The 55,423-nt window shown below is 64.2% G+C and carries 59 protein-coding genes and 1 pseudogene; 42 read left to right on the top strand and 18 right to left on the bottom strand.

All coding sequences use genetic code 11. The annotated features are described in order from the left end of the window. The first annotated feature begins 131 nt into the window (after positions 1 to 131). Entirely contained in the window at positions 132 to 413 is a 282-nt protein-coding gene (locus tag ACZK33_RS14715; protein WP_071227584.1) for a hypothetical protein, read from the top strand. 57 nt (positions 414 to 470) lie between these two features. Here ACZK33_RS14715 and ACZK33_RS14710 read toward each other — a convergent pair whose 3' ends face one another. Both ACZK33_RS14710 and ACZK33_RS14705 read right to left on the bottom strand, forming a co-directional pair. Then, positions 471 to 2,612, bottom strand: a complete 2,142-nt coding sequence (locus ACZK33_RS14710; RefSeq protein WP_423174520.1) for a TonB-dependent siderophore receptor — start codon at positions 2,610 to 2,612, stop codon at positions 471 to 473. A gap of 73 nt (positions 2,613 to 2,685) precedes the next feature. Continuing rightward, a complete protein-coding gene (locus tag ACZK33_RS14705; RefSeq protein WP_423174521.1) occupies positions 2,686 to 3,330 on the bottom strand; it encodes a TetR/AcrR family transcriptional regulator in 645 nt (214 codons plus the stop codon). Positions 3,331 to 3,412: 82 nt separating this feature from the next. Between ACZK33_RS14705 and ACZK33_RS14700 the strand changes: the two genes are divergently transcribed. Continuing rightward, a complete protein-coding gene (locus tag ACZK33_RS14700; RefSeq protein ID WP_049398238.1) occupies positions 3,413 to 4,942 on the top strand; it encodes an FAD-dependent monooxygenase in 1,530 nt (509 codons plus the stop codon). A gap of 51 nt (positions 4,943 to 4,993) precedes the next feature. Here ACZK33_RS14700 and ACZK33_RS14695 read toward each other — a convergent pair whose 3' ends face one another. The 5 genes from ACZK33_RS14695 to ACZK33_RS14675 form a co-directional block, all read right to left on the bottom strand. Then, positions 4,994 to 5,239: a hypothetical protein gene (locus tag ACZK33_RS14695; RefSeq protein WP_032128602.1), complete on the bottom strand. Its 246-nt coding sequence runs from the start codon at positions 5,237 to 5,239 to the stop codon at positions 4,994 to 4,996. Between the two features lie 125 nt (positions 5,240 to 5,364). Continuing rightward, on the bottom strand, positions 5,365 to 5,634 hold the full coding sequence (locus ACZK33_RS14690) for a hypothetical protein (RefSeq protein WP_164080302.1): 270 nt from the start codon (positions 5,632 to 5,634) through the stop codon (positions 5,365 to 5,367). An 86-nt stretch (positions 5,635 to 5,720) separates the two neighbouring features. Continuing rightward, positions 5,721 to 6,365 (bottom strand): hypothetical protein, encoded by a 645-nt coding sequence (locus ACZK33_RS14685; protein WP_154352855.1) that lies wholly within the window; start codon positions 6,363 to 6,365, stop codon positions 5,721 to 5,723. Positions 6,366 to 6,498: 133 nt separating this feature from the next. Next, a complete protein-coding gene (locus tag ACZK33_RS14680; RefSeq protein ID WP_049398236.1) occupies positions 6,499 to 6,975 on the bottom strand; it encodes a hypothetical protein in 477 nt (158 codons plus the stop codon). 93 nt (positions 6,976 to 7,068) lie between these two features. Beyond that, positions 7,069 to 8,307 carry an NADH:flavin oxidoreductase/NADH oxidase family protein gene (locus ACZK33_RS14675; RefSeq protein WP_423174522.1) on the bottom strand — a complete coding sequence of 413 codons (1,239 nt, stop codon included), beginning with the start codon at positions 8,305 to 8,307 and terminating at the stop codon, positions 7,069 to 7,071. A gap of 89 nt (positions 8,308 to 8,396) precedes the next feature. Here ACZK33_RS14675 and ACZK33_RS14670 point away from each other — a divergent pair, with 89 nt between their 5' ends. After that, complete coding sequence (locus tag ACZK33_RS14670; protein WP_107431649.1) at positions 8,397 to 8,876, top strand: MerR family transcriptional regulator; 480 nt, start codon at positions 8,397 to 8,399, stop codon at positions 8,874 to 8,876. Positions 8,877 to 8,892: 16 nt separating this feature from the next. Here the strand turns inward: ACZK33_RS14670 and ACZK33_RS14665 are convergent, their stop codons facing one another. After that, positions 8,893 to 10,104 carry an MFS transporter gene (locus tag ACZK33_RS14665; protein WP_201116594.1) on the bottom strand — a complete coding sequence of 404 codons (1,212 nt, stop codon included), beginning with the start codon at positions 10,102 to 10,104 and terminating at the stop codon, positions 8,893 to 8,895. A 235-nt stretch (positions 10,105 to 10,339) separates the two neighbouring features. Between ACZK33_RS14665 and ACZK33_RS14660 the strand changes: the two genes are divergently transcribed. The 22 genes and pseudogenes from ACZK33_RS14660 to ACZK33_RS14555 all read left to right on the top strand — a co-directional run bounded on the left by ACZK33_RS14660 (position 10,340) and on the right by ACZK33_RS14555 (position 31,760). Further along, positions 10,340 to 10,597 carry a hypothetical protein gene (locus ACZK33_RS14660; RefSeq protein WP_006374755.1) on the top strand — a complete coding sequence of 86 codons (258 nt, stop codon included), beginning with the start codon at positions 10,340 to 10,342 and terminating at the stop codon, positions 10,595 to 10,597. A 36-nt stretch (positions 10,598 to 10,633) separates the two neighbouring features. After that, on the top strand, positions 10,634 to 12,313 hold the full coding sequence (locus ACZK33_RS14655; RefSeq protein ID WP_201116593.1) for a type IV secretory system conjugative DNA transfer family protein: 1,680 nt from the start codon (positions 10,634 to 10,636) through the stop codon (positions 12,311 to 12,313). 427 nt (positions 12,314 to 12,740) lie between these two features. Beyond that, complete coding sequence (locus tag ACZK33_RS14650) at positions 12,741 to 13,187, top strand: hypothetical protein (RefSeq protein WP_478455096.1); 447 nt, start codon at positions 12,741 to 12,743, stop codon at positions 13,185 to 13,187. An 89-nt stretch (positions 13,188 to 13,276) separates the two neighbouring features. Next, positions 13,277 to 14,332: a VirB8 family type IV secretion system protein gene (locus ACZK33_RS14645; RefSeq protein ID WP_164088760.1), complete on the top strand. Its 1,056-nt coding sequence runs from the start codon at positions 13,277 to 13,279 to the stop codon at positions 14,330 to 14,332. Then, on the top strand, positions 14,329 to 15,108 hold the full coding sequence (locus ACZK33_RS14640; RefSeq protein WP_262230164.1) for a TrbG/VirB9 family P-type conjugative transfer protein: 780 nt from the start codon (positions 14,329 to 14,331) through the stop codon (positions 15,106 to 15,108). Before ACZK33_RS14645 ends, ACZK33_RS14640 begins: the two co-directional genes overlap by 4 nt. Beyond that, positions 15,105 to 16,361, top strand: coding sequence for a TrbI/VirB10 family protein (locus ACZK33_RS14635; protein ID WP_423174523.1), 1,257 nt, complete (start codon positions 15,105 to 15,107; stop codon positions 16,359 to 16,361). The genes ACZK33_RS14640 and ACZK33_RS14635 overlap by 4 nt, the downstream gene beginning before the upstream one ends. A 13-nt stretch (positions 16,362 to 16,374) precedes the next feature. Continuing rightward, the gene (virB11, locus tag ACZK33_RS14630; protein WP_049398229.1) at positions 16,375 to 17,418 is read left to right on the top strand and encodes a P-type DNA transfer ATPase VirB11; all 1,044 of its coding nucleotides are present in this window, start codon (positions 16,375 to 16,377) and stop codon (positions 17,416 to 17,418) included. 3 nt (positions 17,419 to 17,421) lie between these two features. Then, complete coding sequence (locus ACZK33_RS14625; RefSeq protein WP_201116585.1) at positions 17,422 to 18,405, top strand: lytic transglycosylase domain-containing protein; 984 nt, start codon at positions 17,422 to 17,424, stop codon at positions 18,403 to 18,405. A gap of 72 nt (positions 18,406 to 18,477) precedes the next feature. After that, entirely contained in the window at positions 18,478 to 18,888 is a 411-nt protein-coding gene (locus tag ACZK33_RS14620; RefSeq protein ID WP_125428299.1) for a TrbC/VirB2 family protein, read from the top strand. Further along, entirely contained in the window at positions 18,881 to 19,189 is a 309-nt protein-coding gene (locus ACZK33_RS14615; protein ID WP_005410119.1) for a VirB3 family type IV secretion system protein, read from the top strand. Before ACZK33_RS14620 ends, ACZK33_RS14615 begins: the two co-directional genes overlap by 8 nt. Before the next feature lie 81 nt (positions 19,190 to 19,270). Further along, on the top strand, positions 19,271 to 21,715 hold the full coding sequence (locus ACZK33_RS14610) for a VirB4 family type IV secretion/conjugal transfer ATPase (RefSeq protein ID WP_106468481.1): 2,445 nt from the start codon (positions 19,271 to 19,273) through the stop codon (positions 21,713 to 21,715). Between the two features lie 51 nt (positions 21,716 to 21,766). Then, on the top strand, positions 21,767 to 22,552 hold the full coding sequence (locus ACZK33_RS14605) for a hypothetical protein (protein ID WP_423174524.1): 786 nt from the start codon (positions 21,767 to 21,769) through the stop codon (positions 22,550 to 22,552). A gap of 79 nt (positions 22,553 to 22,631) precedes the next feature. Continuing rightward, positions 22,632 to 23,786: a TrbL/VirB6 family protein gene (locus ACZK33_RS14600; protein WP_236494359.1), complete on the top strand. Its 1,155-nt coding sequence runs from the start codon at positions 22,632 to 22,634 to the stop codon at positions 23,784 to 23,786. After that, a complete protein-coding gene (locus ACZK33_RS14595; protein ID WP_322107942.1) occupies positions 23,783 to 24,352 on the top strand; it encodes a DUF4189 domain-containing protein in 570 nt (189 codons plus the stop codon). The genes ACZK33_RS14600 and ACZK33_RS14595 overlap by 4 nt, the downstream gene beginning before the upstream one ends. Positions 24,353 to 24,354: 2 nt before the next feature. Further along, a pseudogene (locus ACZK33_RS14590) lies at positions 24,355 to 25,233 on the top strand (TrbL/VirB6 family protein). Positions 25,234 to 25,257: 24 nt separating this feature from the next. Next, a complete protein-coding gene (locus ACZK33_RS14585) occupies positions 25,258 to 25,797 on the top strand; it encodes a DUF4189 domain-containing protein (protein WP_321029109.1) in 540 nt (179 codons plus the stop codon). A 428-nt stretch (positions 25,798 to 26,225) separates the two neighbouring features. Beyond that, complete coding sequence (locus ACZK33_RS14580) at positions 26,226 to 26,750, top strand: DUF4189 domain-containing protein (RefSeq protein ID WP_423174525.1); 525 nt, start codon at positions 26,226 to 26,228, stop codon at positions 26,748 to 26,750. A gap of 123 nt (positions 26,751 to 26,873) precedes the next feature. Beyond that, positions 26,874 to 27,410, top strand: coding sequence for a DUF4189 domain-containing protein (locus ACZK33_RS14575; RefSeq protein WP_423174526.1), 537 nt, complete (start codon positions 26,874 to 26,876; stop codon positions 27,408 to 27,410). Positions 27,411 to 27,456: 46 nt separating this feature from the next. Continuing rightward, complete coding sequence (locus ACZK33_RS14570) at positions 27,457 to 28,326, top strand: hypothetical protein (protein WP_423174527.1); 870 nt, start codon at positions 27,457 to 27,459, stop codon at positions 28,324 to 28,326. A 460-nt stretch (positions 28,327 to 28,786) separates the two neighbouring features. Next, positions 28,787 to 29,323, top strand: a complete 537-nt coding sequence (locus ACZK33_RS14565) for a hypothetical protein (RefSeq protein WP_423174540.1) — start codon at positions 28,787 to 28,789, stop codon at positions 29,321 to 29,323. A 57-nt stretch (positions 29,324 to 29,380) separates the two neighbouring features. Next, positions 29,381 to 30,388: an XVIPCD domain-containing protein gene (locus ACZK33_RS14560; RefSeq protein WP_423174528.1), complete on the top strand. Its 1,008-nt coding sequence runs from the start codon at positions 29,381 to 29,383 to the stop codon at positions 30,386 to 30,388. Between the two features lie 97 nt (positions 30,389 to 30,485). After that, positions 30,486 to 31,760, top strand: coding sequence for a hypothetical protein (locus ACZK33_RS14555; RefSeq protein ID WP_423174529.1), 1,275 nt, complete (start codon positions 30,486 to 30,488; stop codon positions 31,758 to 31,760). A 54-nt stretch (positions 31,761 to 31,814) separates the two neighbouring features. Here the strand turns inward: ACZK33_RS14555 and ACZK33_RS14550 are convergent, their stop codons facing one another. From ACZK33_RS14550 to ACZK33_RS14540, 3 genes are read right to left on the bottom strand one after another with little or no spacing between them, the layout of a single operon-like run. Then, positions 31,815 to 33,143, bottom strand: a complete 1,329-nt coding sequence (locus ACZK33_RS14550; RefSeq protein WP_423174530.1) for an XVIPCD domain-containing protein — start codon at positions 33,141 to 33,143, stop codon at positions 31,815 to 31,817. After that, positions 33,140 to 33,793, bottom strand: coding sequence for a hypothetical protein (locus tag ACZK33_RS14545; RefSeq protein ID WP_423174531.1), 654 nt, complete (start codon positions 33,791 to 33,793; stop codon positions 33,140 to 33,142). The genes ACZK33_RS14550 and ACZK33_RS14545 overlap by 4 nt, the downstream gene beginning before the upstream one ends. A 40-nt stretch (positions 33,794 to 33,833) precedes the next feature. After that, a complete protein-coding gene (locus ACZK33_RS14540) occupies positions 33,834 to 34,490 on the bottom strand; it encodes a hypothetical protein (RefSeq protein ID WP_478453521.1) in 657 nt (218 codons plus the stop codon). 258 nt (positions 34,491 to 34,748) lie between these two features. Between ACZK33_RS14540 and ACZK33_RS14535 the strand changes: the two genes are divergently transcribed. After that, entirely contained in the window at positions 34,749 to 35,255 is a 507-nt protein-coding gene (locus tag ACZK33_RS14535) for a GNAT family N-acetyltransferase (protein ID WP_423174533.1), read from the top strand. Positions 35,256 to 35,277: 22 nt separating this feature from the next. Here ACZK33_RS14535 and ACZK33_RS14530 read toward each other — a convergent pair whose 3' ends face one another. From ACZK33_RS14530 to ACZK33_RS14520, 3 genes are all read right to left on the bottom strand, one after another. Beyond that, positions 35,278 to 35,484: a hypothetical protein gene (locus ACZK33_RS14530; protein ID WP_005410107.1), complete on the bottom strand. Its 207-nt coding sequence runs from the start codon at positions 35,482 to 35,484 to the stop codon at positions 35,278 to 35,280. Between the two features lie 58 nt (positions 35,485 to 35,542). Then, complete coding sequence (locus ACZK33_RS14525) at positions 35,543 to 35,980, bottom strand: acetyltransferase (RefSeq protein ID WP_032129515.1); 438 nt, start codon at positions 35,978 to 35,980, stop codon at positions 35,543 to 35,545. Between the two features lie 67 nt (positions 35,981 to 36,047). Then, positions 36,048 to 36,815 (bottom strand): NAD(P)H-dependent oxidoreductase, encoded by a 768-nt coding sequence (locus ACZK33_RS14520; protein ID WP_423174534.1) that lies wholly within the window; start codon positions 36,813 to 36,815, stop codon positions 36,048 to 36,050. 78 nt (positions 36,816 to 36,893) lie between these two features. Between ACZK33_RS14520 and ACZK33_RS14515 the strand changes: the two genes are divergently transcribed. The 5 genes from ACZK33_RS14515 to ACZK33_RS14495 all read left to right on the top strand — a co-directional run bounded on the left by ACZK33_RS14515 (position 36,894) and on the right by ACZK33_RS14495 (position 40,790). Next, complete coding sequence (locus tag ACZK33_RS14515) at positions 36,894 to 37,253, top strand: winged helix-turn-helix transcriptional regulator (RefSeq protein ID WP_423174535.1); 360 nt, start codon at positions 36,894 to 36,896, stop codon at positions 37,251 to 37,253. Positions 37,254 to 37,328: 75 nt separating this feature from the next. After that, positions 37,329 to 37,853, top strand: a complete 525-nt coding sequence (gene tadA, locus ACZK33_RS14510; protein WP_049422446.1) for a tRNA adenosine(34) deaminase TadA — start codon at positions 37,329 to 37,331, stop codon at positions 37,851 to 37,853. Positions 37,854 to 37,927: 74 nt separating this feature from the next. Further along, entirely contained in the window at positions 37,928 to 38,500 is a 573-nt protein-coding gene (gene orn / locus ACZK33_RS14505) for an oligoribonuclease (RefSeq protein ID WP_107431636.1), read from the top strand. A gap of 159 nt (positions 38,501 to 38,659) precedes the next feature. After that, the gene (locus ACZK33_RS14500; protein ID WP_423174536.1) at positions 38,660 to 39,535 is read left to right on the top strand and encodes an EcsC family protein; all 876 of its coding nucleotides are present in this window, start codon (positions 38,660 to 38,662) and stop codon (positions 39,533 to 39,535) included. Positions 39,536 to 39,674: 139 nt separating this feature from the next. Next, a complete protein-coding gene (locus tag ACZK33_RS14495) occupies positions 39,675 to 40,790 on the top strand; it encodes an alkene reductase (protein WP_423174537.1) in 1,116 nt (371 codons plus the stop codon). An 87-nt stretch (positions 40,791 to 40,877) separates the two neighbouring features. Here the strand turns inward: ACZK33_RS14495 and ACZK33_RS14490 are convergent, their stop codons facing one another. The 3 genes from ACZK33_RS14490 to ppsA form a co-directional block, all read right to left on the bottom strand. Then, positions 40,878 to 41,771 (bottom strand): mechanosensitive ion channel family protein, encoded by an 894-nt coding sequence (locus tag ACZK33_RS14490; RefSeq protein ID WP_049462143.1) that lies wholly within the window; start codon positions 41,769 to 41,771, stop codon positions 40,878 to 40,880. Between the two features lie 111 nt (positions 41,772 to 41,882). Beyond that, entirely contained in the window at positions 41,883 to 42,656 is a 774-nt protein-coding gene (locus ACZK33_RS14485) for a hypothetical protein (protein WP_049462144.1), read from the bottom strand. Positions 42,657 to 42,816: 160 nt separating this feature from the next. Next, positions 42,817 to 45,195, bottom strand: coding sequence for a phosphoenolpyruvate synthase (gene ppsA, locus ACZK33_RS14480; protein ID WP_423174955.1), 2,379 nt, complete (start codon positions 45,193 to 45,195; stop codon positions 42,817 to 42,819). A gap of 145 nt (positions 45,196 to 45,340) precedes the next feature. On the opposite strand from ppsA, the gene ppsR reads away from it, so the two are divergent. The 5 genes from ppsR to ACZK33_RS14455 all read left to right on the top strand — a co-directional run bounded on the left by ppsR (position 45,341) and on the right by ACZK33_RS14455 (position 49,589). Continuing rightward, a complete protein-coding gene (gene ppsR / locus ACZK33_RS14475; RefSeq protein WP_005417170.1) occupies positions 45,341 to 46,162 on the top strand; it encodes a posphoenolpyruvate synthetase regulatory kinase/phosphorylase PpsR in 822 nt (273 codons plus the stop codon). A gap of 148 nt (positions 46,163 to 46,310) precedes the next feature. Further along, positions 46,311 to 46,820, top strand: coding sequence for a DUF1249 domain-containing protein (locus ACZK33_RS14470; RefSeq protein ID WP_032956108.1), 510 nt, complete (start codon positions 46,311 to 46,313; stop codon positions 46,818 to 46,820). Positions 46,821 to 46,862: 42 nt separating this feature from the next. After that, positions 46,863 to 47,351 carry an NUDIX hydrolase gene (locus tag ACZK33_RS14465; RefSeq protein ID WP_049462146.1) on the top strand — a complete coding sequence of 163 codons (489 nt, stop codon included), beginning with the start codon at positions 46,863 to 46,865 and terminating at the stop codon, positions 47,349 to 47,351. 125 nt (positions 47,352 to 47,476) lie between these two features. After that, positions 47,477 to 48,106, top strand: coding sequence for a DUF2239 family protein (locus tag ACZK33_RS14460; RefSeq protein WP_125893944.1), 630 nt, complete (start codon positions 47,477 to 47,479; stop codon positions 48,104 to 48,106). 118 nt (positions 48,107 to 48,224) lie between these two features. Beyond that, complete coding sequence (locus ACZK33_RS14455) at positions 48,225 to 49,589, top strand: MATE family efflux transporter (RefSeq protein WP_423174956.1); 1,365 nt, start codon at positions 48,225 to 48,227, stop codon at positions 49,587 to 49,589. Positions 49,590 to 50,294: 705 nt separating this feature from the next. Here the strand turns inward: ACZK33_RS14455 and ACZK33_RS14450 are convergent. Then, complete coding sequence (locus ACZK33_RS14450) at positions 50,295 to 50,945, bottom strand: class I SAM-dependent methyltransferase (RefSeq protein ID WP_423174957.1); 651 nt, start codon at positions 50,943 to 50,945, stop codon at positions 50,295 to 50,297. 344 nt (positions 50,946 to 51,289) lie between these two features. Between ACZK33_RS14450 and ACZK33_RS14445 the strand changes: the two genes are divergently transcribed. From ACZK33_RS14445 to ACZK33_RS14420, 6 genes are all read left to right on the top strand, one after another. Continuing rightward, positions 51,290 to 51,904, top strand: coding sequence for a CDP-alcohol phosphatidyltransferase family protein (locus ACZK33_RS14445; RefSeq protein ID WP_032130352.1), 615 nt, complete (start codon positions 51,290 to 51,292; stop codon positions 51,902 to 51,904). A gap of 22 nt (positions 51,905 to 51,926) precedes the next feature. Next, positions 51,927 to 53,003 (top strand): class III poly(R)-hydroxyalkanoic acid synthase subunit PhaE, encoded by a 1,077-nt coding sequence (phaE, locus tag ACZK33_RS14440; RefSeq protein ID WP_423174958.1) that lies wholly within the window; start codon positions 51,927 to 51,929, stop codon positions 53,001 to 53,003. After that, positions 53,000 to 54,067: a class III poly(R)-hydroxyalkanoic acid synthase subunit PhaC gene (gene phaC, locus ACZK33_RS14435; RefSeq protein ID WP_423174959.1), complete on the top strand. Its 1,068-nt coding sequence runs from the start codon at positions 53,000 to 53,002 to the stop codon at positions 54,065 to 54,067. Before phaE ends, phaC begins: the two co-directional genes overlap by 4 nt. Positions 54,068 to 54,124: 57 nt before the next feature. Continuing rightward, a complete protein-coding gene (locus ACZK33_RS14430; RefSeq protein ID WP_336686374.1) occupies positions 54,125 to 54,496 on the top strand; it encodes a YfeK family protein in 372 nt (123 codons plus the stop codon). A 65-nt stretch (positions 54,497 to 54,561) separates the two neighbouring features. Next, positions 54,562 to 54,765: a PspC domain-containing protein gene (locus ACZK33_RS14425; protein ID WP_108765471.1), complete on the top strand. Its 204-nt coding sequence runs from the start codon at positions 54,562 to 54,564 to the stop codon at positions 54,763 to 54,765. Continuing rightward, positions 54,762 to 55,214, top strand: a complete 453-nt coding sequence (locus ACZK33_RS14420) for a hypothetical protein (RefSeq protein WP_134952084.1) — start codon at positions 54,762 to 54,764, stop codon at positions 55,212 to 55,214. The genes ACZK33_RS14425 and ACZK33_RS14420 overlap by 4 nt, the downstream gene beginning before the upstream one ends. The last annotated feature ends 209 nt before the right edge of the window (positions 55,215 to 55,423 follow it).

Below are 55,423 nucleotides of genomic sequence, written 5' to 3'. Positions count from 1 at the left end.
ACATGGCGTGCCTTCCCGATCTTCCGCACGGCTGTGGTGACGCAGGAAACACGCTGTCGGCGCAAGGTTCGCGCAATCCAGGCACTCCAGCCTTGGCGGCCACTCGCTGCCCCCCAATCCCTGGAGTACCCATGAAGTTGTTCGTTCCGTTGTTGCTTGTGGCCGCGTTGGGTGGCTGTACCACCGCGAAGATGACCGTTACCCCTGATGGCCGGCGCGGCGTCTCCATCGACTGCAGCGGCTCCAGTTCCTGGAGTGGCTGCTACGAAAAGGCCGGACAGATGTGCCCAGGCGGCTATGTAGTCTTCAGCAAGGATGGCGACGACGGCAACGCCATCGCGGTGGGCAACAAGAACGGCTTCACCTCCACCCAGATGGCCACCCGCTCGATGCTGGTGGCCTGCTCGCACTGACACCCACAGGGGAGGTGGGTTGGCCACCTCCCCGTCATCACCGCTCCCAGCCCTGCGTCAGAAGCTGTAAGCGGCCTGCACGTACACCCGCCGCGGCTCACCCGGGAAATGCCCGTTGCGCGCGATGAAACCGCTGGCTGCATATACCTTGTCGAACAGGTTCTTGACGTTGGCCTGGAACTGCCACTGCTTCCATGTGGTCTTCCAGCTCATGTCGAACACGGTGTAAGCCTTGACCGTCTGCCCGTCCAGACTGACGCGCTCACCCACATGGTCAGCACCAAAGCCGATGGCCGAATTGATCGACGGCAGGTCGTAGCGCGTCCACATTCCCAGCTTGTTGCGCGGCGCATTGGCGAATCGGTCGCCGGAAGCGTTGGTGATGCCGTTCGGGCCTGCGTCCTTCACCCGCGCATCGTTGTAGGCGTAGGTCAGGTTCAGCACCCAGCGATCGGTCACGTCGGCCAGCAGGTCCAGCTCCATGCCGGTACTGCGTACCAGGCCCAGCGCGGCCAATTGGTTCACGCCACCGATCACTTCGCCGGTGGCCTGCACGATATTGCTGCGGTCGATCCGGTAGGCGGCCATGTTCAAGGTCACACGGTCGGCCAGCAGGGACTTCATGCCCACTTCCCACTGCTTGCTGCGTTCTGCATCGAACGGCCCGCCAGCGGCGGGGTTCTGGTTGGCAGCACTCTGCGGCACGAAACCACTGGCCACGTTGGCGTAGACATTCAGGCCCTCGCGCACGGTGAACGTGCTTCCCAGCCGCCAGCTGAGGTCGTTGCCGTCCACACTGCTGCCGGCAATGCGGTCGTCGTCCTTGAAGCCATCCCAGCGCAGCCCGGCCAGCACATGCCAGCGTGTGCCCAGTGCCAGCTCGTCCTGCAGATAGCCGCCATAGCGCTTGCTGCGGGTGGACGTGCTGCGCCAGGGCAGGGCCGCCAGGTTGTAGTCGTGCCAGGTACTGGCGCCATACACGGGATTGAACAGGTCGATACCGCGCACCGGCCCCGCACCACGGGCAAGGTCGGCGCTGCTGGCGGTCTGTGCAGTGAAATCCGCATCCAGCTGGTACACATCGGCACCGAACAACACCTTGTGCTCAACCGCGCCGGTCGTCACCCGCCAGACTGCATTGCCGTTGGCAGTGAATGCTTCGTTGTCGCGGATCTGGTTGCGCAGCTGGCGGGTCATCCACTCGGCCACGCCATCGCGGTCACGATCGATCAGGCCCATCGGCTCGTGGTACATCTGGTGCTCGTTGTTGCTGAACCAGCGAGCGGCGAAGTCCACATCCAGATTGTCGCGTGGTGCGAAGCGGTACTGCGCCAGCGCCACTTTGGCGCGCATGTCGAGGAAGTCGCTGGCCTCGTTGTGGTTCCAGCGGCGGTCGGTCAGGAAGGTGCCCGCATCATTCACCGGCACGCCGCGCAGGCGGTTGCCGCCGAGGTTCTGGGTGATGTCGGTGAACTGCAGCACCAGCTCGCCGGTCTGGCCGATGTCGAAGGCCAGCGAGGCGTCGCCGATCACGCTTTCGCTGTCGGTGTTCCAGCGCACGCCCTTTTCACTGTCGGCATACAGCCCGGCGCGATAGCGCACGCTGCCGGAGGCATTCAACGGCCCGGTACCCTCGATCGATCCGGCACGGAAGTTCTTGTCGCCCAGCTGGATCTCGATGTTGCGTCCGGCACTGGCTTTCGGTTTGCGGGTTACATAGTTGATGACGCCGCCTGCATCACCACCGCCATACAGCGCACCTGCCGGTCCCTTCAGCACTTCCACGCGCTCGATGTTGAACAACTGCGGGACCGAGAAACCTGCATACGGGTCGCCGCGCAGGCCGTCATACAGCACGTTCTCCTGGCGGAAGCCGCGCAGGGTCACCCCGGCATAGCTGAAGTAGCTGATGCCGCTGATGCTGCGATAGAGGTCGGTCACCTGACGCGCGGCCTGATCGTCGATCAGTTCACGCGGGATGACCTGGATCGATTGTGGGACCAGCTCCAGCGGTGTATCCGTGCGGGTGCCGACCGCAGCATCGTCCACCCGGTACAGGGTCTGTGCACGTCCGCGAACTTCGACCTTGTCCAGGTCCTTTGGCGCGGCAGTGGAGGGCTCGACAGCATGGGCAAGGGTTGCCAGGGGCAGGGTCAGTGCCAGGCACAGGGCGCGTTGCAGGGGCATTGGAAAAGGCATCGGGAGAGGGGGTGTGTCTGCAAATGAGAAAGATTAGCATTTGCAACACTTCGTGACCTATCCCCCGAATGCGTTATGGACGCGCGTCGGGGTCCGTATACGGGGTGCCCGCCAAGGCCACCAGTACCCCGGTGGCGCCGCGCACGATCAGCTGCAGCATGGCCTCACGCGGGTCCTCGCCCTGCAGTTGGCTTGCCAATCCCTTCTCATAGGCCGCCACCATCGACGCCAGCAGCATGGCCGCGCCCAATCGCGCTTCGGCGTCATGTTCTGGCCGGCCGGCAGCGTCGGCCATCAATCGCGCCAGGTCGTCAGTCAACTGCGCCTGCAGCCGTCGCGCGTGCGCGACCAGTACCGGGCTCTCCGCCACGGTGCCCCAAAAGGCGGCAGCGCCGGCATTGATGCGCAGCAGCGGATGGCCAGCCTCCAGCAACTCGCGCACCAGCGACTGGAAGGCCGCCAGCGGGGTCATGCCGCTGCGCGCCATCATGCCCTCGCGCAGCAGCATGCGCGCCTCCTCATCGCGATCGAACACCAGGTCTTCCTTGCTGGCGAAGTAGTTGAAGACCGTCTTGCGTGAGACGCCCGCGGCTTCGGCGATTTCGGACATGGAGACGGCCTCGAAGCCACGCCGGATGATCAGCTCGGTGGCGACGTCCGAAATCGCTTGTCGGGTCTCGGCCTTGCGTTGTTCGCGACGACCTGGAGGCGAGGTCATGGGCGGTTCACTTGTGGAAACGTACACCGAGTGTAACATCTGACCCGCCAGAGCGCCGACCCGGCGCTCACAAGGATTCCCCATGCTGTACGACGTCGTCATTGCCGGTGCTGGCCCGGTGGGCCTGTTCCTGTCCTGTGAACTGGCCCAGGCCGGGTGTTCAGTGCTGGTGCTGGAACAGGCCAGGTCCGCCGGTTCGCCGTTGAAGCGCTTGCCATTCGGGCTCCGCGGCTTGAACGCCCCTACGCTGGAGGCATTGGATCGGCGCGGCCTGTTGGACGCGGTCGCCGCGACACAGGTGCTCAAGCCCGAGAAGGGGGCGCCGCCGCCCGGCACCGCCCATTGGCTCGCTCAGCCGCGGGCGCTGGGCGGCCACTTCGCCGGAATACCGTTTGTCTTGGACGACGTCGACCGCACGCGCTGGACCTGGCGCCTGCCGTCACCGGTGGGCACCCAGATGGCGGTGGAGCTGCAGGCCCTGGAAACGGTGTTGGCCGAACGTGCGACCACGCTGGGCGTGCGCATCGAACGCGGGCGTGCGGTACAGGCGGTGCGCGCCGGTGCAACCGAAGTGGAGATCGAGACCGCTGACGGGGCGGTACGTGGTCGCTGGCTGGTAGGTTGCGATGGAGGCCGCAGCACAGTGCGCAAGCAATGCGGTTTCAGTTTCATCGGCACGGATCCCGAATTCACCGGTCATTCGCTGCAGGTCGATCTGGAAGATCCCGGCGTGCTGACCCCGGGCCGTCAGTACACCGCGCAGGGCATGTGCAATTTCAATCCCCCCGGTGTGCTCGCGCTTGCCGATTTCGATGGCGGTGCCGGGCATCGAAAACCTCTCGCGCTGGATGAAGCGCAATCGCTGCTGCGACGTGTGTCTGCCCGCGACGTGACCATCACCGCGCTGCATCTGCACAGCACCTGGACCGACGGTGCGCGCCAGGCCAGCGCCTATCGCAACGGCCGCGTGCTGCTGGCAGGCGACGCTGCGCACGTGCATTCCCCGTTGGGAGGGCAGGGCCTGAATCTGGGCATCGGCGATGCGATGAACCTGGGCTGGAAACTCGCCAGCGTGATACGCGGTGACGCTGACGTGGCGCTGCTGGACAGCTATCACGCGGAACGGCATCCAATTGGCGCCAACGTACTGGACTGGTCGCGCGCGCAGGTTGCGCTGATGCGTCCTGGAGCCGGTTCGCGCGCGTTGGCGGCGGTCATGGCCGATCTGGCCGGCACCCGCGATGGCGCCACCTATCTGGCCGAACGGGTCTGGGGCGTGTCGCAACAGCTCGATCTGGGCGATGGCCATCCATTGGCCGGTCGCAGCGTGCCGGACTTCCTGCTGGCCGATGGCCGCCGCATGGGAGAGGTGCTGAGGACGGGGCAGGGGGTGTTGCTTGTGCTCGATGAGAACGGCGCTTCGTACAACCCCGTCGACCGTTGGCGACAGCCGTTCACCCGCATTGCCTCGGCGGTGGACGATGCGCTCGGCCTGGGGGCGGTACTGGTGAGGCCCGATGGAATTGTCGCGTGGGCCTGCGATGCGGGAGGTGATCAGGCAGGGTTGCGCCAAGCGTTGCAGCGCGGGTTCGGACTTCCGGAGGCTGACTGACGTACAGGGCGGAGGCGGAGGCGCAGCCGATGTGGGCTGCGCCGGGTGCGGTTACAGATCCTTCTTCTTGCCGCTCAGGTCGATCGGCCTGTCACTGCCCTTGCGCTCGCTCGACCACACTTCCATGCTCTTGTTGCAGCGGCTCTCGCGGGCAGCCACTTCGCGCGGCAGGTCCTTCAGATGCGGCGACTCCTGGCAGGCCTGATGCATGTTGCTGTCGTCATAGGTTGCACAGGCGCTGAGCGAGGCCAGGGTGATGGCGGCGAGGGAGGTGCGGAGCAGGGGCTGTAGGTTCATGGGAGGGTCTCGGGTGGTGCCGGGCTGGCCATGGAATTCAAATCCGTGACACCGGGCGCAGACAATCCGACCAATCACACTTGTTATTCTATAACAGATGCGCGATAGTCCGGCGCCTGCTGCTGTCAGGCGACGCAGATGATCAGCATCATGCTCAGCGCCAGCATCAGCACGAATACGCGCCGGCTGAGCGCAAGGCAGGCCAGGCAGGCGGCCAGTGCCCAGGCAGCCAGCAGCGCGCAGGCCAGCAGCCACAGCCCGATCACAATCAAGGATCCGGTCGCCAGCGCCGACAACGCGATGGCCTTGTACAGAGCCACGCCCAACACGCTGCCGAGCACTCCCGCCTGCAGGGCAATGGCATCGTGATGTGCGGGGGCAGGCGCGTGAAGCATGGTGGCTGGATGGTTCCAAGCGTGAGCGGCGCGCGTACTGTGCCCGAATGCACATCCACGCCATGTGTACTTCGCCGACGACGTAATCAGTGACGGCGGCGCGACAGCAATAGCCCAATGCCCACCACGGGCACGATTCCAAGCATCGGTGCTTTGTACAACGGCCAGCCCTGCAGTACGCCCGTGATCACCAGTGCCGCCGTCGCCAGCAACAGGACCGCACCCCAAGCGCGTGCGGGCCAGGCACCGAAGAAGTGGCGACGTTGCGGAGCGGCGGCAGCATTGGCGGGCCGCTTCGCGAGAGCCTCTGCCAGCGCGTCCCGGAAGGTTGAGAATTCATGCGTCGATGCCCGTGTGCGCTGGAGCAGCACGCTCGGTCCATCGATCAGGGTCAGATCAACATGATCGTCCAGGTTGTAGGACCGGATCTGCTTGAACGGGAGAGGAGCACGGTGCTGGAATACCAGACGATCATGTTCCAGTGCCACCCGGTCCCGTCGAGGGGGATAGACAACGAAGGCGAGGATCAACGCCGACAGCGTGAAAACCGCTGCCGCACCCAGTGCGGTGAGAAGTCCAAGTTCGGGTGCGCGGGCGAACAGGAGTATTGCCAGTGGTACGGCCCCGATGGCAAACATGGCGTACTGGTGATAGCGCCTGAAGATGCGCACTTCACTGTCGATCTTCCGGGGCCGGGCGGGGAGGCGGGAGTGGGCGATGGGTAACTTCATGGACTGTGTTCGATCACGGCTTTCCGGCAAGAGAGGGTCGCGTCGCGTTGCAATGAAGTCCATGCAACTATTTCGAATCCACCCGTGCTGGACCTCTGTGTGAGTCCTCGTGCGCCTTCGCCCACGCATCTGCTCAGTCGAACTCACCCTCGGCCGATTCCAGCCGTTGCCGGTAGGCAGCGCGGTGCTGATACAGGCGCTGGCATTCGGCCGACCTGTGGATGCGGCTGCCGGGTTCGTTGGCTACCGAGTCGCACATCCGCGCAATATGGTTGTTCTCTGCCAGCTCGGTGACGAAGAACACGGCGGTGATGCCGGTACCGAGCAGCACCACGTAGAGCAGGCGGCTGAGCCAGCGCGACAGCTTGCGCTCGAAGTGCTGCTGGATGGTCAGGTCGAAGCGGATGATGCTGAGCACGATCCAGATGATCGCAACCAGGAAGCAGAGCGTGGGCAACAGGCCGCGCCAGAGCCCGGCCTCGTAGACCGATTCGTTGTAGTGGACAGCGGCCCCGGCACCGGCGATGGCGATGGCAAGTGCCCAGTTGCGGCCCAGCGAGAGCAGGTCATCGAGCAGCTTCTCGCGGTTCCTGGTTGATCCTGCTGCCACGTGGGTTCCATCTCCATGCTGCGACCGGCGGCGGACTGCCGCCGGCCCTGCAGATGGTGGAGCATCGCTGCGGCGATGAGAAGACCGTGCGGCTCAATGTGCGATGGCGCGGGCGCTGATCCAGCGCCGGTAGCGGCGGGTCCGACACTTTGCGGCCGCCTGTGCCAGCAGCAGTGCCCACGCCGGTGAAACCGTGGGTGCGGTGGGGCGGCGCCGGCTCAACCGGCCCAGCTGATACTTCACTGCGGCCATGTGCGCGCTGGCCGCCAGCGGCTTGCTGCGCCAGTTGATGTTGCGCAGCGTCGGCGCCGGGTCGCGGCCCTGCTGCCAGTGCTGTGGCAGATCTGGCTCGATCGCCAGTGCGGTGGCGATGCCGACCATGGCTATGCCGCTGGCCAGTACCTGTTCTGCCACCTCGCGGCGGCGGATGCCGCCGGTGACCATCAACGGCATCGTTGCCACCGTGGCGATCTCGCGTGCGAATTCGAGGAAGTACGCTTCGCGGGCCACGCTGCGATCGTCGCGTGCGGCGCCGGTCATGGCCGGTGCTTCATAGCTGCCGCCGGACAGCTCGACCAGATCCACACCGAGGGGGGCCAGCATCTCCACCACGGCGCGCGCATCCTCGGGCGAGAAACCGCCGCGCTGGAAATCGGCGGAATTGAGCTTCACCGCCACCACGAACGTGGGCGCCACCGCCGCGCGTACACCCTGCACGATCTCCAGCAGCAAGCGCGCACGGTTTTCCAGGCTGCCGCCCCAGTGGTCCTCGCGCCGGTTCGACAGCGGTGACAGGAACTGGCTGAGCAGGTAGCCGTGCGCGGCATGGATCTCCACGCCACTGAAACCGGCGCGCTCGGCCAGTTCGGCACTGCGGATGAAGCGCGCGATCACCGAGTCGATGTCGTCCTCGGTCATCGCCTTCGGCGGTGCGAACTGCTTGGACAGCGCGCCCATCTGCAATGCAACAGCCGACGGCGCGAGCGCGGGTTGACCGAGTGCGGCCGGCATCTGCCGCCCCGGGTGATTGATCTGCATCCACATCTGCGCACCCCGCGAGCGGGCAGTGTCCGCCCAGGCAGTGAAGCGGTCGAGGTGGCGGTCATCCTCCAGTACCACGCCGCCGGGCCCAGTCATGGCGCGCCCATCGACCATCACGTTGCCGGTGATGATCAGTCCGGCGCCGCCGTCGGCCCAGCGCTGGTACAACTGCAGCAGCGCTTCGGAGGGAGCGTGGTCGGCGTCGGCCATGTTTTCCTCCATCGCCGCCTTGGCGATGCGGTTGCGGATGACGGCACCGGAGGGTAGTGCCAGGGGCGAGAACAGCGACATCGGACAGCTCCAGGACAGGGGAATGGCGCTACGCTAACCTTCAAGTTTGATTGAAGGTCAACAGGCTTCCATGTCGAGGGTTCAGGCAGATGAAGATCGGTGAGCTGGCCCGCCGCACGGGCCTGGCAGCGTCGCGCATCCGCTTCTACGAAGAGGCCGGGTTGCTGGTGGTCCAGCGCCAGGCCAACGGCTACCGCGATTATCCGGAGCAGGCGGTGCTGCTGCTGGAGCTGATCACCGGTGCGCAGCGCGCCGGTTTCAGCCTGGAAGAGATCCGCGCGCTGTTGCCGCCGGACATGGGCCAGTGGCAGCACGAGGCACTGATCACGATGCTGCAGCAGAAAGTGGCCGACATCGAGGCGCTGCAGTTGCGGCTGGCACAGAGCCGGGCGCATCTGCTGGCCCTTATCGAGGACATCCAGGCGCGGCCGGAGGGCATCGACTGCGCGGCCAACTCGCGGCGGGTGCTGGACCGCGTGCAGCGCGGTGAGTTGGCGCGACCGACGCTGGCGGCCGGCGATACCGCGTTGTTGCGTCCGGATCGCCGCCGCCGCACGGGCAACGGCTGACGACCCGGCGCGAAGGTCAGTGGCTGCCGGCTACGGCGGCCTTGCGCTTCTTGTCCAGCATCACCGCCACGCACCACAGCAGCAGGCCGCCGATGGCGGTGGCCGCGCCCACATAGCCGGTGCTGGCCGGGCTGAAGCCGGCGCTGATCGCCATGCCACCCAGCCACGGGCCGAGCGCGTTGGCGGTATTGAAGGCGGCATGGTTGGAGGCGGCGGCCAGGGTCTGGGCTTCGCCGGCCACGTCCATCAGGCGCGTCTGCAGTACTGCCGCCAGCGCACCCATGGTGCCGACGGTGATGATCATCGGGCCGATGGTCCACACCGATTGCGCGGCCAGCGGATACAGCAGCAGCATCACGATCGACCACAGCAGCACCACCGCAGCGGCCTTGAAGTGGAACTTGTCGACCAGCCAGCCACCGGCGATGTTGCCGATGATCGCGCCGATGCCGAACACGCCCACGGCCAGTGGCATCCACGATTCGGCCACGCCGGTGACCTGCACCAGCGTCGGCGCGAGGTAAGTGAACACGCAGAACATGCCGGCGAAACCGACCGCGCCGATCGCCAGCGCCAGCCACACTTGGGGGGTGTTGAAGGCACGCAGTTCGCGCATCGGCGAGGTGCGCACCTCGTCCGGGTCCGGCAGCAGGAAGCGCGCGATCATCGCCACGGTGGCGATGGCCAGCACGCTGACCAGGGCAAAGGCGGTGCGCCAACTCAGCTGCTGGCCCAGCCAGGTGGTCAGCGGATTGCCGACCAGGATCGCGATCGACAGGCCCAGCAGTACGCGCGACATCGCCTGGCCGCGCTGGCCGGCCGGACTGATTGCGGCGGCCACCAGCATCGCCACGCCGAAGTAGGCGCCATGCGGCAGGCCGGCAACGAAACGTGCGATCAGCATCGTGCCGTAGTTCGGTGCCAGTGCGCTGGCCAGGTTGCCGACAGCATAGAAGCCCATCAGCGCCAGCAGCAGCTTGCGGCGCGGGAAGCTGGCGCCGACGAAGGCGAGGATCGGCGCACCGACGACCACGCCGATGGCATAGGCGCTGATCAGGTGGCCGACCTGGGTTTCGGAGATCGACAGGCCACGGCTGATCTCCAGCATCAGGCCCATGCTGGCGAACTCGCTGGTACCGATGGCGAAGCCGCCCAGGGACAGGGCAAGGATGATCAGGGTGCGCTGACGGGGCGTCAGCCGCGCAGCCAGGGAAGAGTTGGGGCTCATGCGGGGGCGCGATGGGGGCGGGGAGCCGTGCATTGTACTGCTGCACCGCAACAGCAGCAGCCATGCTGAGGGTAAATCAGCGTTTGATCCGTGGGGTTGCGGCAAGCCGGGCACAGGCTCGGTACGAAAGCAGGTTCGGCGCATTGTTGTCGGCGTCCTGCATGTAATGACGACATGGACGTCGGCATGATGCGAAACACAGGGGCTGCGGAGTGCTGGAACAAGGAGGATGTCGATGCAGGAATTCAGGCATGTGCTGGAGACGCGCGGCCGCTATCAGCTGGTAGCGGTGTCCTACGCGCCGGTGTACGCTCCGGGCGATGTGGTCGGCCATGCGGTCGTCGCCGACGATGGGGATCGTCTGACCGACCTGATGTCGCTGGCCGAAGCGCGCCAACGCCTGCAGGCACTGGTGCGTGAAGAGGGCGAAGAGCCCGGGCTGGAGAACGAAAACCACCTGCGGAAGAAGGCGTCGCGCTGGCGCCGCCGCTAGGCCGTCGCGCCCTTGTGCGCATCATGGAGGATCCGGGTGTTGCCCAGTAAGAAGTATCTGCTCATCGCCATCATCACGCTGGCGACCCTGCTGCTTGGTTTCGTGTTTTCCGGTTACCTGACCCTGTTGTTGCTGGGGTTGGACACCAAGCTGTTCACCTGGAACACGTACTACCAGTATTACCACGCCATTGGCCAGCCGCAGGTCGCGCCGTTCGTGGGCAAGATCAAGTGGGCCGGTTATCTCGGTTTCGGCCTGCCGCTGCTGGTGCTGCTGGTGACCGGCCTGGTGGTGCTTCTGAAAAAGGACAAGCGCTCGTTGCACGGCGACGCGCGCTTTGCCACCGGCGCCGACCTGTCCAAGCACGGCATGTTCAAGAAGACCGGCCAGAGCATCGTGGTTGGCAGCCATGGCGGCAAGCTGGTGCGGCTGGACGGCCAGCAGTTCGTGATCCTTGCAGCGCCCACCCGTTCAGGCAAGGGCGTGGGCGTCGTCATCCCGAACCTGCTGGAGTACGGCGAATCGCTGGTGGTGCTGGACATCAAGCAGGAGAACTTCGACCTGACCAGTGGCTGGCGTGCCAGCCAAGGGCAGGAGATCTACCTGTTCAATCCCTTCGCTGAAGATCGGCGCACGCACCGCTGGAACCCGCTCAGCTATGTGTCCGATGACCCGGCGTTCCGTGTCTCGGACCTGATGAGCATCGCCGCGATGCTGTATCCGGATGGTGCCGAGGACCAGAAGTTCTGGGTCAGCCAGGCGCGCAATGCGTTCATGGCCTTCACCCTGTATCTGTTCGAGAACTGGGATGACGAGCGCAGCAGCGGTTTCCCGGGCGGCTCGGGCACGCCCACCCTGGGCGCTGTCTACCGGTTGTCATCGGGTGACGGCAGCGATCTGAAGAAGTACCTCAAAGCCCTGTCGGAGCGGTCGTTCCTCAGTTCCAACGCGCGCTCGGCGTTTGCCAACATGCTGTCCCAGGCCGATGAGACCTTCGCCTCGATCCTGGGCACCTTCAAGGAACCGCTCAACGCCTGGATCAACCCGGTGCTGGACAAGGCCACCAGCAGCAACGACTTCCTGCTGACCGATGTCCGCAAGAAGAAGATGACCATCTACATCGGCATCCAGCCCAACAAGCTGGCCGAGAGCCGATTGATCATCAACCTGTTCTTCAGCCAGCTGATCAACCTCAACACCAAGGAACTGCCCAAGTCCAACCCGGACCTGAAGTACCAGTGCCTGCTGTTGATGGACGAATTCACCTCGATCGGCAAGGTCGAGATCATCGCCTCGGCGGTGTCCTACATGGCCGGTTACAACATCCGCCTGCTGCCGATCATCCAGAGCATGTCCCAGCTTGATGCCACCTACGGCCGGGAAGTGTCACGCACGATCATCACCAACCACGCACTGCAGATCCTGTACGCGCCGCGCGAGCAGCAGGACGCCAACGACTACTCGGACATGCTGGGCTACACCACCGTCCGCAAGAAGAACGTCACCCATGCCCGTGAGAAGACCCACAACTTCACCGAAGAGCGGCGTGCACTGATGCTGCCGCAGGAGCTGAAGGCGATGGGGCCGGACAAGGAAGTATTCCTCTACGAGGGCATACCGCATCCGGTGAAGTGCGACAAGATTCGCTATTACAAGGATCGCTATTTCACATCGCGGCTGCTGCCGAAGGTCGACGTTCCGATGCTTAACGTCTAATTCACGTCGCTAAATTTGTGACGTAGATTCATATTCACCGACGTGAAACCGTGAGCTGAGTCAAAAATTCGGCATCTGTTCATAGATTTTCAGACTTGTCTGACATGGAATTGACGCGTGGTTGTGTAACTCTGTGTGCGTCATCCAGAAGTGTGTGCTGGATGCCAAAAGTTGTAACGCAGGGTGGCCAGGAGTTTGTGCCATGGAAACAAGGATGGTTTCGACGTTGGTGAGGGTGTGCGGGTGTGTCGTCGGCAACGTCTGGCGGCCCCGCGACCTGGTTGGCAGCTTTCGGGCTGCAGGGGAGCCGGGGCAGATGTGCTGCATGCCAGCGCGTCTCCCCGATTCCGGCGTGCGCGATGCAGCGCCGGACGACCAGGGAACCAACGCTCGGGACTGCTTTTTCGTACGTCAAAGTGAAGCCCGTATGAATCAGGCGTTTATCGCGAAAATCTCCATCGCCGCAGCTGCGGCGCTGATGGTGGCAGGTTGTGCCACCAAGTCCGCCCCCGATTTCGGAGGCCGCTGGAAGCCGGTCAACCGCTTTGCGGCGGCAACGACCGAAATCCCGCTGTACTCCAGCTACGTCTACCAGGCCTCGCTGATGGATGGCACGCTCAAAGCCATGCTCGAGCGCTGGGCCAAGGATTCCGGACGCACGCTCGATTACCGCCTCAGCTCGGACTTCACCCTGTACGGCGCGGTCTCGAATATCGACACCACCAACGCACAGCAGGCCGTGATCGATCTGACGGCGGCCTATGCGGCACAGGGCATCTCCGTCTCCATCGTAGGCAACCAGATCGTTGTGCAGAGCGCTGGCTCGACGCCCACCGCGTCGGCGCAGGGCGCTGAATCCAACAGCGGCACCTGAGTCCACCTCGAAATCATCGAACGTGCCGCTCCCCGCGCCTGTCGCAGGGGCTCCATGCCCATTGATGTTTCAGCAGTACGGAAGAATCCATGTTCCGCAAGAAGGATCCCGGCAATAGTCCCAAGGTCGAGCAGTCGGTCGCCAAGGCGGTCAGCTACGAGATCACCGTGGCCGACATGGCGCGTCGCAGCGAGCGACGTGCGTGGTGGGTGGCCACCGGCTCATTGCTGATGTCGCTCGCACTGGCGGGTGGCTACTACTACATGCTGCCGCTGAAGGAGAAGGTGCCGTTCCTGGTGATGGCCGATGCGTATACGGGTACCGCTACGGTGGCGCGCCTGAGCGGGACCTTCCAGGGCGAGACGATCACCTCCAGTGAAGCCATCAACCGCAGCAACGTGGCCCAGTACGTACTGGCGCGCGAATCCTATGACTCGGCGGTGATGGGCCTGCGCGATTGGGAACTGGTATTTGTGATGTCCAGCAGTCCGGTAGCGCAATCGATGCGGCAGCGCTACGCCGGCAACAACCCGCAGAATCCGTTCGTGATGTACGGCCGCGAGCGTGCCATCCGGGTCAAGATCCTCAGTATCACCCCACTAGGCGCCGAGTCGAATGGCAGTTTCCGCGGCGCATCGGTGCGCATCCAGCGCAGTTTGCTGGACAAGCGCTCGGGTGCGTCCAGTTATCTGGACAACCAGCTGGTGACGATGCGCTTCGAGTACAAGCAGAACCTCGCGCTGTCCGAGCAGGATCGCATTCTTAATCCACTGGCCTTCCAGGTCACCGAGTATCGCGTCGATAACGACTATTCCCGTGGCGTCCCGGTGCCGGATGACGGCGCCATGCAGGCGCAGGCGCAGCAGGCTGCACAGGCCGCGCAGCAGGCCCAGGGTGTCTACGATCCCAACAACCCGGCCGCAGCCACGATGATCGATCCGGCCACCGGCCAGCCGGTCGCCGTTCCGGCCAATGGCCCGACGCCGGGCCAGCCGATGCCGGGTCAGCCCGTACAGGGGCAACCCATGCCGGGTCAGCCGGTGCAGGGGCAAGTAACGCCGGGGCAAGCCATGCCCGGACAGCCGGCAATGAGGCCGGCGCAGAACAATTCCACCGGAACTGCTGATGGAGCAAGCAACCGATGAGTAGTCGAAATATCAGGGGAAGCGCGCTGGCGCTGCTGTCGATGTTGTCGCTGTTGTTTTCAGCAACGGCGATGGCGCAGGCGGTGGACCACTACGAGTACGAGAAGGACCGCATCTATCCGGTTCGCACCGGCCTGGGCCTGACCACCCAGATCGAACTGAGCCCGAACGAGAAGATCCTCGACTACAGCACCGGCTTCAGCAGCGGCTGGGAATTGACCCGTCGCGAGAACGTGTTCTATCTCAAGCCGAAGAACGTCGACGTCGACACCAACATGATGGTGCGCACCGAGACCCATTCCTACATCTTCGAGCTGAAGGTGGTGGCCACCGACTGGCGCCAGCTGGAACAGGCGCGTCGTGCAGGCGTGCAATACAAGATCGCCTTCACCTACCCGAACGACACCGTGTTCGGCGTCGCCCAGGAAGCGGTGGAAGAAGAGGCGCAGCCGCTGTTGAGCTCGGAGTTGGCCAAGGACCGCCAATACAACTTCAACTACTCCTATTCGACCAGCAAGGCGAAAAAGATGGGGTGGTTGATCCCGGTCAACGCCTACGACGATGGCCGCTTCACCTATCTGAAACTGCCGAACTCGCCGGAATACAAGACCGGCATCTTCCCGGCCGTGTTCGGCCGGGAAACGGAATACGGTGAAGACTTCGTAGTCAACACCACGGTTGAAGGCAATACGCTGATCGTGCACGGGACCTACCCGTACCTGGTCATCCGCCACGGCGACTTCGTCGTCGGCCTGCGAAGGAACGTGAAGAAATGAGCCAGCAGAACACTCCCGGAAACGACCCGAACAGCGGACGCGACGAGAGCCAGAGCCCGTACGGTGCACAGGGTGCCTCGGACGCGCAGTCGAATCCATACTTCGGCACGTCCCAGGCCGAGCCTGCGCCGGACCTCGATGCGGCTGCGCCACAGCTGCGCTCGGCAGAAGAGCAGCGGTTGAATCGCAAGGCGCTTCTGTTCCTCGGCGGCATCGTGGTGCTGCTGGTGGCCATGGGCTTCCTGCTGTTCCGAAAGGGCCAGGATGACAAGGAGGCTGCTTCCACTGCGCCGGAAGTGGCGCGATCCAGCACTCCCGAGCTTCCGAACGTTTCCACGCCCGAACCGGCACCGCCGGTCGCCCAACCTGCGCCGATTCCAATGCTGCCACCACCGGAGCCGATGCCTGCGCAGTCGTCGTTGTCGATGGACCGAGATCCCGGACCGCGTGGCCCGACTCTGGCTGAGCGACGCATGGGGGGGAATTCCGGGATGGTGGGAACGGGTGATGCGCAGTCTTCGCCGGGCGGACAGCCTCCCGGCATGGATGAGTACGCGCGCATGATGGCCCAGCAGATGGGCAGCAACGGGCAGCAGACTGCCGCGCCGACGCGTGTGCGCCGCGGCCCGGACGTAGACGATGTTTCCAGCGCCAGTTTCATCCGCAGCCCGGATGCGCTTCTGGTTCGTGGTACCTATCTGCGCTGTGTGCTGGAGACCCGGATCATTACCGATATCGCGGGCTATACCTCGTGCCTGGTGACTGAGCCGGTGTACTCGATCAACGGCCGCAATCTGCTTCTGCCGAAGGGCTCCAAGATCTATGGCGCGTACGGCGGTGGTCCCACCGGCAAGCGGGTGGAAGTGATCTGGGACCGCATCACCACGCCCAATGGTATCGATGTGGCGATGTCCAGCCCGGGAGTGGATCAGCTGGGTGGCGCGGGTCATCCGGGCCAGTACAGCGCGCACTGGGGCAGCCGTATTGCCTCGGCGCTGATGATCAGCCTGCTGGCCGACGCGTTCAAGTACGCCGCCGCCGAACATGGCCCGGAAACCACCACGGTGGCCAACAACGGCATGACCATCCAGTCGCCCTATGAAAGCGCCACCGCGCGGACCATGGAGCGCCTGGCCAACGATGCCCTCAGCCAGCGCCGTCCGCCGACCGTCACCATCAACCAGGGCACCATCGTGAACGTCTACGTCGCCAAGGACGTCGATTTCACCAACGTGCTTCACCCGCGCCGGTAAACAACGAACGATCATGGACGCCGAAGTGTCACCCCTTGCCCTCGTCTCCAGCGATTTCCTGCGCTATCAGTACGAAGTGCTGGGTATTGCCGAGTACATGACCTCGCCGGAGGTGACGGAAATCTGTATCAACCGTCCTGGTGAGCTGTACCTGGAAACCCGGGCGGGGTGGCAGCGGGTGGATGTGCCGGGCCTGACCTTCGAGCGGGCCCGTCAGTTCTGCACGGCGGTGGTGAACGAGAGCAACACCGGTCAGCGCATCACCGATGCCGATCCGGTGGTCTCGCTCACGTTTCCCACGGGTCAGCGTGCCCAGTTCGTGATTCCGCCGGCGTGCGATGCAGGCAAGGTGTCGATCACCATCCGCCTGCCGTCCAAGCACACCAAGTCGCTCAGCCAGTATCACGAAGACGGCTTCTTCAACCAGATCCTGGAAAGCGATGGCAGCATCAGCGAGCAGGATCGCGAGTTGCTGGAACTGCGCCAGCAGCGCGAGTACGCCGAGTTCTTCCGGCGTGCGGTGATGTACCGCAAGAACATCGTGGTATCCGGTGCGACCGGTAGCGGCAAGACCACCTTCATGAAAGCGCTGGTCAATCATATCCCGGACAACGAACGCCTGGTCACGATCGAGGACGCGCGCGAGCTGTTTCTGACCCAACCCAATGTGGTGCACCTGCTGTACTCCAAGGGTGGGCAGAGCACCAGCAACGTCAGCGCCAAGAGCTGCATGGAAGCCTGCCTGCGCATGAAGCCCGAACGCATCATCCTGGCCGAGCTGCGCGGCGACGAGGCGTTCTACTTCATCCGCAACTGCGCATCGGGCCACCCGGGTTCGATCACCAGTTGCCATGCTGGCAGTCCGGAGCAGACCTGGGACCAGTTGGCCCTCATGGTGAAGGCCTCCACCGAAGGTTCGGGCCTGGAATTCAACGTGATCAAGCGACTGTTGATGATGACTATCGACATCGTTGTGCATATCAAGGCGCACGCCGGTTCGCGCTACATCACCGGTATCGATTTCAATCCTGGGCGTGCCCAGGGGCAGGAGGGCTGAAGGATGCTGCCAGGACTGGAGATGATGGCGTGCCCGGAGATGGCGGTGTCGATGGACGTGATGCAGCACGTCATCGACGTTGAATCGTCACGCAACCCTTATGCCATCGGCGTGGTTGGTGGCGCGCTGGCGCGACAACCCAAGGCGCTGGACGAGGCGTTGGCTACCGTGCGCATGCTGGAGGAGAAGGGCTACAACTTCTCCATCGGGTTGGCTCAAGTCAACCGCTACAACCTGGGTAAGTACGGGCTGGACTCGTATGAGAAGGCGTTCCAGCAGTGTCCGAACCTGCAGGCTGGCTCGCGTATCCTGGCCGAGTGCTACAAGCGTTCTGGCGGTGACTGGGGCAAGTCGTTCAGTTGCTACTACTCCGGCAACTTCGAGACCGGCTTCCGCCATGGCTATGTGCAGAAGGTCTACGACTCGATCCGTCGCGGCCAGCAGATCGCCAGCAACGGCGTTGCGCCGATCGATGTGATCAGCCGCGGCGAGCGCCGCAGCGTGAAAGTCGAGCACCATCCTCAGCTGGCCTCTCCGGCGCAGGCGCGGATCGTTGCCCAGGCCAGCAATCCGGTGTACGTGCCGTCTGAAGATCCGGCGCGTGCCTACGTCGTGTATCCCTCCACCGGCGCGATGGCACGTGGCAGCTTGCTGAACATCGCTGATCAGGCACTTTCCAAGGTAGTGCTGGGTTCGGTGGACCGGGTGATGCAGCCGCAGGCGCAGCCGGCCCAAGGCGCCGCATATCCGCAGCAGCAGCCCGCAGGCATGCCGCAGCAGCTGCCGCGGCAGGGCACCCTGCAGGGGATGGCTATGCCGCAGCAGTTGCCGGGTGCTGCGGGCGCCAACAGCGAGGGCCCAGTGATGCTGCGGCCCTGGAATGAACGCAACCAGCCGGTGGCCGGTAGCGACAATGCGTACAACGTGCCGGTACAGGCTCCACCGGCGCAGCGGATTCCCGCAGGGGATGCGGCCTTCGTGTTCTGACGAAGTCGTGGTTCGGCTCGGCAACCGCCAGGCCATTCAGTTGTGTTAGTCCATCAACAAGGAAATCAATCCATGAAGCGATCCAATCTCGACCTCGTCCAGGCCCAGCGCACGCTGAAGACCCTGCTGATGGCCACTCTCTTCGTTGGTGCAGTGTTTGCTCCGCAGGCATTCGCCACAGGCTCGACCGACTTTGGCGGCACCGACGACAAGGTCTGCAGCTTCTTCAACAACATCAAGGGGCTGCTGAATATCGCCTCGATTGCAGTTGTCACCATCGCGGTGATCTTCGCCGGCTACCAGATTGCGTTCGCGCACAAGCGTATCGCCGACGTCGCGCCGATCCTGATTGGTGGTGTGCTGATCGGCGCCGCCGGCCAGATCGCCCGCATGCTGCTGGGTGACGGCAGCGACGGCAAGTGCGGCGGCAGCGGCACCACCTACTACCTGATCAACAACGCCATCCAGTACTACAGTGCATAAGAACGTCCTGTTCCGTGGCTGCACGCGCCCGGCGATGTTTCTGGGCGTGCCCTACCTGCCATTCTTCCTGGTGGCGGGTGGGTTGTTGCTGCTGAGCATGTATACGAACTTCTGGTTCCTGCTCACCATTCCCGTGGCGGTTTTCATCATGCGGCAGATGGCAAAGCGTGACGAAATGATCTTCCGGCTGATGGGCCTGCGCCTGATGTTCAAGCTGCGGGTACGCAATGTGCGCGAGCACGATGGCATGTGGGTGTTCAACCCGAATCATTACCGTGACAAGCCGGCCCGAATGGATTGAGGTCCGGAACCGACCTGGCGGGCCTTTGCGCCCGCCGGGTCCTTTGAAACTCCTTGGCAATACCTCTTTGGAAGCAGTCGTATGTTCAGCCCTGACACCTCCATCAGTGAGTTCATCCCGTTGTCGTCACATGTTGCTCCGAACGTGGTCAAGACCACGGGCGGCGACTACCTGCTGACCTGGCATCTGGAAGGGCTGCCGTTCGTCGGCCGCGAGGAATGGGAGCTCGAGCATCGTCACAACACCTTCAATCGCCTGCTGCAGACGCTGCGTGCGCCCGACTTCGTCAACGTTGCATTCTGGGTGCACGACATCCGTCGTCGCCGCACGCTGAAAGGGAAGAGCAGCTTCAAGCAGCGCTTCAACCAGGACGTGTCCGACCAGTACATGGGCATGCTGTCCTCCCAGCGCATCATGCAGAACGAGCTGTACCTGACCATGATCTACCGCCCGGTGGTGGCGGGTAAGCGCTTTGTCGAGAAGTCGGCGAACGTCGATAAGCTGCGCGCCGAGCAGGAGCAGGCGGTTGAGAAGCTGATGGAGCTTGCCGGCAACGTCGAGGCCGTCATCCGTGATTATGCGCCGTACCGTTTGGGCATGTACGAAGCGAAGAATGGGGTCGTGTTCTCCGAGACGCTGGAGTTGTTCGGCTATCTGATCAACCGCATCGACGAGCCGGTGCCGGTGTTGCCCGCGCCGATCAAGGACTACCTGCCGGTCAGCCGGCACATGTTCTCGGCCAAGACCGGCGACTTCGTCATCAATACCCCCAATGGCGCCAACCACTTCGGCGCCATCTTGAACATCAAGGAGTATGCCGAGGGTACCTACCCTGGCATTCTGAACGGTCTGAAGTACCTGGACTATGAGTACGTCATCACCCATTCCTTCAGCCCGATGGGGCGCCAGGACGCGCTGAAGGTGCTCGACCGCACCAAGGGCATGATGATCTCGTCTGGCGACAAGGCCGTCAGCCAGATCGTGGAGCTCGATCAGGCTATGGATCAGCTGTCATCCGGCAATTTCGTGCTGGGTGAATACCACTTCATCATGGCGGTCTACGGCGATAGCCAGGCAAAGCTTTCGCAGAACGTGGCCTCGACCCGCGCCGAACTGTCCAATGCTGGATTCGTGTCGACCAAGGAAGACCTCGCGGTCACCTCGTCCTTCTACTCGCAGCTGCCGGGCAACTGGCGCTACCGTACGCGTTTGGCCAATGTCAGCTCGCTGAATTTCCTCGGCCTGTCACCGCTGCACAACTTCGCCACCGGCAAGCAGCACAACAACCCGTGGGGCGACTGCGTGACCACGCTGCAGACCACCAACGGTCAGCCGTACTATTTCAATTTCCACGCTACCCATCCATCCGAGAATTCACTCGGTGAGAAGGCGATCGCCAACACCATGGTGATCGGCAAGTCCGGTACTGGTAAGACCGCGCTGATCAACTTCCTGCTCAGTCAGGTGCAGAAGTACGAGCCGTCGCCGACGATCTTCTTTTTCGACAAGGATCGCGGTGCGGAGATCTTCGTGCGCGCCTGCGGTGGCAACTATCTGGCCCTGGAGAACGGCGCGCCCACCGGCTTCAACCCGTTCCAGTGCGAAAACAACGAAGCCAACGTGCAGTTCCTGGCCGATCTGATCAAGGTGCTGGCTGGCAAGCGCGAATACAGCGCGCGCGAGGAAGAGGATATCTACCGCGCAGTGGAGAGCATGCTGGATACACCGATGCACCTGCGCAGCATGACCAACTTCCAGAAGAGCCTGCCCAACATGGGCGACGACGGCCTCTATGCGCGCATGCGTCGTTGGACCTCGGGCAATTCGCTGGGCTGGGTGTTCGACAATCCGGTGGATACCGTTGACCTGAGCAAGGCCAACATCATCGGCTTCGACTACACCGACATCATCGACAATCCCGAAGTGCGCGTGCCGGTCATTAATTACCTGCTGCACCGCCTCGAGTCGCTGATCGATGGTCGTCCGCTGATCTATGTGATGGACGAGTTCTGGAAGATCCTGGACGGCGAGGGTGGCCTGAAGGAGTTCGCGAAGAACAAGCAGAAGACCATCCGTAAGCAGAATGGTCTGGGCATCTTCGCTACGCAGAGTCCGGAGGATGCGCTGAAGAGCGATATCTCTGCCGCCCTGATCGAGCAGACCGCAACGCTGATCCTGCTGCCGAACCCGAACGCCAGCAAGAGCGACTACATGGATGGCCTGAAGCTGACCGAGGCCGAGTTCAGGGTGGTGACCGCACTGGACGAGCGCTCGCGCTGCTTCCTGGTCAAGCAGGGCCATGCTTCCAGTGTCTGCCAGCTCAACCTGCGTGGCATGGACGACATTCTTTCAGTGATTTCGGCCTCGACCGACAACATCGATGTCATGCATCGGGTCCTGCAGACGGCCGCGGTCCGCAATCGCGTCACTGTAGACGAGCTCAGCCCGGAGCAGTGGCTGGAGGATTTCTACAAGAACCGGAAGGGCTCTGGAAAATCGGTGGCTCGGGACGACGCTCTGGCTTGATGAGGATGGATCCTGAGCGATCGCGACGAACAAAGAATCATGGAGACGATGATGAGAAACGCACTGAAACCAAAATCCAGCAAGACTGGTCGGCTCGGCCTTCGCTTTGCGGCGATCGCGATGGGTATCGCACTTTCCTTGGCGGGCGGGGCGACTGCGACAGCCGGTGGCGTTCCCGTCTATGACGGCTTGAACTGGTATGAGAAGCTCTGGGATCGTCTTCAGTCAGCTGCAGAATTCGGCGAGAACGTGACCCGCTGGGGAACGCTGCTGCAAGGTGTCACCGATGCCATCATCAAGGCACAGGGCATCTTCAAGTCCTTTGGTCTTCCTCCGGGCGCGATGCTTACTCCGGTTCCGGATAACTACATGGTGGCGGAATCCTGCGGCTCGGCCGGAGACCTGAGCATCGACACGTTGTTTTCCTATTTCGTGTTCAATCCTGCAGGTGATGTGAAATCACAGCAGCGCCAGATCTGTGTGAACATCCGCATGATGCAGAACCGCAAGTACAACGATTCCGTGCAGTTCATCCAGCAGACCATTCCCAAAATGGATGAATTGATGAAGCTCATCAATGCAGCGCGTACTGCCAGCAGCCTGCGCGGCGCAGTGGATGCCGTCAACAGTGACTCGATGCGGACGGCCAATGAACTGGCGGTTCAGTCGCAGTCCTGGGAGGCGCGGATGAAGGCATATGACGCTTACATCGAGGTAATGGAGGCCAACCAGAAAGTCGTGGCTCAAGCCGCGCTGAAGGGTGATCCAACCGCGGTCCGCTTGGCAAGCGACCTGGTAAAGACAGCATCGCTGAAGGCCGCCTTGAGCATCAAGTAACCGCATTAGGCAGGTATAAACTCGCTGCAAGGTACTGCGGCGACGATAGCGGTAGCGGAACCACCAAGGAATTATGGAAATGTCCATCAGCTCGATTTTCAACTTAAATTTTTCAGGCGGATTGCAGGACCTGCTGAGCTACGCGGTGCGTATCCAGTCGATCGGCGATTTCGTTTTCTTCCGCCTGATCCTGGACTTCCTGCACGACCGTATCGGGAAGTTCGGCATCGAACTGATGGGCAACATGATGAAGTGGGTCGGTGCCATGGCCCTCGTTTTCATGACCCTCTGGGTGCTGATCCAGGGTTACCGGATCGTGACTGGCCGAAGCCGTGATTCAATGATGGTGCTCGTCACCAACATGGCTCGCGCGGCGTTGATAGTAAGTGTCGCTACCAGCATGGCGATGTTCGGAACCAACCTGCAGAAGTTCCTGACCAATGACGTGAAGGGTGTCATCACCCATGTCGTGACCGGCAAGGATGAAAAGCCAGAGGATCAGATCGACAAGAGCCTCGCCTGGATGCAGGTGGCGTTGTCGAGCATTGATGCCATCAAGGTGCTGGATGATCCCGGCTTGCAGGCCGATAAAACGCGCGCGCAGTGGTTCATCGGGTTTGGTACTGGTGGTCCGGCGGTCACGGCAGGTTCGATGCTGTTGCTGTACGAGGTTGCCATGGCGTTGTTCATCGGGCTTGGGCCCTTGTTCATACTGTGCCTGCTGTTCGAGCAGACCAAGCAGTTGTTCCAGAAGTGGCTGTTCTACGGCATAGGCACCATGTTCTCGATGGCGGTTCTGGCGGCGATGGTATCGATCGCGCTGGACATGGTGATCCGCGTGTCGGCCTCGTTCTGGACCACGGCATTGGTGAACAAGTATCTGCTGGCCGGTGCCTCCAGCGACGGCATGACCAGCCAGGCAATGCAGCAGGGCGGCATGGGCCTGATCCTGACGACCTTGATTCTGACTGCGCCCCCAATGGCGGCCATGTTCTTCCAAGGCACCTTGGGTAGCTTCATGGCATATTCGCAGATAGGTGGCAGCCCGGTTGCCGCTGCACCGAGTGCGAATGGACAGCCGCCGGGTAGTTATACGCCGTCGGCTCCCACTTCTAGTAAGGGAAGTGAAGGATCAAATGAGGTCGGGGCAACAACAAAGATGTTTACCAGTTCTGTAAATTCTCCTGCTGAGCAGGATCCTGGAAGAATGGGAATTGGCAACAAACCGAGATGAGGGCAGCTCCTATGCTAGTAACTAATGAATGCAGTTTGGAGCGACGAGTGTCTTTGTGGGCCTTCGCTTTCACCTTGCTGGTCATCCTCTGCTTGCTTGGCATCCAGTCCGTCCATGCAGAGGGCCGCTGTCCTCCAGGTCAGTATCCCATTGGCGGTCAGGGTGCGGGAGGATGCGCCCCGATTCCTGGCGGGGCCAGTGGCGAGGGCGCCTCACCTCGACCTACGGGGCGTTGGCTGAAGACTTGGGGGGCGATCGCTACTGCTGCAAGTGGGGAAGCAGGCGCCTCGACCGGTCAGAGAACTAGAAGCGCTGCCGAGAAGGAGGCGGTTGCCCAGTGCTCTCGGGGCGGTGCTGATAACTGCAGAGTGACAATGGCGTACAAGAATCAGTGTGTCGCACTGATTACACCATCGTCGGTTGACAAAGGCGGCTCAGTGACATGGAGGGCTGAGACAGAAGCTCTTGCTTCGAAGCTTGCAATGGACGAATGCACGGGGCGGGGAAGTCGGGGTTGTAAAGTTTTCTATTCCGCCTGCTCTACACCGATGTTTGAGGCGTACTAGCTATGGCGCGCGCGGCGTTGATTGTGAGCGTTGCCACCAGCATGGCGATGTTCGGCAGCAACCTGCAGAAATTCCTCAACGAGGACGTCAAAAGCCTGATCACCCACGTGGTGACCGGCAAGGACCAGCAGCCGGAAGACCAGTATCGACAAGAGCCTGGCCTGGATGCAGGTGGCGCTGTCGAGCATTGATGGCATCAAGATCCTGAATGATCCAGGGTTGCAGGCGGACAAGACGCGGGCGCTGTGGTTCATCGGCATGGGCACGGGCGGTCCGGCCGTCACTGCTGGTGCGATGTTGCTGCTCTACGAGGTCGCGCTGGCGCTGTTCATCGGCCTGGGTCCCTTGTTCATTCTGTGTCTGCTGTTCGACCAGACCAAGCAGCTGTTCCAGCGATGGCTGTTCTACGGCATCGGCACGATGTTCTCGATGGCGGTACTGGCAGCGATGGTATCGATCGCGCTGGACATGGTGATCCGTGTCTCGACCGCGTTCTGGTCCACCGCCCTGGTCAACAAGTTCCTGCTCGAAGGCGCCTCCAGCGACGGCATGACCAGCCAGGCGATGCAGCAGGGCGGCATGGGATTGATCCTGACGACCTTGATTCTGACTGCGCCCCAATGGCGGCCATGTTCTTCCAGGGCACGCTGGGTAGCTTCATGGCATATTCGCAGATAGGTGGCAGCCCCGTCGCGCAGGCGCCGGGACAGAGTGGGCAGCCGCCGGGTAGCTACTACACACCTCCGGCTCCAGAGAAGGGTGGGACGCATAGTGCCACTACCGAGCAGGTTGTTGGTCCGCGAGTGACTGGTGGTAGTTCATCGCCGGGTTCGGCGGTGGTGGACTCCGGGCGTCTTGGTCTTGCAAAGAACAACGGCTGATGGGAAGTTTGAGGGTCTAACGATATGGTCTCGATATTTGGCCGCCGATCTGCGCTTATCTTCGGCGCTGCAATTTGCATGCTATTTTTTGGCTTCGCGCCCGTTGTTGGCGCTGAAGGACGTTGCCCGCCAGGTCAGTATCCAATCGGAGGTCAGGGTGTCGGTGGGTGTGCGCCGATCCCAGGAGGGGATGCGGGCACGGGTCAGACGGGTCCTATCCAAACGGGACGCTGGAATAAGACATGGGGCGCGATCGCCATGGCATCCAATGGCGATGTCGGCGTGTCAGTCGGAAAAGTGAGAAAGGCTGACGCCTCAAATGAGGCCTTGGCCAATTGCAGTCAGCACGGGGCGTCGGACTGCAAGGTTACTCAGACTTACAAGAATCAGTGCGTCGCCTTGGTCTCTCCTCGAACTAGCGCATTCGGAGGCTCCACGTTTGGACGCGCTGAATCTGTCTCTGCCGCGACTTCGTTGGCGATGGGGCTCTGCACGAAGCGCGGCAGTGAGGGTTGTGTGGTGATCTACTCGGCGTGCAGCGAACCGGAATTCGAGTCGTTCTGAGTGGTCGTCAACGAGGCGGCGCAGGTTGGAACGGCTGGAAGAGTTTAGGTTTACCTGCTCTCATGCTTTTCTTGCCAACTCAATGTCCTGCGATCATTGCAGCCGTCTTTGCTTGGCATGCGGTGTAAGAAGGCTGCTGAGAATTCACACTTTGCCTCTTCTGACTGTATTGGGGCGATCGAATCAGTAGCTTCATGGCATATTCGCAGATAGGTGGCAGTGCGGCCTCAACTCCTAGTGCCGATGGTCGGCCCCGGGGCACCTACACACCTCCTTCGCCATCAAAGAGCGAAGAGCATTCGAGTCATCAGGATGGTGGTGTCACTATAAGGAACTCTGCTCCAAGTACTTACACGCCGTCCAATCAGAAGCAGGGGCAGTATGGCTTGGCGGATTGATGGATCTGACTTAGGTTGAAGGATGTGTGTATGAATATTTATTGGGCAGCTCAAGTTCTGAGGTGCGCTCTTGCAGCAATCCTAATTTTTGGGGGCGGCGGCGCTGCCTTCGCCGAAGGACGGTGTCCTCCAGGTCAGTATCCGATTGGCGGGCCGGGTGCCGGCGGATGTGCGCCGATTCCTGCTGGTGGATCAGAAGCGGAAAGCCCGCGTCCAACGGGGCGGTGGATCAAGACTTGGGGAGCATTTGCCGCCTCGCCTTCCGGAGTCGCAGGAGCGGCAAGTGGGTGGAGGGAGAAGGCGGATGCGGGAAACGCGGCAGTGAGATCCTGCTCTGATGCAGGCGGTCGGGATTGTCGAGTGAAGTTCACCTATAAGAATCAATGCGCGACGGCGGCTGTCTCGAATGCGGGAACCGGGGGAACTTTCTACTCTGCTGCAGCCACAAAGGAGGAGGCGGCAGGCCTATCCTTGGCGCAATGTGGTGCTGCTTCCAAAGAGACATGTGAAGTTGTCATGTCCAATTGCACCGAGCCGGAGTTTGAGAAATTCTGAGTCATTGCCCGTATTTTTCTGATGATGCGGCGATAGAATGGCCCGCCGTTGAGCGGGCTATTTCTTTTCTGCGCCCATCAAGCTAAGAAAAAACTCTACTCTTGATGTTGGGGGATTCCCGGTATGATCAGGCGTTCAGTGGCGGCAAGTTTGGTCGCAGCAATTGTGGTGGCCGGTGCTGCGCTCACATCTGAGTCGGTCCGGGCAGAGGGGCGGTGTCCACCCGGTCAGTATCCCATCGGTGGCCAGGGTGTCGGTGGATGCGCACCTATTCCGGGCTCTGGTACTGATGGCGTGCAGAGCGGCCCCATTGCTACTGGGCGCTGGATCAAGACTTGGGGGGCTATTGCAGGGGCAGCAAGCACGGGCGATATGGGGGCCTCCGTTGGAAGGCGCTCCAAGCGTGAGGCTGTCTCAGAAGCGCTTGCTCGGTGCGCGACGCATGGAGCGAAAGACTGCAAGATCGATACAACGTACAAGAACCAGTGTGTGGCATATGCTGACCCTGAGCCAGGGAGTAAGGGAATAGTTTCAATTTCAGTCGCTGGCTCAAGAGAAGAAGCGACCAGTCGGGTTCTCTCCTACTGCGCGAAGAACGGTGGTGGGCAATGCAAGGTGTTGTACACGGATCGTGCTGAGCCAATATTTGAATCTTTCTGAGCCATGTCGGTCGAATCATAGACGTGGTTCTTGAATCGGCCTGTGCATGCGCTCGGATCTGGTCGGTTTTCTGCAGCGTGCCACGCAGGCTGAGCAGAACGCCTACCTGAAGCAGTTGCGCCGCAGGAAGCCACCAAAGCCCGGTGAGCCCGTTGCTGGTCCGGAACCGGTGTACGAAATCCAGGTCAATACCGTCTACGAGAACGCGACGAAACCGAATCGCCTGATCAGAAAGTACTGGGTGAACTGCTCACAGAACACCGTGGCCACCAGGACGAGTCTGATCCAGTGGCGCGATCGGCCAATGGAGAACGTCCCGCCGGATAAGTTTGAACCGCGAACCGAGGCGACTGCTCCCTGGCAGGTGCAACTGGTGCAGTTTGCCTGTCTCGTGGGGCCTGATCCCAAGGCCAAGGTGCCAGCGGAAATGATGAAGCGTGGCTTCCTTTCCATTGGTGACGTCGGGCAATCACCTGTAGATGTCATCTGGGGCGACCTGTGGAAGGACGGCAAGCGCCCAGCATTCACCTATCGGCCAACCGACGCTGAAATGGACAGCACTGTGCGTAGCCTCGAAGCGACTGTGGCGCGCGCCCAGAATGAAACCAGCAGGGCCTTGGATGAGTCGCGTCGAGCAGCCAATCGCGTGGGTCGCAACAATCTCATGGATATGTGGATCGGCAAGACAGAGCAGGAATTCGTGCGGACGTGGGGCCCACCGGATCGTGTGGAGAATGGGGCCGATGGTTCGCGCACGTTGTACTTGCACCGTGGCGAGCGTGTGCAGGGGTTGAATGCTTATGGGTATGTCGTCAGTGACGTGAACAATCGATGCGATATCACGGTGCTGACGATGGGCGGCTACGTCCCTGACTACGCCACGCAGGGGGCCACCTGCGCACAGCAGTTGCGCTGATCGCGATTGCTGGCCACGACGCGGGGCGACAAAGCGTGTGCAGGCTTCCCGTGCAACATCGCCGCGGCCGGACCAGCCCGTGTGCGGGGTCGCGGCGCATCCCCCACGGCGCCATCCAACGCGGATCTGTTTGTCGGATAAGCCACCATTCACGTTAACCGCGCTTTTTCTGTGATCAAGTGCGCTTTTCATCCCAAGCCCCCTTCGACGAGCCCCGCCTCCTCGAAGTAAGCTGCGTGCGCGTCAAAATCCCGACGCATCGGTGCCATCGAACGCAGGAGCTTTTCCGTCCATGAGGACTCTGATCACCCGCGTTGCGGATGACGCTTGCCACCGTCGCGGTCGCCGTGGGCTCAGGGCTATCATCCGGCATGGCGGACGCTGGCCGCGCGTGGTGCATGGCGCCGGTTCCGGCCTCCGCTCGGATACTGGCAGGACGGGATTGAAGGAGTTGCAGGGGATGGAGAAGGGGAGTGGCACGCACATGGACAATGCCCTGGCGTTCGTTCCGTCCGGCGCGAACCTGCTGGAAGCCGTACGCGGCGATCTCACCGGTAACGGGATCGACGACCAGTTGCTGGTGATCGATCAACCGGCGCCTGACGGCCTGGTGCCTGGCGAGCACGGTCCCAACCGGGTGCTGTTGCTGCTGCTCGGCGACGCCGCGGGGCGATGGCAGCTGGCCGCGCGCAACGACAAGCTGGTGCCGTGCTCCAGCCGTGGCGGCATCGCCGGCGATCCCTTCGCGTACGTGACGATCGAGGATGGCGCGTTCAGTGTGATCACCAATGGTGGTAGCCGTGAGCGCTGGAGCAGTGTCTACACCTTCCGCTATGCACCCGCCGAGCAGGCCTGCTGGGTACATGGGGTGCAGCGCAGGGTGGTCGACACCGAGACCGAAGCCACCCATACGCGTGACTTCTCGGCGGCCGAGCTTGGCCGGGTGCGGTTCGAGGATTTCGACCCGTCCGTCGTCGCCGACGTGAGCTTGCCCTGAGTGCCATGCCTGTGAGGAGGCGGGAGTACCCAACGATGATCGAGCAGGAGTTTCACCGTGTCGCAGGATAGAGAGTCGCAGTTGCTGCGGCAGGCCACGGAGGCCGGCATCACCTCGTCCCGGGAACTGGCCAACTTCATGGCGCAGGCCGGGCACGAGTCCCGTGGCCTGAGCCGGCTCAATGAAAGTTTCAACTTCACCCGGGGTATCTCGCAGATCCCGGTGGAAGCGGCGTGGCGCAATGGCAATGGCGCGCTTGAGGACGCCCGCCAGGAGGCGCTGCGTGGGCGGCCGGAGAGCCTGGCCGAACTGATGTACGGCGGGCGCATGGGCAATGACGCGCCCGGCGACGCATTGAAGTATCACGGCCGCGGCTATCTGCCGCTGGTCGGCAAGGAAAACTATGAGCGTGCCGGCAAGGCGCTGGATCTGGATCTGGTGAATCAACCGGAGCTGGCCGCGCAGCCTGAGCATGCGGGCCGTATTGCGGTGTGGCAGTGGCAGACGCGCGTGCCGGAGGCGGCGCGCGAGGATGTGCGCGAAGCGACACGCGCGATCAATGGTGGCCTGAACGGCATCGAGGCCCGCCAGCAGCGGTTCGATGTGTGGCAGCAGAAGCTGACACCTGATGTGATGGCGCGGCTGGAGCGGGGCGAAGTAGGGGCGCCGGCGCAGCAGGCCACCCTGCGCGACATGTCGCAGCCGGGCGAGCCGGGACACGCCCTGTTCCAGGGGGCACGCCAGCACCTGCAGCAGATGGGGGCGCAGAGCGGACTGCGCAGTGAGCAGGAAATGGACAACGCCGCCGGCGCGCTGGCGTTGAGCGCGCATAAGGCCGGCCTGTCGCGTATCGATCATCTGCTGGCGGGCAACGACGGGCGCACGCTGTTTGCGGTGCAGGGCGCGCTGGGAGATCCGGCGATGCTGCGCGCGTCCGTTGACCGGGAGCAGGCCGCCCAGCAGCCGCTGGCGCAGAGCAGCCAGCAGTTGGCTGCCAGTGTCGCCCAGCAGGACCCGGCGGCCGCGCTCGCCCGCGAGCAGGAGCAGCGTTCTCGATCCCTGTAACACCTGATGCCGGCGGGCAGGGGACCCGCCGGCGCTTTACGTACGACGCGTGGCGCCCTGTGGCGCCGACATGGAAACCCACTCGGAAGGACACCACATGCGAATCGTTCCCTCGAATGCCCGGCACGTCGCTGCCCGCTGCGATGCATCCGCGCGCCGCCTGCCGCCGCTCTGGCTGCTGTCACTTGGACTTGCCGCAGCGTCGGCACAGGCTCAGGCTCAGGAGACAGCGGCGCCCGTCGTGGAGGCGCCCATCGCCGCCGAGGCGATCGTTGACGCGCCTGCAGGGATGGCACCTGTTGCAGCGCCCATGGCCACCGAAGCCGTTGTCGCGGTGCCGGCTCCTGATGTACCGGCTGCCGTGACACCTCCTGCGACACCAGTGGTGGACGCGCAGCCGGCGCCGGCTGCAGACCCGACGCCTGTGCCCGTTGCACCCGCAGCGGCGGCGCCTGTCGCTGCACCGCCTGCTGTCGTCGAGCCAGCCGTCCCGGCGGTAGCTCCCGCGCCACCCGCCTTGGTCATCGCGCCGTTGCCGCCCGAGCAGGCGACCGAGCGTGCGCTTGGTGCCCGCTGCCCGGTGGATCTGGCTGGGCGGCTGGCGGCCCAGGGCGAGCTGCTGATCGGCGCCTGCCAGGGCACGATGCCGGCGCATCTGGCCGCGCTGCTGGTCGCACTGCCCCAGCAGGACATCCACCTGCCGCGCAGCTGGCGCGAGCGTGAGGTGCAACAGAAGGTTTGGTTCAAGGCGGTGCCGGGCTACGGCCAGCGCCCGGACTTCATCGCGCGGATGGGCGACATCTGGGTGCGCTCGCTGGAAGGACGCGACGCCGACAGCACGTTCTACCTGGTGTCGGCACCGTTCACCTGCAGCGACCGGGTCGCCAACCGCGATGAGTACGGCGCGGAGCCGGTACGTGTGCCAGCGGGTGACTGCCGCGAGGCCTATGTGGCCCAGCGTGTGTACCAGGTTCGCGGGGACGCCGCGCCGAGGGATGTGACCGCCGATGCCATGCCGGCCATGCCCCAGGTGACGGAGGCCGATCGTGCGCGGCAGCTGTCGCGCGAGGGCCGGATCAGCCTGGACCACAGCAAGTTGCAGTACGGCCCGGCCATGCGCTGGTTCGTGCAGTACCCGGAGACGGCGCAGAAGGTCGGTCCGCGTGCCTACAGTGACTGGAACCGCGAGCACCTGGCCTTCGTGGTCTGGACTGGGGATCGCTTCGAGCTGCGCGAGAAGGTCGCGCGGGCGCAGTGGCCCTGTGATCCGGTAGCACCGGGCGATCGCGCCTGTGGTGGCTTCCCGGATTCCGGGCCGGATCTGTTCGTGATCGCCAGTGCGTCCGCGCCGGTCGCGGCCTCCAGCCCCTGAGGCAGAGGGCCGAAGTGACGCGGGAGCCGGATTGACCGGCTCCCGCGCTGTTCATCAGGCCTGCATGCTGCGGGTCTGGTTCTGCTGTTGTTCCAGTTGCTGATCGCGGTCCTGTGCCAGGCGCTGTCCCGCAGCTTGCTGATCAATCCGCTGGCTGCTCTGCTCCAGCGGGGTGTTCATCGCCACGGCCGTGTCCACCGACACGCGCAGATGCGCCGGGTCGCCGCCCAGGCCCTGCACCGCGAAGCTGCGCGAAGCATCGGCATTCATCACCACCTCGTCGATGCGCTTGCCGCCTGCAGCGTGCATCTCCGCCGCCAGGCTACCGGCCAACTGCGTACTCATCACATCCGGCACGCGGCCGACACGAACGTCCTGCGCATGCACGCCACGGATCGCGTCGTTGAACAGCGGGTTGCCCAGGTGATTGGCATCGTCCATGCGCAGCATGCTGGTGTGATGGCCGTTCTTCTCCGCCTCGCGACGGGCCGGCTCACCGGGCTGCAGCGGGCCGCGGATGTGGTCGTACAGATCGATGGCGCCGCCCGGGATGCCGCGTGCTGCACGGGTAACACCGCGGCGCAGTGATTCGACGTCGTCGCGGTACTCCTCGATCATCTTGGCGTTGTCTTTCGCCAGCTTCTGCGTTTCCGGGTGCTTCAGCACCGATCCTTCGTCGAGAAAGTTGCCCAGCTTGTGTGCGCCGAACGAGCTGGTTGCCGCGATGATCGGGCGGTCCGGAATCAGATCACGCAGGGCATGATTGCTGAAGCCATTTGCCGCGAGCGTCTTGATCTCATCGGGCTTGGCGTAGATGCGGACCTGGCCGAAGTGCGGCGAGGCAGCGCTGACCGGATCGGAGGCCATGACGTGGTTGATCATGGTGTTGCCGCCTTCCGGAATGCGGTAGCTGAGGCTGACCGCGCCGTAGGCATTGAAGGTCTCGCCCTTGACGTTGAAGTGGTGCGAGGTGATCTGGGCCAGGGCACCGCCGAGGGAGTGGCCTGTGACGGTAACTTCGGGCGGACGTTGTCCGAGATCCTGCCCTTCCTTCTTGGCATAGGCGAGGGCGCGTTGAGTCAGCGCGATGGCGTCCGGAGCCTGCACGTTGGTGCGGGCGACGACCATGCCACCATCGGTCAGAATTGCATCGCGTGCGATCTGTTCGGTGCCGCGATGTGCGACGACAATTTCATTGGTGTCGACTCGCTGGTAGATCGTTCCCTGATAGCCGTTCAGTCGATTATCAACATGCTCAAGAATCTTGTACTTGTGGCCGTTGATCGGGACGATCTCTTCTTGACCAGGTGCACGACGACCGACCGCATAATCCTTGTATGCATCTTCGGATAGTGCAGCATAGTCCTGGCTGTTGAGGCTCATTGGCGCACCTCACTGGCTTCAAGCGAAGCGGAGAACAGCGCATTCTGCAGTTCAGGCCGGAACTTGGTGGGATCTTCCTGGCCGCTTGCGCCGTAATCAGGAATCTCGTTCACACGCGGATAGTCTGCGCGAGGATAGTGGCGAGTTTCGGTCTCGCCTTTGACGAACGGCGCTGCCTCAATGAACGACAGGAAGCGCGTTTCACCCTCGGCGCCGGTGGCTTTCAGCATCGCGCCGGCGCCGCTGAATTCCCACTTGCAGACGCCACGACCGTAGTAGTCCTCATCCAGCATCCGGTCGAGGTACACGGTGCCGCGGTATTCGCCGTCGGCGACCTTGCGCAGCTCCACCGGCTCCTGGCTGGTGATGCGTGCGGCGGTACCGGTGGCCGGTTCGATGTGCCCGCACTGGTCTTCGTTGGTCACGTCGTACTGCGCGACACCTTCAACCAGCGCGAAATCACCGGGGGCATCCTTCAGGCGCAGCACCAGTTCATAGGCCTTGCGCGGGCTGGGGTTGAGCTTGGCGAGGCCACGCCCACCCTGGGCGACATCGGCTTCAGCAGCGGCACGTTCCTGGTTCATGGCGGTCTCCGGATTGCAGGCGGTCAACAGAAGCAGAGCAAGGCACGGGATCATCTTGTGGCGCAATGTCGGCCTCCTTGGGGGTAGGAATGGTTGAACTGGCAGCTCATGGCGCGAGTTTCTGCACAGTGGTGGTGGTCGAGAACAGCGCGTCGCGCAGATCTTCGCTGTACTCTGATGGATTCTCCTCGCCACTGGCGCCATAGTTGGCGACGGTGGCGGCGAGTGGATAGATCAACTTTGGGTAGTAGAGCGTCAGAGGAGACTCGTTCTCCATGCGCTCCTTGTCGATGAACGTCAGGAATCGCGTATCCGCCTCGCCGGTCGTAGCGCGCAACATCGCACCGACTCCCGTCAGCGCCCAATGGCAGACACCACGCCCGTAGTAATCCTCGTCCTGCATGCGGTCGAGGTAGAACGTACCGCGGTACTCGTTCTCACCGACCTTGCGCAGCGTGACGAGCTCCTGGCTGGTAATACGGCTGGCGGTACCGGTCGCCCTCAGGACCCGGCCGCAGTCCTTGTGGTTGCTGACGTCGTACTGGGCAACGCCCTCGACCACCGCGAAGGGACCGGGGGCATCCTTCAGTGTCAGAACCAGCTCGTAGCCCTGCTTTGGTGCAGGATTGAGTTTGGCCAGGCCGCGCCCACCAGCGGCGACGTCGCGCTCGGCATCAGCATAGGGCGAGCATGCGGCCAGTGGGATAAGGGCGAGCAACGCCAGCAGCGGCTGCCTTTTCCTTTCAGGGAGCGCTACTCCCATGGCCTGATCCTGCATCGTGCGTCCATGTCCATATATCCTTCCTGGGTGACAGGTTTCTCGATTATGGAGCGTGTCAGGAACGTTGCGCCACCGTCGCGACGGGTTTTTGACGCGCGCGATGCGGTGTATTCCGGCGAATCGATTGCAGCACAGGGGATTCGGGCGTCGCGTTGGCCTTGCTGGCAGGGGCTGCTCGCGGTTGAATCTGCGACGTAAATCAATAATTCACGCACTCATCACATTATCAAAGGCGTTCTCTTGAACTGCATGATCCGCACCGAAACCACGGCCGACCACGCCGCCATCCATGCACTCACCGAGGCCGCCTTCCGCGAAGCCCCGCACAGCAGCCACACCGAGCAGTTCATCGTCGACGCCCTGCGCGCCCGCGGGGAGTTGAGCATTTCGCTGGTCGCCGAAACTCAGGGCCAGGTGATCGGCCACATTGCCCTGTCGCCGGTGACGGTCAGCGATGGCAGCACGGGCTGGTTTGGTCTGGGCCCGATCTCGGTAGTGCCCGCCTGGCAGGGGCAGGGCATCGGTGCGGCCCTGATGCGCGCCGCACTTGAAGCACTGCGTCAGCAGGGTGCACATGGCTGTGTATTGCTGGGCGAGCCGGCCTATTACGGGCGCTTCGGCTTCCGTGCCGAGCCGGGCCTGGTGTTGCCGGGCGCGCCGGCGGAGTATTTCCAGGCGCTTTGCCTGCAGCCTCCGCTGGCTCAGGGCGAGGTGCAGTACTCACCGGCCTTCGAGGCGACAGCCTGAGCCACGGCGGGCGGGCGCCCGCTCAGGGCGCGCGCCAGACGGTCGGTTCGGGTTGCGGTTTCGGAATGCGGTAGCCGCCGATATGCTCGAGAAGTTCATTGGTACGACGCTGCTCGACCAGTACCTCACGCAGCAGGTTGCGCACGGCGAAGATGGCGAACGGCACCAGGATCCAGACCAGGCTGATGCCCAGCGCAAACAGGGTCAACAGGGCTTTTGCACCATCCATGTACGGCATTCCTTGATCGAAAGCAGCCACGCTAACACGCAGCTGCTTCCAACGGATGTCAGGCCTTATGCCGAAGGTGGATCAGCGGATACGGGCGGCCCTGCGAATCCAGCGGCGAACGACCGGTTTCGACAAAGCCCATGCGCAGGTAGAAGCCCACGGCCTGCGCGTTCTGTGCGTTGACGTCGGTGCTCAGCTGCGGGTGCAGGGCCAGTGCGTGCTGCAGCAGCTGCCGACCGATACCGGTGCCGCGCACGTCCGGATCGATGAACAGTGCTTCCATGTGGGTGCCGTCGATCAGCATGAAGCCCAGCGGCCGATCCTGTGCATCGACAGCAACGGTCATCGGCGCCTGCGGCAGGAAACCGGCGACTTCGGCATCGATCGCCAGGCGATCTTCAGTGCTGAGGAAGTCGTGGGTGGCGTCGACGGCGCGGCGCCAGAGATCGACAAGGGCGGCGCCGTCGTCAGCGCGAGAGGGACGGAGGGTGGTCATATGTTCACCAAGGTGCTTGCAGGAATGCGAAGTATGAAGCTTTCCGGCCGTGCCTGCAGGTGCGGGTTCATCCGGCGTTGCGATGGCGGATGAAGGGACTGTACGCAGTCGCTTCCGCGCGCAGCAACACGCCATCCTCGAAGTCCTCACTGCTGTTGAAGGGCACGGTCGGCCACTGCCGCCATCGCGACAGTCGCTCGCGGTAGAAAAGGGTGGCTGCAACCAATGCTTCGTCGTGGGCCTGCACGCGTTCCGCTGCAAGCCCTGAGCGCACGCCGTGCACCATATGCGGCTCCATCACCTCGAAGCCGACGTAGCGCAGGCTGTACATCAACGGCCACAGCAACAGCCGGGTATCGCCTTCGCGGCCATCGACCGCGCACGCCCGCGCCGAAGAGCCGGTGGTGACGCTCAGCAACGCACGCTTGCCCTGCATCACGCCGCGCTCGTGGCGTTGCCGGCTGTTGTACATCGGCCCGTAGACCAGCACGCGGTCCAGCCAGCCCTTGAGGATGGCCGGCGCCGCAAACCACCACAGTGGGAACTGCAGGATCACCAGGTCCGCGGCCTGCAGCAGCTGCAGGTGATGCCGCACATCGGCGGGCAACTGGTCGTGTTCGGCGCTGTAGCGCTGTTCGCGCTGGGCATCGAAGCGCTCGGGCTGCAGGCGCCGTGGATGGTGCCAGGCCGCTTCCAGCGGATCGAAGCCTTCTGCATACAGGTCGACCATGTCCACCTGCAGATTGTCATGCCGCAGCTGCTCGGCCGCCTGCACGGCCAGGTGGGCATTGAAGGAACGGGGTTCGGGGTGGGCCAGCAGGATCAGGGCGCGCATGGGGCGAGGTGTTCGTGGAGTGTGCGACCATCCTCGCGATGCCGGCATGCCCCGGCAATTGCGCACTTTGAGGTAACCATGGCCTTTCCCGGTGATGTCTATGCCGCCGACTGCTCGGCGCGCGATGCGCTGGCACTGATCTCCGGCAAGTGGGTGATGCTGCTGCTGCCGGCATTGGCCGAGGGCCCGCAACGCAATGGTGCGCTGCTGCGGAAGATCGAAGGCATCTCGCAGAAGGTGCTGACCCAGACCCTGCGGCAGCTGGAGCGCAATGGCCTGATCGAGCGCTGCGATCTGGGCGGCAAGCCTCGGCACGTGGAGTACCGGTTGACCGAGGTTGCGTGCAGTCTGGTAGACACCCTGACCGCGTTGGACCGTTGGGCCGAGCACAATTTCCCGGCGCTGGACGCTGCCCGCGAGCGCTTCGACGCGCGCTAGCGGCGCCTGCACGGCTGCGGGCGTACAATGCGGCCCCGGCGGCCATCCTGGCCCTGCAGACACGCGAGAACCGTCATGACCGACGCCCTGGGTGTGCCGGTGCACGACACCGACGAACACTGGATGCGCCACGCGCTGGCGCTGGCCGAGCGCGCACAACGCGAGTTCGACGAGATCCCGGTGGGTGCAGTGCTGGTCGGTGCCGACGGCCAACTGCTGGGCGAGGGCTGGAACCTCAACATCGCCTCGCATGACCCCAGCGCACACGCCGAGATCGTGGCCATGCGGGCGGGCGGAAAATTGCTGGCGAACCATCGCCTGCTTGGCAGCACGCTGTATGTGACCCTGGAGCCGTGTGCGATGTGCGCTATGGCGATCGTGCACGCGCGCGTTGCACGGTTGGTCTACGGTGCGAGCGACCCCAAGACCGGTGCCTGCGGCAGCGTGTTCGACCTCATTGGCGATGCCCGCCACAACCACCGGGTGGAGATCCACGGTGGGGTACTGGCCAAGGAAGCCAGCATGCGCCTGACCAACTATTTCCGCGCCAAGCGTGGCAAGCCGCCGCTGTTGCTGGAAGACCACGCCGGCGAGGGCTGAGGGGCGAACGGGTATGATGGGCGCCTCTTTCCATCACCGGTAGGCCGCGCGCCTGCCCAGCAACGAGGCGACACATGGCGGACAACGGCGCGGCCAACGAACGACTGATCTGGATCGACCTGGAAATGACCGGGTTGGATACCGACAACGATTCGATCATCGAGATCGCCACCGTGGTCACCGACGCCCAGCTCAACGTGCTGGCTGAAGGTCCAGAATTCGCCATCCACCATCCGCTGGAAACGCTGGAAGCGATGGACGAGTGGAACCGCAACCAGCACCGCCGCTCGGGCCTGTGGCAGCGTGTGGTGGACAGCACGGTGACCCTTGCCCAGGCTGAGGCGCAGACGGTGAATTTCCTGGCGCAGTGGATCCCGGCCGGCCTGTCGCCGATGTGCGGCAACTCGATCTGCCAGGACCGCCGCTTCCTGCACCGCCAGATGCCGCGCCTGGAGAAGTACTTCCACTACCGCAACCTGGACGTGTCCACGGTGAAGGAGCTGGCCAAGCGCTGGGCGCCGACCGTGGCCGCTGGCGTTGGCAAGAACAGCAACCACACCGCGCTGAGCGATGTGCATGACTCCATCGCCGAGCTGCGTCACTACCGCCAATTCATGGGCGCGCTGTCGGGGCTGCCGGTTGCCTGAACAACGACGCCGGGCATGGCCCGGCGCTACCGGGTGACACGCGAACTGGTAGTGCCGGCCGCTGGCCGGCAATTCAGCGGCCTTCGTGACGTGTATCAGGTTGCCGGCCAGCGGCCGGCACCACCCTCCGTTCAACTCCCTGGCGCTAAGATCGGCGCCATGAACGAGCCCATCCTGCTTCCCCGCGACATTGCCCACGACGCCCGCGACTGGTCTGACCTGCAGCGGGCGGTGACCCTGCTGGAAGCGCCGACCCTGACCGCGCGCATGGCCAACCTGGTCGGCACGCCGCTGGAGTTCGCGGTGAAGGCGCTGCCCAGCTCGGTCTCCAACCGCATCCATGGCGCCGTGCAGGCGGCGCTGACCAAGTCGGCGCAGGCGGCGCTGTGGAGCATGGACAACACCCCCGGCAAGGGGGCGTCCACCCGCTGGCACAAGCTGGCCGCAGCGACCTCCGGTGCGGTGGGCGGCGCCTTTGGCTTTGCCGCGCTGTTCATCGAGCTGCCGGTGTCGACCACCATCATGATGCGCGCGGTGGCCGACGTGGCCCGCAGCGAGGGCTTCGACCTGTCCGAGTTCAGCACCCGCCAGGCCTGCCTGGAGGTGTTCGCGCTGGGTGGCAACTCGCCGCGCGATGACGCCAGCGAAACTGGTTATTACCTGGCCCGGGGCTTCACCACCGATGTGATGCGCCATCTGTCGGCCGAGCTGGCCGGGCGCGTGGTGACCGGCCGCGACCTGACCCTGGGCGTAGCGCCGAAGGAAGCCGGCAAGCTGCTGGCGAAGATGGTGGAGAAGGTGGCGGCGCGCTTCGGCGTGGTGGTCACCGAGAAATTCGCCGCACAGGCGGTGCCGATCGTGGGTGCCGCTGCCGGTGCGACGCTCAATACGATGTTCACCGATTACTACCAGGACATGGCGCGCGGCCACTTCATCGTGCGCCGGTTGGAGCGCAAGTACGGCGAAGACGTGGTGCGCACGTGCTATGACCGCGTGGCGCATGGCACGATCAGGATGGAACCCAGCCTGGAGTAGATCCACGCCATGCATGGATGAGCCTTCATGCATGGCCATCCTTGCCTGCCGGGCACAACTGTTTTGCCACAACACGCCTGTTGCCCTTCGCAGGCGGTCCCCATTCTTGCTGGCACTCCCCCCGCAAGAGATGTCCGCCATGTTGTTCACCTCCCACCGCCTGGGCGCCTTGACCCTGCCCAACCGAATCGTCATGCCGCCGATGACCCGCTCGCGCGCTGCCGACGGCAACGTTGCCACCGCGGAAATGGCCGCCTACTACGCGCAGCGGGCCAGCGCCGGCCTGATCGTCAGCGAAGGTACCCAGATCAGCCCGCAGGGCCAGGGCTATGCCTGGACCCCGGGCATCCACAGCCCGGAGCAGGTGCAGGGCTGGCGCCAGGTGACCGACGCCGTGCACGCTGCTGGTGGCCGCATCTACGCCCAGCTGTGGCATGTGGGTCGGGTCTCGCACGTGGCCCTGCAGCCCGATGGTGCCGCGCCGGTGTCGTCGTCGGCGCTGCTGGCCGAGGGGGTGAAGGTGTTTGTCGACCCCACCGGCGCAGGCCCGGAAGCGGGCGTGGGCGAGATGATCCAGCACTCGATGCCGCGCGCGCTGGCCGAGGCCGAGATTCCGGGCATCATCGCCGACTACGCGCAGGCCACCCGCAATGCGCTGGCCGCCGGCTTCGATGGCGTTGAGCTGCACGGAGCCAATGGCTACCTGATCAACCAGTTCATCGACTCGCAGGCCAACCAGCGCAGCGACGGCTATGGCGGCTCGCTGCAGAACCGGCTGCGTTTCCTGCGCGAGGTCGTGCAGGCGGTGGCCGCGGTGGCGGGCGGTGATCGTGTGGGCGTGCGCCTGGCGCCGCTGACGACGCTGCAGGGCGCGGTGGACGATACGCCGCAGGCTACCTACCTGGCTGCGGCGCACCTGCTGGGTGCGCTGGGCGTGGGCTACCTGCACATCGCCGAAGCCGACTGGGACGATGCACCGCTGATGCCGGTGGCGTTCAAGCAGGCGCTGCGCTTGATCTACCCGGGCACCCTGATCTACGCCGGCAAGTACACCGCCGAGCGCGCCGAGCAGGCACTGGCGGAAGGCTGGGCCGACCTGATCGGCTTCGGTCGCCCGTTCATCGCCAACCCGGACCTGCCCGAGCGCCTGCGTCTGGGGGCGGAGCTGAACCCGCCGGATCGCGCAACGTTCTTCGGCGGTGGTGCGGTCGGGTTCACCGATTACGCGACGCTGGAAGAAAGCGTCGCCGCCTGATCCCGGAGGCTGCCGGCCAGCGGCCGGCACTACCAGGGTGCGTGGGGCAGGGTAGTGCCGGCCGCTGGCCGGCATTTCTGTTTGGGATCAGGGCTTGTCGCGCACCAGCGCGTCGGCCTCGACCACGCCGCCATCCTTGCCATGCAGGTACAGGTGCATGTCCTGCTGCGGATACGGGATGTTGATGCCGGCCTTGTCGAAGCCCAGCTTGAGCTGTTCCAGCAGCGTGACCTTGGTACCGAACCAGTCGGCCGACTTCACGTAGCAGCGGATGCCGAGATTGATCGCGTGCGCGCCCAGCTCGTACACCACCACGTCCGGTGCCGGCGTCTGCAACACGCGCGGGTCGGCCTTCATCAGCGCCAGCGCGGTGTCGCGCGCCAGCTGGATGTTGTCTTCATAGCCGATGCCCACCACCAGTTCGACGCGGCGGGTCGGTTCGGCGGTCAGGTTGATGATCGGCGCAGCGGTGATCAACGTGTTCGGAATGGTGGTGTGCTGGTTGTCGGCACCGGTGATGACGGTCTGGAAGATGCGCACTTCGCGCACCGTGCCGGTTTGTCCGGCCACCGTCACCACATCACCGACGCGGAACGGGCGCAGCGTCACCAGCATGACGCCGGAGGCGATGTTGGACAGCGAATCCTTCAGTGCCAGGCCAACCGCAAGCCCGGCGGTGCCGAGCACAGCCAGCAGCGGGGTGATCTGCACGCCCAACGTGCCGATCGCCAGTACCACCACGATCACCAGCGACGCGGCGTACACCACGTTGCGCAGGAAGTTGCCCAGCATCGGGTCCACGCCCATGCGCGCGGTGGCGCGCGGCATTGCATTGGACAAGCGACGTGCCACCCACATGCCGACCAGCAGCACCACGATCGCGGCCAGCAATGGCACGCCGTAGGTCTCCAGCAGGCGTTCCCAATCGAGCGAGTGGAACCAGGGTGTTGCGGCGGGGGCGGGTGGGGCAGTAGCAATCATGCGGGCTCCTTGTCGAACGGGCGCGGCGCTCAAGAACGCCAAGAACTGAAAACCCCGCAGAGGCGGGGTTGCATGCGGGCAGATTATCGGCATCGCAGGATGAACGTGATGTCAGCCGCCTTCGATCAACGCGCCCGTACCCTTGAGCAGCGAGCGGAGTCCTTGTACCAGGTGCGGTTCTACCGTACTGAGCCAGAGGCGGCCGGGCACCAGTTCGTCCAACGTGCAGCCGGGAGTACCTTGCAGTATCGCCGCCAGTGTCTTGCCGGGCGCGACGGACACACCCAACTGCACTGGATTCAGCAGGCTAAGCGGGAAGATGTTGCGGGCCTTGTGCATGCGCACCTCTGGCGGGGCGTCATACCAGATCTGGTTGCGGTCTTCTTCGTCCTGCGGCTGTGTGCCATCGCAGTAGCTCATGATGTAGGCCTGCGGGCTCCGCTCGAAGGGCGGGTGGGTGACGTAGCCAAAGTCCCAGTCATACAGAGCGATCAGCCCCACCAGGAGCTCCCGGAAGGACTGCGGTTCCAGAGGAAAGCGAGCGTCCTTGGAGAACAGAACGAATTCCGTTCCAAGCTCACGACTGGAAGCGAAATCCACTGATGCCGTCAGATCATACGCGGGCGCGTCACTTCCTTTGGGTACAGCGACAACGCTGAGGAGGGTCAGCTCCTTGAAGCTACTGGCCAGAAGTCTTCGATGTGCTGCATTGCCCAGCTTCGCCAACTTGCTACTGTGGCCCTTTCCATCAGACGCAAAGTAGGTGACCTCTACTCCACGCTTTTCGAGCATGGATATAGCCAACTCGTGAAACTTCTGGAAATCCTGCGCTCCTGCCAGTGGGCCGGAGTAGTTGAACAGTCCAAGTGCGAACGGGATGGTCATGGGGCGAACCTTGCCGGCAAGTGATTCCAGTCCTTCCAGTGTGCGTCGGCCATTTCAGGGCGCCTACTGGAATAGTTGCAAATGACATATCGGTCCAGTTGGTCCCCAAAAGCAGAAACCCCGCCGAGGCGGGGTTTCTTTATTCAGCCTTACAGCCGGATCAGTCGTTGGCCTTCAGCTTGGCCAGGCGCAGCCAGGTATCGACCACGGTGTCCGGGTTCAGCGACACCGACTCGATGCCTTCCTGCATCAGCCATTCGGCCAGATCCGGATGATCGGACGGGCCCTGGCCGCAGATGCCGACGTACTTGCCCTTGGCACGTGCCGACTTGATCGCCATCGACAGCAGCTTCTTCACTGCCGGGTTACGTTCGTCGAACAGGTGCGCGACGATCGACGAATCGCGGTCCAGGCCCAGGCTGAGCTGGGTCAGGTCGTTGGAGCCGATCGAGAAGCCGTCGAAGATCTCCAGGAACTCATCGGCGAGCAGTGCGTTGGACGGCACTTCGCACATCATGATGATCTTCAGGCCGTTCTCGCCCTGCTTCAGGCCGTTCTGTTCCAGCACCTCGATGACCTTGCGGCCTTCTTCCAGGGTGCGCACGAACGGAATCATGACCCACAGGTTGTCCAGGCCCATTTCGTTGCGCACGCGCAGCACGGCCTTGCACTCCAGCGCGAAGGCGGCCGAGAAGCTCGGATCGACGTAACGGCTGGCGCCGCGGAAGCCGATCATCGGGTTCTCTTCGTGCGGCTCGTAGTTGCTGCCGCCGATCAGGTTGGCGTACTCGTTGGACTTGAAGTCCGACAGGCGCACGATCACGGCGTTCGGTGCGACCGAGGCGGTGAGGGTGGCGATGCCTTCGGCCAGTCGGTCCACGTAGAAGCTGACCGGATCACCATAGCCGGCGATCTTCTCGTCGATCTTCCTCTTCGTCGCCGCATCCTGGCGGTCGTATTCCAGCAGCGCGTTCGGGTGGATGCCGATGTGGCTGGCGATGATCATTTCCAGGCGGGCCAGGCCGATGCCGGCGTTCGGCAGCTGGCCGAAGTCGAAGGCACGTTCCGGGTTGGCCACGTTCATCATGATCTTCAGCGGTGCCGGCGGCATGTTGCCCAGATCGGTGGTGGTGCGCTCGAAGCCCAGCTTGCCTTCGTAGATGAAGCCGGTATCGCCTTCAGCGCAGCTGACGGTGACCAGCTGGCCATCTTCGATGACCTTGGTGGCGTTGCCCGAACCGACCACGGCCGGCACGCCCAGCTCGCGCGCGATGATCGCGGCATGGCAGGTACGGCCACCGCGATTGGTGACGATGGCCGAAGCGCGCTTCATCACCGGTTCCCAGTCCGGGTCGGTCATGTCGGCGATCAGCACGTCGCCCGGCTGCACGCGGTTCATGTCGTCCAGCGTCTTCACCACGCGGGCCACGCCCGAACCGATCTTGGCGCCGACGGCGCGGCCCTCGGCCAGCACGTTGCCGCCCTTTTCGGTCAGCGCGAAGCGCTCGATCTGGGTGGCATGGCTGCGCGACTTCACCGTTTCCGGGCGCGCCTGCACGATGAACAGCTTGCCGCTGACACCGTCCTTGGCCCACTCGATGTCCATCGGGCGGCCGTAGTGCTTTTCGATGACCAGCGCCTGCTTGGACAGTTCCTGCACGTCCTCGTCGCTGATCGAGAAGGTGTTGCGCAGTTCGACCGGGGTGTCCTCGATCCTGACGCGCTCACCCGGAACATCCGAATACACCATGCGGATGGCCTTGCTGCCGAGCGAGCGGCGCAGGATCGCCGGCTTGCCGGCCTGCAGGGTGGGCTTGTAGACGTAGTACTCGTCCGGGTTGACCGCGCCCTGCACGACCATTTCGCCCAGGCCGAACGACGAGGTGACGAACACCACGTCGCGGAAGCCGGACTCGGTGTCCAGGGTGAACAGCACGCCGGAGGAACCGACGCCCGAACGCACCATCAGCTGCACGCCGGCGGACAGGAACACGTCCTCATGCTTGAAACCGTGGTGCACGCGATAGGCGATGGCACGGTCGTTGTACAGCGAGGCGAACACTTCCTTGACCTTGTGCACGACGTCGTCGGCACCGGTGACGTTGAGGAAGGTTTCCTGCTGGCCGGCGAAGGAGGCATCCGGCAGATCCTCGGCGGTGGCCGACGAACGCACGGCCACGGCCACGTCGCCGCCGCCGTTGTCGGCGCTCAGCTGGGCGTAGGCGGTGCGGATGTCCTGGTCCAGCTGCGGCTGCAGCGGGGCATCGATCACCCAGGTGCGGATTTCCTTGCCTGCTGCGGTCAGCGCGTTGACGTCCTCGACGTCCAGCGTGGCCAGCTTGTCGAAGATGCGCTTGGACAGATCGTTGTGCGCGATGAAGTCCTTGAAGGCTTCAGCGGTGGTGGCATAACCGCCCGGCACCGAAACGCCCAGACCGGCCAGGTTGCCGATCATCTCGCCCAGCGACGAATTCTTGCCGCCTACGCGGGCCAGGTCGGCCAGACGCAGTTCGTGCAACCACAGGATGTTCTCGTTCAAGCGCGATGCTCCGTTTGGCCATCGCCCGAGGCGGGCTGGAATGGCCGCGTCCGTAGGAAGAAGCCGATATGATGCCGGGCAGAGTACCGTCGGCACAAGCTTGTGCTGGCGGCCTTTTTAGGCTTCGTAGGGGGTAAAAGCGCGCATGTCGACCATCCGTCCAGTGTTCTACGTTTCCGATGGAACCGGTATCACCGCTGAAACCATTGGGCATAGCCTGCTTACCCAGTTCTCCGGGTTCAGCTTCATTACCGATCGCATGTCGTTTGTCGACGACCCCGAAAAAGCGCGTGAAGCCTGTGCCCGGATCCAGGCGGCAGGGGAGCGGTACCAGGTCCGGCCGATCGTGGTGAACTCCTGCGTGGACCAGAGCCTGAGCCTGATCCTGGCCGACAGCGGCGCGCTGATGCTGGATGTGTTCGCGCCGTTCATCGAGCCGTTGGAGCGTGAACTGGCCAGTCCGCGCCTGGCCCGGGTCGGCCAGGCCCACGGCATGGTCGATTTCGACACCTACCACCGCCGCATCAACGCGATGAACTTCGCCCTGACCCATGACGATGGCATCGCGGTGAACTACGACGATGCCGACGTGATCCTGGTGGCGGTGTCACGCGCCGGCAAGACGCCCACCTGCATCTACCTGGCCCTGCATTACGGGGTGCGCGCGGCCAATTACCCGCTGACCGACGAAGACCTGGAAAGCGACCGCCTGCCGCCACGCCTGCGCAACTACCGGCGCAAGCTGTTCGGCCTGACCATCGACCCGGACCGGCTGCAGCAGATCCGCCAGGAGCGCCGCCCGAACTCGCGCTACGCCAACCTGGACACCTGCAAGCGCGAAGTGGCCGCGGCCGAGACCATGTTCCGCATGGAGCGGATCCCGACCCTGAGCACCACCCATACCTCGATCGAGGAGATTTCCAGCAAGGTGCTGGCCACGCTGGGGCTGCAGCGCGAGCTGTATTGATCCTTGCGCCACGACCAACGGTCGTGGCCTACCTGCATGGGGGCATTGCCCCTCCTCCGCGGTGGGTATCGACCGTTGGTCGATACCGAGCCCCTTGGTCGGGGCGATCCTGCCCCCACGTTGAAGCACCAACGTGTAGGATCGACCCATGGCCCAAGCCTCGCCCCGCACCGAACGCATTCCCCGCCTGAGCCGGCTCAGTTGGCTCATGGGCCTGTACGCGGAAAACTACCGCCACCTGGTGCGCCTGTTCGAACCGGCCGGGCTGGTGGCGGGCAGCTACATTTCCTCGATCGGCGACGGCCTGGATGTCCGCCTGGACGTGATCGAGTGCCACCGCTACACGGTGGAACTGCGCCTGACTTACGACCTGGCCGACCCGGTCACCGGTGAGCCGGATCCGTCGGCCTATGTGCGTCTGTACCGTGACGCGCGCCAGGCCGAGACCACCCATTGCTACGTCGGCCGCCGCTGGCAGGACACCATGGGCCTGTATCCGCCGCCGGCGGAGCTGATCAGCCACCGCATGCGAATGAACACCTTCCTCGGCAAGTGGCTGGAGTACCTGGCCGAGCGCGGCCACGGCGTGGCCACCCTGCGCCGCGATCCCGACGGTGCTGGCACACCTGCCGAGCGCCGCCTGTCGCTGGTGCGCTGATCGGCCATAATCCACGGCTGACCTGCCGCTGGATGCTGCCCCATGCCGTACACCCCGATCGTCGCCACCCTGGGCTATGTGCTGTCGCCTGATCGTCGCCAGGTGCTGATGATCCACCGCAATACCCGTCCCGGTGACCACCACCTGGGCAAGTACAACGGCCTGGGCGGCAAGATCGAAGCGGACGAGGATGTGGCGGCCAGCATGCGCCGCGAGATCGCCGAGGAAGCCGGCATCGACTGCACCGGCATGCGCCTGCGCGGCACCATCAGCTGGCCGGGCTTCGGCAAGCACGGCGAGGATTGGCTGGGTTTCGTGTTCGTCATCGATGGATTCGAGGGCACCCCGCACGGCGGCAACCACGAAGGCACGCTGGAGTGGGTGGACCTGGACAAGCTGGACACCCTGCCGATGTGGGAGGGCGACCGCAACTTCCTGCCGCTGGTGTTCGACGCCGACCCGCGCCCGTTCCACGGCGTGATGCCGTACAAGGACGGGCGCATGGTGAGCTGGTCCTTCAGCCGCCTGTGAGCCGGGAAATCGGGTAGCTGCCAACCTTTGGTCGGCACGCTCTTCTGGCAAATTAATACCCGGGCAATATTGACGGGAGAGAATTACCCGGGCAATATTCGCACATCGCCTCTGATGCCGTTGCCATGCCTGCGTCCCGACTTCCTCCCTTCAGTTGTTTCGACGGCCATCGCCTGGTCGCTTCCGGTACGCCGGAAGTGGCCGCGCTGGCGCTGAAGCAACTGCGTGTCGACAACGCTGCCGGTCCGCTGCTGGTGTTCGACAACGCCACCGGCCGCACCCGTGATTTCGATACGCGTGGCAGCGACGCAGAACTCCTGGCGCGGGTAAACGAAGCGTTTCCCGCCGCCGTGGAGACGGATGCCGACGTCACGGCCGAAGAGGCGCCCGCAACCCCACGTGGCCGTGGCCGCCCCAAGCTGGGTGTGGTCGCCCGAGAAGTGACCTTGCTGCCGCGCCATTGGGCGTGGCTGGCCGAGCAGCCTGGCGGTGCCTCGGTGGTGCTGCGCAAGCTGGTGGAGGCGGCCAGCCGTGCCGGTGCTGACAAGGACCGCCAGCGTCGTGACAGCGAGCGTGCCTATCACTTCCTGCAGACCATCGCCGGTGACCTGCCGGGTTTCGAGGAGGCGATCCGTGTCCTGTTCGCGCATGACCGCGCGGGCCTGGAAGCGGCGTTGCGGAGTTGGCCCGCGGATGTGTGCGCCCACGCTCTGCGCCTGGCCTTCGACGATCCTGCGGACCACGCCGACGGCTGAGCCATCGCGCCGTTGCTGAGCGACGGCGCCACCTGACCACGGGCCACGGCCTGCTTTCCCTGTGCTTGCTTTGCTGGCGGAAACGCCGGGCAGGGCGGCGCCTTGCCCAGAGAACCCCATGAGCACCCCTGTACATCCGATACCTCCGGCAGCACCCCCGCTGTGGCGCACCTATCTGACCCTGCTGCTGCCGATGCTGCTGACCAATGCGCTGCAGCTGGCCGCAGGCACGCTGGACAACATTTACCTCGGCCATCTGCTCGGCACACAGGCAGTGGCTGCAGCGGCTGCGTTCTTTCCGGTCTTCTTCCTGCTGTTGGCCCTGGTAATGGGCCTGGCGACCGGTGCGATGGTGCTGATCGGCCAGGCCTGGGGCGCGGGCCGCCCGCAGCAGGCACGCGCCGTGGCTGGCAGCGCGGTGGCGCTGATCCTGCTGCTGTCGGTGCTGGTGATGACTGTGGGCGGCGGCTTCGCGCCACAACTGCTGGTGGCGTTGGGCACGCCGGCAGCGGTCCTCAGTGAGTCCATTGTCTACGCACGCGTGCTGTTGCTGACGGCACCGGTGTTCTTCCTGCTGTGGCTGGCCACTGCGGTGAGCCGCGCGGTGGGCGATGCGAAGACACCGCTGCATGCGCTGCTGCTGGCAACGGTGGTCGGCCTGCTGTGCACGCCGCTGCTGATCCTCGGCCGGGCCGGCCTGCCGCAGCTGGGTTCGGCCAGTGCGGCAGTCTCGGCGGCGTTTGCCTCGCTGCTGGCCCTGGCCTGGCTTATGTGGCGGTGGCAGAGGACGGAGCACCCGTTGGCGCCGGGACGTGAGCTGCTGCGTGCCATCCGTTTCGATGGCGTGCTCATCCGCGCGATGCTGCGCATCGGTGTACCGTCATCGCTGCAGATGCTCAGCCTGGCCATTGCCGAAATCGTGTTGCTGGGCTGGATCAACCGCTACGGCTACACGGCCACGGCCGCCTACGGTGCGGTCAACCAGTTGATGAGCTGGGTGCAACTGCCTGCGATGTCGCTGGGGATCACCGCCACCATCCTCGCGGCGCATGCGATGGGCGCGGGGCGTACGGCACGGCTGCCCGCCATCGCTCGCACCGGTGTGCTGCTTGGGCTGGCGATGCTGAGCGTGGTGCTGCTGCTGGTGATGGCGCTGGCGCCCTGGCTGACCGGGCTGATCCTGGCGGCCGCAGAGGTGCGCGAATTGGCCGCATCGCAGCTGCGCACGGTGGTATGGGGCGTGCTGGCGATGGGAGGCAGCGCGGTGCTGGTCGGAGTGATGCGAGGCAGTGGCACGGTGATGTTGCCAGCGTTGTTGGGCATGGCAGCGGTACTGCTGCTGGAGCTGCCGTTGGCGATGTGGTTGCAGGCGCGGCATGGTCTGGCCGGCCTGTGGTGCGCGTGGCCGCTGGGGTTGCTGGCGATGCTGGTGATGCAGGTGTTCTGCTTCGCGCATTGGCGGCGGCGGGTGCAGGCTGGGTAGTGCCGGCCGCTGGCCGGCAATCCGGAATGCCGGGGCAGCCGGCCAGCGGCCGGCTCTACCACGCGGTCGGATCACAGTCGTTGCGGCGGCTGCGGTGGGTCGGCCACTGGTGATGCAGGTGTTCTGTGCTGCTCGTTGGCGCCGGGTGCAGGCTGGGTAGTGCCGGCCGCTGGCCGGCAATCCGGAATGCCGCGGCAGCCGGCCAGCGGCCGGCTCTACCACGTGGTCGAATCACAGTCGTTGCGGCGGCTGCGGTGGGTCGGCCACTGGTGATGCAGGTGTTCTGTGTTGCTCGCTGGCGCCGGGTGCAGGTTGGGTAGTGCCGGCCGCTGGCCGGCAATCCGGAATGCCGCGGCAGCCGGCCAGCGGCCGGCTCTACCACGTGGTCGAATCACAGTCGTTGCGGCGGCTGCGGTGGGTCGGCCACTGGTGATGCAGGTGTTCTGTGTTGCTCGCTGGCGCCGGGTGCAGGTTGGGTAGTGCCGGCCGCTGGCCGGCAACGCGGAACGGTCGGGGCAGCCGGCCAGCGGCCGGCTCTACCACGTGGTCGGATCACAGTCGTTGCGGCGGCTGCGGTGGGTCGGCCACTGGTGATGCAGGTGTTCTGTGTTGCTCGCTGGCGCCGGGTGCAGGTTGGGTAGTGCCGGCCGCTGGCCGGCAACGAGGAACGGCCGGGGCAGCCGGCCAGCGGCCGGCTCTACCACTTCAGCGCCGCTGTGCCAGCAGCAGATGGAAGTGCTTTTCGCGGATCTGGCCGTCATTGCCGGCTGCGGATTCCCGGTGGCTGCGCCAGGCCGAGACGCGGAAGCCCGATACCCGCAGCGCCAGCTCCACCGCGTCCAGTTCATGCAGTTGGAAGTCGGCAGCAAATGGCAGGCTGCGCATGAAGCTGGCGTCGCCAAAGGCCAGGCACAGGCGGCCGCCCCGGCGCAGCACACGCGCCAGCTCGTCCAGCACCGGCGCCAGGTGGGGCCAGAAGTACAGGGTGTTGACCGCCAGCGCGGCATCCATCGCGGCATCGGCGACCGGCAGCGCATGAGCGTCGCCGTGTCGCATCGCGGCACGCTCGGCCAACCCGGCGTTGGCCAGGCGCTGGTTGCCGGCCTCGACCATGGCGGTGGACAGCTCAATACCCAGATAGTGGCTGCCGGTGGCCTGCAGCATCAGCGGCGCGAAGGCCGCATTGCCGGGGCCGATCTCCAGGACCCGTTCGCCAGTACCGACGGCCAGCAGCCCGATCGCGGCCAGGTTGAGTGCGCTGTTGCTGCGGTTCATCGAGTCAGCCACCGCCAGCGCGGCCTCGCCATGGGGCTGCCGCAGCTGTGCGGCCAGAGTGGGAGCATCCAGCATCATCATCGTCCGTTGCAGAGTTTCGGACGTGGCGGCGGCGGGTCCGCCGGTGACCATAGCGCCGACCTTGTGGCTTGGGAAGTAGGGAAACCCCGCTTCGGGGTGATGAGGAAATGTCCAGCGTCGCAGTCGGTGAGATCTGGTTGTCCACAGGGGGTGTGGATTACGCGTGGGCAACTTTGTGGATAAGCCGCGACAGGCGCCACCCCCCTAGGCTGTCAAGATGGGTGGCGAAAAATTCACCGCCGGTGAGGACAGGTGAGGGAGCGGTGAAGGCTGGGGCCTGCCAGCGCTGTCGCCAGCGGCGGCGCTCGCGGTAACCTGTGGGCCTTGATGCTCCGTGAGACCCCATGAAACGTCACTTCTCGATGCTGCGCGAATTCCAGCTGGCCGACTGGTTCACCCTGGCCAATGCTTTCTGCGGCACCGGTGCGGTCTTTGCCGCAATGCGCTTCCTGCAGGACGGCGAGCGCGGCTACCTGCTGTTCGGCATGGCGTTGATCCCGCTGGCTTTCATTTTCGACGCCCTCGATGGGCGCATCGCGCGCTGGCGCAAGTCCAGCTCCACCCTGGGCCGCGAGCTGGACTCGCTGTCCGACGTGATCTCCTTCGGTGTGGCCCCGGCGGCGCTGGCCTACGCCTGCGGCATGCAGGGCGGCTGGGACTGGCTGGTGCTGAGCTATTTCGTCTGCTGCGGCGTCAGCCGCCTGGCGCGCTACAACGTCACCGCAGAGGCGCTGGCCGGCGACGAGGGCAAGGTCGCGTATTTCGAGGGCACCCCGATCCCGACCAGCCTGGTGCTGGTGATCGTGCTGGCGATCGCCGCCGGTACCGATGCCATCGGCCAGAACATCTGGTTCGGCCAGTGGCAGATCGGCCCGTGGCAGCTGCACCCGATGGTGTTGTTGTTCGCCTTGTCCGGGTCGCTGATGATCAGCAAGACCCTGCGCATTCCCAAGCCATGAGCCAGCCCTGCGGAGGCCTGCGATGACCAGCTCGGCCCACGACGCCGGCAGCAGCGATTTCGAGACCCTGGCCCGGCAGTACTTCGGCGCCTGGGGCGATGCCCTGCGCCACGCCAGCACGCCCGGTGCGCCGGCAGGTGACGACCCCGGCAGCTGGCAACGGCTGTTCGACTGGTGGGGCCAGCTGTTGCCCGAGCAGGGGCAGGGCGCGCCGGAAGATGCCGTGCGCCGCTTCCGCGAACAGGCGGGCAGCTGGTACGGAACCATGCAGGAAGTGGCCGCGCGTTTCGCCGGCCGCGACGCCAGCAGTGCCGACGTGGCACAAGCCTGGCGCGAGGCGGTGCAGGGGCAGGGCGACGGCATGCTGCAGTGGATGCTGCAGGGCGCCCGTGGCAGCACCCACGCTGGCGCCGCTGTACCGGAGTTTGCCGCCTGGCTGCAGCAGTTCCAGCTGCAGGCCGGTCCGTGGCTGCAGAGCCCGGCGTTCGGGCCCGGCCGCGAGCACCAGGCGCGCTGGCAGTCCCTGCTGCGTGCGCAGGAGGAATACCAGCAGCATTCGCGCGCCTATGTCGATCAGATCAAGCAGGCGCTGGATGAGGCCTTCGCGCTGTTCGAGCAGCGCCTGGCCGAGCACGAGCAGCCAGGCAGCCAGCTGACCAGTGCCCGCGCGATGTTCGACCTGTGGATCGAAGTGGCCGAGGAGGCCTACGCCAAGGTCGCCATGTCCGAACCGTTCCAGCAGGTGTATGCCGCGCTGGGCAACGCTCAGATGCGCCTGCGCGCCGGCCTGCAGCGCGAGGTGGAACAGATGAGTGAACGGATCGGCCTGCCGACCCGCAGCGAGATGGACGCCGCGCACCGCCGCATCGCCGAGCTGGAGCGCAGCCTGCGCCGACTGCAGGCACAGGTGGCGGCCATGGCCGGTACGGGCGAGGTCGATCCGGTGGCACAGCCGGCGCCGGTGAAGGTGAAGCCGGTCGCGCGCAAGGCCGCGAAGAAGGCCGCGCCGGCAAAGAAGGCGGCTGCGAAAAAGGCGCCTGCGAAGAAGGCTGCACCAAAGGCAGCACCCCGTACTTCCACGCGGACGCGTGACCGATGAAAGGACCGCTGGGCTTCAACGCTGATGACCTGATGCAGGAAACCCTGGCCATGCAGCGCAAGCTGATGGAAGGGCTGAAGCTGCTGCCGCAGGTGGAAGACGTGGACTACGGCGTGACCGCGCGCGAGGAAGTCTGGCGCGACGACAAGGTGGTGCTGTACCGCTTCGTCGGCGAACAGTCACCGACCCGGCGCACGCCGCTGCTGATCGTCTACGCGCTGGTCAACCGGCCGTACATGGTCGACCTGCAGGCCGATCGCTCACTGGTGCAGAAGCTGCTGGCGCTGGGGCAGGACGTCTACGTGCTGGACTGGGGTTACCCGGATCGCTCGGAGCGCTTCCAGACCCTGGAGGACTATCTGCTGCGCTACATCGATGGCGCGGTCGATGCGCTGCGCGCGCGCGGTGGTGGCCCGGTCGACCTGCTCGGCATCTGCCAGGGCGGCGTGTTCGCGCTGTGTTACGCCGCACTGCGCCGGCAGAAGCTGGGCAAGCTGATCACCATGGTCACCCCGGTCGATTTCCAGACCGCCGACAACATGCTCTCGCACTGGGCGCGGCAGGTGGACGTGGACCTGCTGGTCGACACGCTGGGCAACATCCCGGCCGACCTGATGAATGCCAGTTACCTGATGCTCAAGCCGTTCCGTCTGAACGTGCAGAAGTACGTCGGCCTGCTCGACATCCTCGATGACAAGGCGGCGCTGGAGGATTTCCTGCGCATGGAGAAGTGGATCTTCGATTCACCGGACCTGGCGGGCGAGGCGTTCCGCGACTTCATCAAGCAGTTCTACCAGGGCAACGGGCTGGTGAACGGCACGGTGCGGATCGGCGAGGAAGCGGTGGATCTGTCGCAGGTGACCTTGCCGGTGCTGAACATCTATGCCGAGCAGGACCATCTGGTGCCGCCGGATGCCTCGCGCGCAATGCGTGGACGCCTGGGCACCGAGGATTACACCGAGTCCAGTTTCCGTGGCGGCCATATCGGCATCTACGTGTCCGGCCGCGCGCAGCGCGAAGTGCCGGCCACGATCGATGGCTGGTTGAAGGCGCGCGACGCGTAAAGCCGGTTTCTTTTTTTTTGTAGAGTCGAGCCATGCTCGACTGCATGGAGGGTGATGATGTCGCAAAGGATTTCGATGCTGCTTGCCACGCTGCTGCTGGCAGCACCTGTTGCCCACGCCGCACCCAGTACGGATGCACGCCGGGAGATCGCCCAGCTGATCTCCAGCCTGGACGGCTCCCAGTGCCGGTTCCAGCGCAATGGCAGCTGGTACGACGGCAGCGATGCGCGCGCGCACCTGCAGCGCAAGTACGACTACCTGCTGAAGAAGGACATGGTGGACAGCGCCGAGCAGTTCATCGAGCGCGCCGCCAGCCAGAGCAGCATGAGCGGCAAGCCCTATCGCATCCAATGCCCGGGGCAGCCTGAACAGACCGCGGCCGCCTGGTTCGGCGCCCGCCTGCAGGCCCTGCGCCACCGCACGCCGTAGACATAGGGGCGGTGTAGAGTCGAGCCATGTTCGACTGCTTTTTCCCGTAGCCTAGGAGAACCGCCATGAACACCGCGCCGCGCACGCTGTCGCGTTCATTGAACGACCGCATGATTGCCGGCGTGATGGGCGGCATCGCCCACCGCTTCGGCTGGAACCCCACGCTGGTGCGGATCGTGTTCGTGCTGGTCTCGATCGGCTCGGCGGCCTTCCCCGGCATCCTGGTCTACCTGATCCTGTGGCTGCTGATTCCCAACGAGGCCGATTGAAGACTCCCGTGACGCCCTGGCCGGTCTGGCTGCGCGCGCTGCAGGTGCTGGGTGCGGTGTGGACGTCCCCCAATTCACTGCTCGGCCTGATCGGTGGACTGGCCGGCATGCTCGGCGGCGCGACGCTGCGCTGGAGCGGCCGTGACTGTGCGCTGGTTTTCGATCGCTGGCCGTGGGGGCCGGGTGGGGCGATCACCCTGGGCAACGTGATCCTCCACACCGGCCATGACCTGGGCATTTCCTGCCGCACCTATGCCCATCAGGCGGGGTGGGGCGTGGAGCCGCTGATCCGGCTGGATGACCACGAACGCGCGCACGTTTACCAATACATGGTGCTGGGGCCGCTGTACCTGCCGGTGTACCTGCTGTGCGGCGGGGTGAGTGCGCGCAACCCGTTCGAGCGTGCGGCCGATCATTTCGCCCGGTTCGGGCGTGGGTGGTGGCCGTAGGTTCCAGCCAACGGCGCAGCCCCTCGTGGCTTGGTCGCGGAATACGTTTCATGTGATTGGGCCGGGCGGGGTGGGTTCGCGGGACACGCCGTAAACCCGTCCCTGGGGGCTCGATGGCGCCATCCATGGCGCCAACGGTCCCGCGAACCCACCCCACCCGGCCTCTGACAGTTTCCGTGCGCGTCCAGCCACGGAGAAGAAAAAGAACA

The organism is Stenotrophomonas sp. 86156_Sma (assembly GCF_056481625.1).
Note: the sequence above shows the minus strand (reverse complement) of the source record. Positions and strands in the feature narration are given on the sequence as shown.

Coding starts and splice junctions, on each gene's coding strand:
- ACZK33_RS14585 (WP_321029109.1), top strand. CDS start 25,258: ATGGTCTCGATATTTGGCCGCCGATCTGCGCTTATCTTCGGCGCTGCA.
- ACZK33_RS14425 (WP_108765471.1), top strand. CDS start 54,562: ATGAACACCGCGCCGCGCACGCTGTCGCGTTCATTGAACGACCGCATG.
- ACZK33_RS14500 (WP_423174536.1), top strand. CDS start 38,660: ATGAACGAGCCCATCCTGCTTCCCCGCGACATTGCCCACGACGCCCGC.
- ACZK33_RS14565 (WP_423174540.1), top strand. CDS start 28,787: ATGGAGAAGGGGAGTGGCACGCACATGGACAATGCCCTGGCGTTCGTT.
- ACZK33_RS14645 (WP_164088760.1), top strand. CDS start 13,277: ATGTTCCGCAAGAAGGATCCCGGCAATAGTCCCAAGGTCGAGCAGTCG.
- ACZK33_RS14530 (WP_005410107.1), bottom strand. CDS start 35,484: ATGGATGGTGCAAAAGCCCTGTTGACCCTGTTTGCGCTGGGCATCAGC.
- ACZK33_RS14600 (WP_236494359.1), top strand. CDS start 22,632: ATGTCCATCAGCTCGATTTTCAACTTAAATTTTTCAGGCGGATTGCAG.
- ACZK33_RS14570 (WP_423174527.1), top strand. CDS start 27,457: ATGCGCTCGGATCTGGTCGGTTTTCTGCAGCGTGCCACGCAGGCTGAG.
- ACZK33_RS14700 (WP_049398238.1), top strand. CDS start 3,413: ATGCTGTACGACGTCGTCATTGCCGGTGCTGGCCCGGTGGGCCTGTTC.
- ACZK33_RS14620 (WP_125428299.1), top strand. CDS start 18,478: ATGAAGCGATCCAATCTCGACCTCGTCCAGGCCCAGCGCACGCTGAAG.
- ACZK33_RS14665 (WP_201116594.1), bottom strand. CDS start 10,104: ATGAGCCCCAACTCTTCCCTGGCTGCGCGGCTGACGCCCCGTCAGCGC.
- ACZK33_RS14470 (WP_032956108.1), top strand. CDS start 46,311: ATGGCCCAAGCCTCGCCCCGCACCGAACGCATTCCCCGCCTGAGCCGG.
- orn (WP_107431636.1), top strand. CDS start 37,928: ATGGCGGACAACGGCGCGGCCAACGAACGACTGATCTGGATCGACCTG.
- ACZK33_RS14610 (WP_106468481.1), top strand. CDS start 19,271: ATGTTCAGCCCTGACACCTCCATCAGTGAGTTCATCCCGTTGTCGTCA.
- ACZK33_RS14675 (WP_423174522.1), bottom strand. CDS start 8,307: ATGTCGCTGTTCTCGCCCCTGGCACTACCCTCCGGTGCCGTCATCCGC.
- ACZK33_RS14575 (WP_423174526.1), top strand. CDS start 26,874: ATGATCAGGCGTTCAGTGGCGGCAAGTTTGGTCGCAGCAATTGTGGTG.
- ACZK33_RS14695 (WP_032128602.1), bottom strand. CDS start 5,239: ATGAACCTACAGCCCCTGCTCCGCACCTCCCTCGCCGCCATCACCCTG.
- ppsR (WP_005417170.1), top strand. CDS start 45,341: ATGTCGACCATCCGTCCAGTGTTCTACGTTTCCGATGGAACCGGTATC.
- phaE (WP_423174958.1), top strand. CDS start 51,927: ATGACCAGCTCGGCCCACGACGCCGGCAGCAGCGATTTCGAGACCCTG.
- ACZK33_RS14635 (WP_423174523.1), top strand. CDS start 15,105: ATGAGCCAGCAGAACACTCCCGGAAACGACCCGAACAGCGGACGCGAC.
- ACZK33_RS14640 (WP_262230164.1), top strand. CDS start 14,329: ATGAGTAGTCGAAATATCAGGGGAAGCGCGCTGGCGCTGCTGTCGATG.
- ACZK33_RS14515 (WP_423174535.1), top strand. CDS start 36,894: ATGGCCTTTCCCGGTGATGTCTATGCCGCCGACTGCTCGGCGCGCGAT.
- ACZK33_RS14465 (WP_049462146.1), top strand. CDS start 46,863: ATGCCGTACACCCCGATCGTCGCCACCCTGGGCTATGTGCTGTCGCCT.
- ACZK33_RS14520 (WP_423174534.1), bottom strand. CDS start 36,815: ATGCGCGCCCTGATCCTGCTGGCCCACCCCGAACCCCGTTCCTTCAAT.
- ACZK33_RS14455 (WP_423174956.1), top strand. CDS start 48,225: ATGAGCACCCCTGTACATCCGATACCTCCGGCAGCACCCCCGCTGTGG.
- ACZK33_RS14580 (WP_423174525.1), top strand. CDS start 26,226: ATGAATATTTATTGGGCAGCTCAAGTTCTGAGGTGCGCTCTTGCAGCA.
- ACZK33_RS14495 (WP_423174537.1), top strand. CDS start 39,675: ATGTTGTTCACCTCCCACCGCCTGGGCGCCTTGACCCTGCCCAACCGA.
- tadA (WP_049422446.1), top strand. CDS start 37,329: ATGACCGACGCCCTGGGTGTGCCGGTGCACGACACCGACGAACACTGG.
- ACZK33_RS14490 (WP_049462143.1), bottom strand. CDS start 41,771: ATGATTGCTACTGCCCCACCCGCCCCCGCCGCAACACCCTGGTTCCAC.
- ACZK33_RS14605 (WP_423174524.1), top strand. CDS start 21,767: ATGAGAAACGCACTGAAACCAAAATCCAGCAAGACTGGTCGGCTCGGC.
- phaC (WP_423174959.1), top strand. CDS start 53,000: ATGAAAGGACCGCTGGGCTTCAACGCTGATGACCTGATGCAGGAAACC.
- virB11 (WP_049398229.1), top strand. CDS start 16,375: ATGGACGCCGAAGTGTCACCCCTTGCCCTCGTCTCCAGCGATTTCCTG.
- ACZK33_RS14650 (WP_478455096.1), top strand. CDS start 12,741: ATGAATCAGGCGTTTATCGCGAAAATCTCCATCGCCGCAGCTGCGGCG.
- ACZK33_RS14430 (WP_336686374.1), top strand. CDS start 54,125: ATGTCGCAAAGGATTTCGATGCTGCTTGCCACGCTGCTGCTGGCAGCA.
- ACZK33_RS14550 (WP_423174530.1), bottom strand. CDS start 33,143: ATGAGCCTCAACAGCCAGGACTATGCTGCACTATCCGAAGATGCATAC.
- ACZK33_RS14485 (WP_049462144.1), bottom strand. CDS start 42,656: ATGACCATCCCGTTCGCACTTGGACTGTTCAACTACTCCGGCCCACTG.
- ACZK33_RS14460 (WP_125893944.1), top strand. CDS start 47,477: ATGCCTGCGTCCCGACTTCCTCCCTTCAGTTGTTTCGACGGCCATCGC.
- ACZK33_RS14525 (WP_032129515.1), bottom strand. CDS start 35,980: ATGACCACCCTCCGTCCCTCTCGCGCTGACGACGGCGCCGCCCTTGTC.
- ACZK33_RS14705 (WP_423174521.1), bottom strand. CDS start 3,330: ATGACCTCGCCTCCAGGTCGTCGCGAACAACGCAAGGCCGAGACCCGA.
- ACZK33_RS14660 (WP_006374755.1), top strand. CDS start 10,340: ATGCAGGAATTCAGGCATGTGCTGGAGACGCGCGGCCGCTATCAGCTG.
- ACZK33_RS14595 (WP_322107942.1), top strand. CDS start 23,783: ATGAGGGCAGCTCCTATGCTAGTAACTAATGAATGCAGTTTGGAGCGA.
- ACZK33_RS14690 (WP_164080302.1), bottom strand. CDS start 5,634: ATGCTTCACGCGCCTGCCCCCGCACATCACGATGCCATTGCCCTGCAG.
- ACZK33_RS14450 (WP_423174957.1), bottom strand. CDS start 50,945: ATGATGATGCTGGATGCTCCCACTCTGGCCGCACAGCTGCGGCAGCCC.
- ACZK33_RS14625 (WP_201116585.1), top strand. CDS start 17,422: ATGCTGCCAGGACTGGAGATGATGGCGTGCCCGGAGATGGCGGTGTCG.
- ACZK33_RS14555 (WP_423174529.1), top strand. CDS start 30,486: ATGCGAATCGTTCCCTCGAATGCCCGGCACGTCGCTGCCCGCTGCGAT.
- ACZK33_RS14670 (WP_107431649.1), top strand. CDS start 8,397: ATGAAGATCGGTGAGCTGGCCCGCCGCACGGGCCTGGCAGCGTCGCGC.
- ACZK33_RS14445 (WP_032130352.1), top strand. CDS start 51,290: ATGAAACGTCACTTCTCGATGCTGCGCGAATTCCAGCTGGCCGACTGG.
- ACZK33_RS14710 (WP_423174520.1), bottom strand. CDS start 2,612: ATGCCTTTTCCAATGCCCCTGCAACGCGCCCTGTGCCTGGCACTGACC.
- ACZK33_RS14715 (WP_071227584.1), top strand. CDS start 132: ATGAAGTTGTTCGTTCCGTTGTTGCTTGTGGCCGCGTTGGGTGGCTGT.
- ACZK33_RS14540 (WP_478453521.1), bottom strand. CDS start 34,490: ATGGGAGTAGCGCTCCCTGAAAGGAAAAGGCAGCCGCTGCTGGCGTTG.
- ACZK33_RS14685 (WP_154352855.1), bottom strand. CDS start 6,365: ATGAAGTTACCCATCGCCCACTCCCGCCTCCCCGCCCGGCCCCGGAAG.